The sequence below is a fragment of the Streptomyces sp. NPDC058758 genome (assembly GCF_042746075.1).
In the GTDB taxonomy this organism is placed as follows: domain Bacteria; phylum Actinomycetota; class Actinomycetes; order Streptomycetales; family Streptomycetaceae; genus Streptomyces.
Genome location: NZ_JBHYPS010000012.1, coordinates 1 through 55,432 on the forward strand (window position 1 = coordinate 1; position 55,432 = coordinate 55,432).

53 protein-coding genes and 1 pseudogene (1 of these 54 cut by a window edge) are annotated in these 55,432 nt (G+C 73.7%); 22 read left to right on the plus strand and 32 right to left on the minus strand.

Going from position 1 to position 55,432, the window contains the following annotated elements; all coding sequences use genetic code 11:
* Positions 1–191: 191 nt before the first annotated feature.
* Positions 192–1,721 (minus strand): ricin-type beta-trefoil lectin domain protein, encoded by a 1,530-nt coding sequence (locus ACFW6A_RS16735; protein WP_351844430.1) that lies wholly within the window; start codon positions 1,719–1,721, stop codon positions 192–194.
* A gap of 104 nt (positions 1,722–1,825) precedes the next feature.
* Here ACFW6A_RS16735 and ACFW6A_RS16740 point away from each other — a divergent pair, with 104 nt between their 5' ends.
* The 3 genes from ACFW6A_RS16740 to ACFW6A_RS16750 all read left to right on the plus strand — a co-directional run bounded on the left by ACFW6A_RS16740 (position 1,826) and on the right by ACFW6A_RS16750 (position 6,236).
* Positions 1,826–3,238, plus strand: coding sequence for a class II fumarate hydratase (locus ACFW6A_RS16740; protein ID WP_386641200.1), 1,413 nt, complete (start codon positions 1,826–1,828; stop codon positions 3,236–3,238).
* 88 nt (positions 3,239–3,326) lie between these two features.
* Positions 3,327–4,001 (plus strand): DUF402 domain-containing protein, encoded by a 675-nt coding sequence (locus ACFW6A_RS16745; RefSeq protein WP_351844434.1) that lies wholly within the window; start codon positions 3,327–3,329, stop codon positions 3,999–4,001.
* A 309-nt stretch (positions 4,002–4,310) separates the two neighbouring features.
* Complete coding sequence (locus ACFW6A_RS16750; protein WP_351844436.1) at positions 4,311–6,236, plus strand: ATP-binding SpoIIE family protein phosphatase; 1,926 nt, start codon at positions 4,311–4,313, stop codon at positions 6,234–6,236.
* 134 nt (positions 6,237–6,370) lie between these two features.
* On the opposite strand, the gene ACFW6A_RS16755 is transcribed toward ACFW6A_RS16750, so the two are convergent.
* Positions 6,371–8,635, minus strand: a complete 2,265-nt coding sequence (locus tag ACFW6A_RS16755; RefSeq protein WP_351844438.1) for a transglycosylase domain-containing protein — start codon at positions 8,633–8,635, stop codon at positions 6,371–6,373.
* Positions 8,636–8,919: 284 nt separating this feature from the next.
* On the opposite strand from ACFW6A_RS16755, the gene ACFW6A_RS16760 reads away from it, so the two are divergent.
* Genes ACFW6A_RS16760 through ACFW6A_RS16770 form a run of 3 tightly spaced genes read left to right on the plus strand, consistent with a single transcriptional unit; the run spans position 8,920 to position 12,475 of the window.
* Positions 8,920–9,444, plus strand: a complete 525-nt coding sequence (locus ACFW6A_RS16760) for a PadR family transcriptional regulator (protein WP_351844440.1) — start codon at positions 8,920–8,922, stop codon at positions 9,442–9,444.
* Positions 9,441–10,124, plus strand: a complete 684-nt coding sequence (locus tag ACFW6A_RS16765) for an ABC transporter ATP-binding protein (RefSeq protein WP_351844442.1) — start codon at positions 9,441–9,443, stop codon at positions 10,122–10,124. The genes ACFW6A_RS16760 and ACFW6A_RS16765 overlap by 4 nt, the downstream gene beginning before the upstream one ends.
* Complete coding sequence (locus ACFW6A_RS16770) at positions 10,112–12,475, plus strand: FtsX-like permease family protein (protein WP_386641205.1); 2,364 nt, start codon at positions 10,112–10,114, stop codon at positions 12,473–12,475. Before ACFW6A_RS16765 ends, ACFW6A_RS16770 begins: the two co-directional genes overlap by 13 nt.
* A 94-nt stretch (positions 12,476–12,569) precedes the next feature.
* Here the strand turns inward: ACFW6A_RS16770 and ACFW6A_RS16775 are convergent, their stop codons facing one another.
* Positions 12,570–13,544, minus strand: coding sequence for a LysR substrate-binding domain-containing protein (locus ACFW6A_RS16775; RefSeq protein ID WP_351844446.1), 975 nt, complete (start codon positions 13,542–13,544; stop codon positions 12,570–12,572).
* A gap of 133 nt (positions 13,545–13,677) precedes the next feature.
* Here ACFW6A_RS16775 and ACFW6A_RS16780 point away from each other — a divergent pair, with 133 nt between their 5' ends.
* Together ACFW6A_RS16780 and ACFW6A_RS16785 are read left to right on the plus strand one after the other, a co-directional pair.
* Complete coding sequence (locus tag ACFW6A_RS16780) at positions 13,678–14,232, plus strand: peroxiredoxin (protein WP_351844448.1); 555 nt, start codon at positions 13,678–13,680, stop codon at positions 14,230–14,232.
* 2 nt (positions 14,233–14,234) lie between these two features.
* Positions 14,235–14,768 carry an alkyl hydroperoxide reductase gene (locus ACFW6A_RS16785; protein ID WP_351844450.1) on the plus strand — a complete coding sequence of 178 codons (534 nt, stop codon included), beginning with the start codon at positions 14,235–14,237 and terminating at the stop codon, positions 14,766–14,768.
* 60 nt (positions 14,769–14,828) lie between these two features.
* On the opposite strand, the gene ACFW6A_RS16790 is transcribed toward ACFW6A_RS16785, so the two are convergent.
* The 5 genes from ACFW6A_RS16790 to ACFW6A_RS16810 form a co-directional block, all read right to left on the minus strand.
* Entirely contained in the window at positions 14,829–15,506 is a 678-nt protein-coding gene (locus ACFW6A_RS16790) for a hypothetical protein (RefSeq protein ID WP_386484662.1), read from the minus strand.
* Complete coding sequence (locus tag ACFW6A_RS16795; RefSeq protein ID WP_386641208.1) at positions 15,503–16,942, minus strand: AI-2E family transporter; 1,440 nt, start codon at positions 16,940–16,942, stop codon at positions 15,503–15,505. Before ACFW6A_RS16795 ends, ACFW6A_RS16790 begins: the two co-directional genes overlap by 4 nt.
* Before the next feature lie 100 nt (positions 16,943–17,042).
* Positions 17,043–17,771, minus strand: a complete 729-nt coding sequence (locus ACFW6A_RS16800) for a transglycosylase SLT domain-containing protein (RefSeq protein ID WP_351844456.1) — start codon at positions 17,769–17,771, stop codon at positions 17,043–17,045.
* A 400-nt stretch (positions 17,772–18,171) separates the two neighbouring features.
* On the minus strand, positions 18,172–19,497 hold the full coding sequence (locus ACFW6A_RS16805) for a PhoH family protein (RefSeq protein WP_351844458.1): 1,326 nt from the start codon (positions 19,495–19,497) through the stop codon (positions 18,172–18,174).
* Between the two features lie 299 nt (positions 19,498–19,796).
* Positions 19,797–20,558, minus strand: coding sequence for an isoprenyl transferase (locus ACFW6A_RS16810; RefSeq protein ID WP_351844460.1), 762 nt, complete (start codon positions 20,556–20,558; stop codon positions 19,797–19,799).
* A gap of 129 nt (positions 20,559–20,687) precedes the next feature.
* Between ACFW6A_RS16810 and mgrA the strand changes: the two genes are divergently transcribed.
* Positions 20,688–21,725 carry an L-glyceraldehyde 3-phosphate reductase gene (mgrA, locus tag ACFW6A_RS16815; RefSeq protein WP_386484327.1) on the plus strand — a complete coding sequence of 346 codons (1,038 nt, stop codon included), beginning with the start codon at positions 20,688–20,690 and terminating at the stop codon, positions 21,723–21,725.
* 352 nt (positions 21,726–22,077) lie between these two features.
* Here the strand turns inward: mgrA and ACFW6A_RS16820 are convergent, their stop codons facing one another.
* A complete protein-coding gene (locus ACFW6A_RS16820; RefSeq protein WP_351844464.1) occupies positions 22,078–22,815 on the minus strand; it encodes an A24 family peptidase in 738 nt (245 codons plus the stop codon).
* Positions 22,816–22,844: 29 nt separating this feature from the next.
* Between ACFW6A_RS16820 and ACFW6A_RS16825 the strand changes: the two genes are divergently transcribed.
* On the plus strand, positions 22,845–23,216 hold the full coding sequence (locus ACFW6A_RS16825; RefSeq protein WP_351844466.1) for a DUF192 domain-containing protein: 372 nt from the start codon (positions 22,845–22,847) through the stop codon (positions 23,214–23,216).
* On the opposite strand, the gene ACFW6A_RS16830 is transcribed toward ACFW6A_RS16825, so the two are convergent.
* The 3 genes from ACFW6A_RS16830 to ACFW6A_RS16840 form a co-directional block, all read right to left on the minus strand.
* Positions 23,188–24,288, minus strand: a complete 1,101-nt coding sequence (locus ACFW6A_RS16830; RefSeq protein WP_386484330.1) for a hypothetical protein — start codon at positions 24,286–24,288, stop codon at positions 23,188–23,190. The genes ACFW6A_RS16825 and ACFW6A_RS16830 overlap by 29 nt on opposite strands.
* A 99-nt stretch (positions 24,289–24,387) precedes the next feature.
* Positions 24,388–25,539, minus strand: a complete 1,152-nt coding sequence (locus ACFW6A_RS16835) for a hypothetical protein (protein WP_386484332.1) — start codon at positions 25,537–25,539, stop codon at positions 24,388–24,390.
* Positions 25,540–25,616: 77 nt separating this feature from the next.
* Positions 25,617–25,997: a hypothetical protein gene (locus tag ACFW6A_RS16840; RefSeq protein ID WP_351844472.1), complete on the minus strand. Its 381-nt coding sequence runs from the start codon at positions 25,995–25,997 to the stop codon at positions 25,617–25,619.
* 154 nt (positions 25,998–26,151) lie between these two features.
* Between ACFW6A_RS16840 and ACFW6A_RS16845 the strand changes: the two genes are divergently transcribed.
* Positions 26,152–27,027 carry an endonuclease domain-containing protein gene (locus ACFW6A_RS16845; protein WP_386641211.1) on the plus strand — a complete coding sequence of 292 codons (876 nt, stop codon included), beginning with the start codon at positions 26,152–26,154 and terminating at the stop codon, positions 27,025–27,027.
* 7 nt (positions 27,028–27,034) lie between these two features.
* On the opposite strand, the gene ACFW6A_RS16850 is transcribed toward ACFW6A_RS16845, so the two are convergent.
* Positions 27,035–27,631, minus strand: a complete 597-nt coding sequence (locus tag ACFW6A_RS16850; protein WP_351844476.1) for a hypothetical protein — start codon at positions 27,629–27,631, stop codon at positions 27,035–27,037.
* 132 nt (positions 27,632–27,763) lie between these two features.
* On the opposite strand from ACFW6A_RS16850, the gene ACFW6A_RS16855 reads away from it, so the two are divergent.
* The 3 genes from ACFW6A_RS16855 to ACFW6A_RS16865 are packed head-to-tail and all read left to right on the plus strand — an operon-like array spanning position 27,764 to position 30,409.
* The gene (locus ACFW6A_RS16855; protein ID WP_386641214.1) at positions 27,764–28,231 is read left to right on the plus strand and encodes a hypothetical protein; all 468 of its coding nucleotides are present in this window, start codon (positions 27,764–27,766) and stop codon (positions 28,229–28,231) included.
* Between the two features lie 4 nt (positions 28,232–28,235).
* On the plus strand, positions 28,236–29,588 hold the full coding sequence (locus ACFW6A_RS16860) for an AAA family ATPase (protein WP_386641217.1): 1,353 nt from the start codon (positions 28,236–28,238) through the stop codon (positions 29,586–29,588).
* On the plus strand, positions 29,576–30,409 hold the full coding sequence (locus ACFW6A_RS16865) for a tetratricopeptide repeat protein (RefSeq protein ID WP_386641220.1): 834 nt from the start codon (positions 29,576–29,578) through the stop codon (positions 30,407–30,409). Before ACFW6A_RS16860 ends, ACFW6A_RS16865 begins: the two co-directional genes overlap by 13 nt.
* A gap of 48 nt (positions 30,410–30,457) precedes the next feature.
* Here the strand turns inward: ACFW6A_RS16865 and ACFW6A_RS16870 are convergent, their stop codons facing one another.
* The 13 genes and pseudogenes from ACFW6A_RS16870 to ACFW6A_RS16930 all read right to left on the minus strand — a co-directional run bounded on the left by ACFW6A_RS16870 (position 30,458) and on the right by ACFW6A_RS16930 (position 39,711).
* Positions 30,458–31,084, minus strand: coding sequence for an OmpA family protein (locus ACFW6A_RS16870; protein WP_351844482.1), 627 nt, complete (start codon positions 31,082–31,084; stop codon positions 30,458–30,460).
* A 9-nt stretch (positions 31,085–31,093) separates the two neighbouring features.
* Positions 31,094–31,666, minus strand: coding sequence for a hypothetical protein (locus tag ACFW6A_RS16875; protein WP_351844484.1), 573 nt, complete (start codon positions 31,664–31,666; stop codon positions 31,094–31,096).
* A 14-nt stretch (positions 31,667–31,680) separates the two neighbouring features.
* Positions 31,681–32,118, minus strand: coding sequence for a hypothetical protein (locus ACFW6A_RS16880; protein ID WP_351844658.1), 438 nt, complete (start codon positions 32,116–32,118; stop codon positions 31,681–31,683).
* A 51-nt stretch (positions 32,119–32,169) separates the two neighbouring features.
* Positions 32,170–32,280: pseudogene (locus ACFW6A_RS16885) on the minus strand (pilus assembly protein TadG-related protein); the annotation flags it as partial.
* A 23-nt stretch (positions 32,281–32,303) separates the two neighbouring features.
* Positions 32,304–32,513: a Flp family type IVb pilin gene (locus tag ACFW6A_RS16890; RefSeq protein WP_351844486.1), complete on the minus strand. Its 210-nt coding sequence runs from the start codon at positions 32,511–32,513 to the stop codon at positions 32,304–32,306.
* 192 nt (positions 32,514–32,705) lie between these two features.
* Positions 32,706–33,593 (minus strand): DUF5936 domain-containing protein, encoded by an 888-nt coding sequence (locus tag ACFW6A_RS16895; protein WP_386641358.1) that lies wholly within the window; start codon positions 33,591–33,593, stop codon positions 32,706–32,708.
* 30 nt (positions 33,594–33,623) lie between these two features.
* A complete protein-coding gene (locus tag ACFW6A_RS16900; protein WP_351844488.1) occupies positions 33,624–34,565 on the minus strand; it encodes a type II secretion system F family protein in 942 nt (313 codons plus the stop codon).
* A gap of 9 nt (positions 34,566–34,574) precedes the next feature.
* Positions 34,575–35,930, minus strand: a complete 1,356-nt coding sequence (locus tag ACFW6A_RS16905; protein ID WP_351844490.1) for a CpaF family protein — start codon at positions 35,928–35,930, stop codon at positions 34,575–34,577.
* Positions 35,927–36,475, minus strand: coding sequence for a TadE/TadG family type IV pilus assembly protein (locus ACFW6A_RS16910; protein ID WP_351844492.1), 549 nt, complete (start codon positions 36,473–36,475; stop codon positions 35,927–35,929). The genes ACFW6A_RS16905 and ACFW6A_RS16910 overlap by 4 nt, the downstream gene beginning before the upstream one ends.
* The gene (locus ACFW6A_RS16915) at positions 36,472–36,843 is read right to left on the minus strand and encodes a TadE/TadG family type IV pilus assembly protein (protein ID WP_351844494.1); all 372 of its coding nucleotides are present in this window, start codon (positions 36,841–36,843) and stop codon (positions 36,472–36,474) included. The genes ACFW6A_RS16910 and ACFW6A_RS16915 overlap by 4 nt, the downstream gene beginning before the upstream one ends.
* 3 nt (positions 36,844–36,846) lie before the next feature.
* On the minus strand, positions 36,847–38,109 hold the full coding sequence (locus ACFW6A_RS16920; RefSeq protein ID WP_351844496.1) for a P-loop NTPase: 1,263 nt from the start codon (positions 38,107–38,109) through the stop codon (positions 36,847–36,849).
* Positions 38,110–38,118: 9 nt separating this feature from the next.
* Positions 38,119–38,838 carry a Flp pilus assembly protein CpaB gene (cpaB, locus tag ACFW6A_RS16925; RefSeq protein WP_351844498.1) on the minus strand — a complete coding sequence of 240 codons (720 nt, stop codon included), beginning with the start codon at positions 38,836–38,838 and terminating at the stop codon, positions 38,119–38,121.
* A gap of 21 nt (positions 38,839–38,859) precedes the next feature.
* Positions 38,860–39,711, minus strand: coding sequence for a hypothetical protein (locus tag ACFW6A_RS16930; protein ID WP_351844500.1), 852 nt, complete (start codon positions 39,709–39,711; stop codon positions 38,860–38,862).
* A gap of 419 nt (positions 39,712–40,130) precedes the next feature.
* Between ACFW6A_RS16930 and ACFW6A_RS16935 the strand changes: the two genes are divergently transcribed.
* Both ACFW6A_RS16935 and ACFW6A_RS16940 read left to right on the plus strand, forming a co-directional pair.
* Positions 40,131–41,870, plus strand: coding sequence for a carbohydrate binding domain-containing protein (locus tag ACFW6A_RS16935; RefSeq protein WP_351844502.1), 1,740 nt, complete (start codon positions 40,131–40,133; stop codon positions 41,868–41,870).
* Between the two features lie 362 nt (positions 41,871–42,232).
* Positions 42,233–43,570 carry a M14 family metallopeptidase gene (locus ACFW6A_RS16940; RefSeq protein ID WP_351844504.1) on the plus strand — a complete coding sequence of 446 codons (1,338 nt, stop codon included), beginning with the start codon at positions 42,233–42,235 and terminating at the stop codon, positions 43,568–43,570.
* Between the two features lie 42 nt (positions 43,571–43,612).
* On the opposite strand, the gene ACFW6A_RS16945 is transcribed toward ACFW6A_RS16940, so the two are convergent.
* The 4 genes from ACFW6A_RS16945 to ACFW6A_RS16960 are packed head-to-tail and all read right to left on the minus strand — an operon-like array spanning position 43,613 to position 46,407.
* Entirely contained in the window at positions 43,613–44,137 is a 525-nt protein-coding gene (locus ACFW6A_RS16945) for a hypothetical protein (protein WP_386641227.1), read from the minus strand.
* Positions 44,138–44,181: 44 nt separating this feature from the next.
* Positions 44,182–44,592 carry a RidA family protein gene (locus tag ACFW6A_RS16950; protein ID WP_386641229.1) on the minus strand — a complete coding sequence of 137 codons (411 nt, stop codon included), beginning with the start codon at positions 44,590–44,592 and terminating at the stop codon, positions 44,182–44,184.
* Positions 44,585–45,361, minus strand: a complete 777-nt coding sequence (locus tag ACFW6A_RS16955) for an IclR family transcriptional regulator (RefSeq protein WP_386641232.1) — start codon at positions 45,359–45,361, stop codon at positions 44,585–44,587. Before ACFW6A_RS16955 ends, ACFW6A_RS16950 begins: the two co-directional genes overlap by 8 nt.
* Positions 45,358–46,407 (minus strand): sugar kinase, encoded by a 1,050-nt coding sequence (locus ACFW6A_RS16960; RefSeq protein ID WP_386641361.1) that lies wholly within the window; start codon positions 46,405–46,407, stop codon positions 45,358–45,360. The genes ACFW6A_RS16955 and ACFW6A_RS16960 overlap by 4 nt, the downstream gene beginning before the upstream one ends.
* A 131-nt stretch (positions 46,408–46,538) precedes the next feature.
* On the opposite strand from ACFW6A_RS16960, the gene ACFW6A_RS16965 reads away from it, so the two are divergent.
* Both ACFW6A_RS16965 and ACFW6A_RS16970 read left to right on the plus strand, forming a co-directional pair.
* Entirely contained in the window at positions 46,539–47,807 is a 1,269-nt protein-coding gene (locus ACFW6A_RS16965; protein ID WP_386641235.1) for an amino acid deaminase, read from the plus strand.
* 13 nt (positions 47,808–47,820) lie between these two features.
* Entirely contained in the window at positions 47,821–49,428 is a 1,608-nt protein-coding gene (locus ACFW6A_RS16970) for an amidohydrolase family protein (protein WP_386641238.1), read from the plus strand.
* On the opposite strand, the gene mptB is transcribed toward ACFW6A_RS16970, so the two are convergent.
* Both mptB and ACFW6A_RS16980 read right to left on the minus strand, forming a co-directional pair.
* Entirely contained in the window at positions 49,425–50,840 is a 1,416-nt protein-coding gene (gene mptB / locus ACFW6A_RS16975; protein WP_386641241.1) for a polyprenol phosphomannose-dependent alpha 1,6 mannosyltransferase MptB, read from the minus strand. The two genes, ACFW6A_RS16970 and mptB, sit on opposite strands and share 4 nt — an antisense overlap.
* A gap of 49 nt (positions 50,841–50,889) precedes the next feature.
* Complete coding sequence (locus ACFW6A_RS16980; RefSeq protein WP_386641244.1) at positions 50,890–51,342, minus strand: hypothetical protein; 453 nt, start codon at positions 51,340–51,342, stop codon at positions 50,890–50,892.
* 130 nt (positions 51,343–51,472) lie between these two features.
* Between ACFW6A_RS16980 and ACFW6A_RS16985 the strand changes: the two genes are divergently transcribed.
* From ACFW6A_RS16985 to ACFW6A_RS17000, 4 genes are all read left to right on the plus strand, one after another.
* The gene (locus tag ACFW6A_RS16985) at positions 51,473–52,684 is read left to right on the plus strand and encodes a pyridoxal phosphate-dependent aminotransferase (RefSeq protein ID WP_351844520.1); all 1,212 of its coding nucleotides are present in this window, start codon (positions 51,473–51,475) and stop codon (positions 52,682–52,684) included.
* A 101-nt stretch (positions 52,685–52,785) separates the two neighbouring features.
* Positions 52,786–53,175, plus strand: a complete 390-nt coding sequence (locus tag ACFW6A_RS16990) for a hypothetical protein (protein ID WP_351844522.1) — start codon at positions 52,786–52,788, stop codon at positions 53,173–53,175.
* Between the two features lie 276 nt (positions 53,176–53,451).
* Positions 53,452–54,564, plus strand: a complete 1,113-nt coding sequence (locus tag ACFW6A_RS16995) for a hypothetical protein (RefSeq protein ID WP_386641247.1) — start codon at positions 53,452–53,454, stop codon at positions 54,562–54,564.
* Positions 54,561–55,432, plus strand: the 5' portion of a protein-coding gene (locus ACFW6A_RS17000) for a toxic anion resistance protein (RefSeq protein WP_351844526.1). It continues 385 nt past the right edge of the window; the window shows 872 of its 1,257 coding nt (coding positions 1–872); the start codon lies at positions 54,561–54,563; its stop codon lies beyond the right edge, outside the window. The genes ACFW6A_RS16995 and ACFW6A_RS17000 overlap by 4 nt, the downstream gene beginning before the upstream one ends.

Below are 55,432 nucleotides of genomic sequence, written 5' to 3' on the forward strand. Positions count from 1 at the left end.
GGGCAGGTCCTTATGTTAAACCGACCCCGGCACGCCCCGCGCGCACCCCGGGCGCGGCCGGCGGGCGGGCGGGCCCGCCCCCCCCCGCGGGGCCCCCCCCCCCCCCCGGGGCGGGGGGCCCACGGCGTTCTCGGGCCCGCGGGCCGGCCCCGCCGCCGGCCGGAGGGGCCGCGGGCGGGGCGGGCCGCCGGCTAGACGAACCGCTGGTTCGCGGAGCCGTCGCAGGTCTGGAGCCGGACCGGCTCCTTCGCCGCCCCCTGCGCGAGGCAGAGGCCGGTCGCGGCGGCGGGCCGGATGGTGGCGCCGTCGCGGACGAACCTCTGGTTGGCGGCGCCGGAGCAGTTCCAGATGATCAGCGCCTTGCCGGCCTGGTAGGCCGCGCCGGGCACATCCAGACAGCGGTCCTGGGTGAGTTCGGTGTGCAGGGTCTTGCGGGCGGAGTCGTACCACCAGCCCTGGTTGCGGCCGCCGTGGCAGTCCCAGCCGAGGACGGCGGTGCCGTTGGCGGACTCGGAGGCGTTCACGTCGAGGCAGTTGCCGGTCGCCTCGACCCTGAGCGGCTTGTAGACGTCGTCCCAGGCGAGCGGGAAGAGCGTCGGGGTGCCGGAGGAGTTCACGTCGGCGCAGCTCGCCTCGCGCAGGCCCGAGGCGTAGAGCTGGGTCAGGCAGGAGGCGAAGGCGGCGTGGCCGCTCTTGTTGGGGTGGAAGGACTGCCGGGTGGAGTTCTCGTCGATGCCGCCGGGCTTGGAGAGGTCGATGTACAGGCCCCGGGCCCAGGTGTCCTCCATGCAGACCTCGTGGCCGTGGAAGAGCCGCGAGTTGTCGAGGTAGACCGCGCCGGTGGAGGCGGCGACCTTGCGCATGCCGCGCTCGAAGGCGGGGACGGCGGTGTTGCGGCCCCACTTGGTGTCGGAGTCGTAGCCCATGCCGCCGCAGCTCAGCTTGCCGGGGAAGTTCGGGTTGTCGTGGAAGTCGGGGCCGATGGGGCTGGGGTAGCCCATGACGACGAGCTTGTAGTCGCCGTCGGCGTACCCGGCGTCGCGCATGACGGTCTTGAGGTCGCGGACGGTCTGCTCGACCTTGGGGACGAGGGCGTCGACGCGGGCCTGCCAGCCGGGGGCGTACTTCGGCTCACAGGTGCCCTGGCTGAGGACGTAGCGGGTGACGCAGTCGGTCATGACGGGGCCGAACTGGAGGTCGTCGTTGGCCCCGGCGACCAGCAGCACCATCTTGATGCGGGTGTTGCGGGCCTTGACGGCGAGGTTGTCGCTCTGGACCAGCTCGTCCGCGTACTGCTTGCTCCCGCCGATCCGGATGTTGCCGGTGTAGGCGCCGGAGCAGGACACGTTGAACGTGAGGTCGGCGGCGATCCCGGTGCGGTGGATGGCCGCGTCGGGCGAGCGGTGGCACCAGTTGGTGGGACCGTTGGTGGGCGACTCGTAACTGCCGACGCCCTCGCCGGAGATCTCGCTGTCGCCGAGCGAGATCAGGCCGGTCTTGCGCTGGTCGAGGGGCCGCTCCTCGGGGCTGCCGTAGATCTTCGTGGCCTCGGCGGCCCGGACGGCCTCCAGCTCGGGCGGGAGGGGTACGGAGGCGACGGCGGCCCTCGTACCCGGGTCGGCCGCTCCGGCGGGGGCGGCGGCGGTGAGGGAGCCGAGGGCGGCGGCGGCCGCGGCGACGGCGGCGATGGGCCACCGGAGTCTGTACCTGGTGCGCGTCATTGCGCCTCCTGGAAGTGGGGTTACCCACGGTTTTTACTGGCCGGTACGCGGCTTGGGAATACATCGAACAAGACAAGTGCTCATCTTTTTATGGAGGTTGAGTGATGACCGAGGACATGAAGAACGACGACGGCTACCGGATCGAGCACGACTCCATGGGCGAGGTCCGGGTCCCCGCGCACGCCAAGTGGCGGGCCCAGACCCAGCGGGCGGTGGAGAACTTCCCCGTCTCCGGCCAGCGCCTGGAGCGCGCCCACATCGAGGCCCTGGCCCGCGTCAAGGCCGCCGCCGCGAAGGTCAACGCCGAGCTGGGCGTGATCGACCGGGACCGGGCCGAGGCGATCGCGGCCGCCGCGGCGGAGGTCGCGGAGGGCCGCTGGGACGACCACTTCCCGGTCGACGTCTTCCAGACCGGCTCCGGCACCTCGTCCAACATGAACACCAACGAGGTCCTCGCCACCCTGGCAGGCGAGCGGCTCCCGGCCGACCGGGCGGTCCACCCCAACGACCACGTCAACGCCTCGCAGTCGTCCAACGACGTCTTCCCCTCCTCCATCCACATCGCGGCCACCGCCGCCGTCACCCGCGACCTGATCCCCGCCCTCGGCCACCTGGCCGACTCCCTGGAGCGAAAATCGGCCGAATTCGCGTCGGTCGTGAAGTCGGGCCGTACGCATCTGATGGACGCCACCCCGGTCACCCTCGGCCAGGAGTTCGGCGGCTACGCGGCCCAGATCAGGTACGGGATCGAACGGCTGCGCGCCTCCCTCCCCCGGCTCGCCGAACTCCCCCTCGGCGGCACCGCGGTGGGCACCGGCATCAACACCCCGCCCGGCTTCTCGGCCGCCGTCGTCGCCGAGCTGGCCCGCGCCACCGGCCTGCCCTTCACCGAGGCCCGCGACCACTTCGAGGCCCAGGGCGCCCGGGACGGCCTGGTGGAGACCTCCGGCCAGCTCAGGACCATCGCCGTCTCCCTGACCAAGATCGCCAACGATCTGCGCTGGATGGCCAGCGGCCCCCGCACCGGCCTGGCCGAGATCAACCTCCCCGACCTCCAGCCCGGCTCCTCGATCATGCCCGGCAAGGTCAACCCGGTGATCCCCGAGGCGGTCCTCATGGTCGCCGCCCAGGTCACCGGCAACGACACCACCGTCGCCGTGGCCGGCGCCGCCGGGAACTTCGAGCTCAACGTGATGCTCCCGGTGATGGCCAAGAACCTGCTGGAATCCGTGCGCCTCCTGGCCAACGCCTCCCGGCTGCTCGCCGACCGCACCGTCGACGGGATCACCGCCAACGCCGAGCGGGCCCGCGAGTACGCCGAGTCCTCCCCCTCCGTCGTCACCCCGCTCAACAAGTACATCGGCTACGAGGAGGCCGCCAAGGTCGCCAAGAGGTCCCTCGCCGAGCGGAAGACCATCCGCGAGGTCGTCCTGGAGTCCGGCTACGTGGACCGCGGCGACCTCACGCTCGAACAGCTCGACGAGGCCCTCGACGTCCTGCGCATGACCCGGCCGTGACCGCGCGGTGAAGCACGCCCGCCCCCCGCGTGACTCAAGCGTGACGCGCACCGCAGCGCGGGTGGGAGCGCGCCCCTAAGATCTGCGCATGACAGGATCGGACGGCTCGGGCGACATCCAGCACTGGGCGCCGGGGGAGCACATCCTCTGGCGCTACCGCGGCATCGGCACCGACGAGGTGCACATCTGCCGGCCGGTGACGGTCGTCCGCGACACGCCGGACCTGCTCGCCGTGTGGATGGCGCCCGGCACCGAGTGCGTCCGCCCGGTCCTCGCCGACGGCACCCCGGTCCACGACGAGCCGCTCGCCACCCGCTACACCGCGCCCCGGACCACCGAGCGGGCCCGCTGGGCCGGCAGCGGCGTCCTCAAGCTGGCCCGGCCCCACGACCCCTGGTCGGTCTGGCTGTTCTGGGACCGCGGCTGGCGCTTCCGCAGCTGGTACGTGAACCTGGAGGAGCCGCGCCGCCGCTGGGCCGGCGGGATCGACTCCGAGGACCACTTCCTCGACATCTCCGTCTACCCCGACCACAGCTGGCTCTGGCGCGACGAGGACGAGTTCGCCCAGGCCCAGCGGTCCGGCCTGATGGACGCCGCGCAGGCCGCCCGGGTGGAGGCCGCCGGGGCGGCGGCGGTCCGGCTCGTCGAGGAGTGGGGGACGCCCTTCCGGGACGGCTGGGAGGAGTGGCGGCCCGATCCCTCCTGGACCGTTCCCGTCCTGCCGGCGGACTGGGATCGCACTCCGGCGCACACGGCGCCATGAGACCCTTGATGCGCCCCCGGGGTCGAAACGTAGGATCGTCCTCCGCACGGCCGACACCGGGCGCGCACGACGTCACCGAGCGAACGCAGCACAGCAACTGACCACACGTCACCGCACGTCATCGATGAGGGGGAGAGCAGTGCCTGAGCTGTGCCCGGGTGGCGCGCCCCCCGCCCCTGCCGTCGTCCGCGGAGCGTCCGCACCCACCGCGAACACGGCCTCCGAGGGGTTTATCCCCGGCGAAGGCGCGGCATCGGCGAGAAGAGCGAGTGCATCGCACCACCGGCCCGGACGGACGGAATCCCACGCGTGACGGAGCATCCCACCTCCCACGAAGGCCGGCAGCCCCTGGCCGACCGGCCCCAGGAGCAGACGCGGCCCCGCCAGGAGGCCGCGCCCGCCGGCCTGCCCTCCGACATCCCCGCGCAGCCGACCGCACAGGTCCCCGACGCCCCGCCGCAGCCGGCCGGGCCGCCCGGTCCCGCGGTCGCGGTCGCCGTCTCCCCCAAGCCCCCGGGCGGGGAGGGCGGCGCGGCGGCGGCCGGCCGGCGCGAGGGCGACCGGCTGCGGTTCGTCGGCGCCGCGACGCGGCGGATCGCCCGCGGCCTCGACCCGGACGAGATCGTGCTCGGCCTGTGCCGGGCCACCGTGCCGACCTTCTCCGACGAGATCCTCGTCTACCTCCGCGACCCGCTGCCGGTGGGCGACGAGCGCCCGGTGGCGCCCTTCGTGCTGCGGCTGCGCCGCACCGACCGGCTGCGGTTAACGGACCTGGAGGGCGACGAACTCGTCCTCGTGCCCGATCCCGACCCGACCCCGGCCGCCGAGCTGTGCGAGGTGCGCTCCGGCAGCGCCCTCGCCGAGGTGCTCCGCGGGGTCCGGCCGGTCTTCGGCGACTCCGCCGCCGCCCGGACCGCCCTCGGCGAACTCCTCGGCCCGGAGCACCCGCTGCCCCGCGGGCTGCGGGCGATACTGGCTCCGCTGCGCGGCCGCCGGCGGGTGATCGGCGCCGCCGTCTTCCTGCGCCGCGCCGAGCAGCCCGCCTTCGACCCGGACGACCTGCTGGTCGGCGCCCAGCTGGCCACCCACACCGCGCTCGGCATCGACAAGGCGGTGCTGTACGGCCGGGAGGCGTACATCGCCGACGAGCTCCAGCGCACGATGCTGCCGGACTCGCTGCCGCAGCCGACCGGCGTCAAGCTCGCCTCGCGCTACCTCCCCGCGGCCGAGACGGCCCGGGTGGGCGGCGACTGGTACGACGCGATCCCGCTGCCCGGCAGCCGGGTCGCCCTGGTCGTGGGGGACGTCATGGGCCACTCCATGACCTCGGCCGCGATCATGGGCCAGCTGCGCACCACCGCGCAGACCCTGGCCGGGCTCGACCTGCCCCCGCAGGAGGTCCTGCACCACCTGGACGAGCAGGCCCAGCGGCTCGGCCAGGACCGGATGGCGACCTGCATGTACGCGGTCTACGACCCGGTCTCGCACCGGATCACGGTCGCCAACGCCGGTCATCCGCCGCCGATACTGCTCCACATGGATGGCCACGCCGAGGTGCTGCGGGTGCCCGCGGGCGCCCCGATCGGCGTGGGCGGGGTCGACTTCGAGGCGGTCGAGCTGGACGCCCCGGCCGGTGCCACCCTGCTGCTGTACACGGACGGGCTGGTGGAGTCCCGGCTGCGGGACGTGTGGACCGGGATCGAGCAGCTGCGGGAGCGGCTGACGGCGGCGGCCCGGCTGACCGGCCCCGACCACGCGCCGCCGCTGGAGGCGCTCTGCGACGACGTGCTCGACATGCTCGGGCCGGGCGACCGGGACGACGACATCGCGCTGCTCGCGGCCCGCTTCGACGGGATCGCGCCGAGCGACGTGGCGTACTGGTTCCTGGAACCGGAGGACGCGGCCCCGGGCCGGGCCCGCCGGCTGGCCCGGCGGGCGCTGGCCCGCTGGGACCTGGAGGAGCTGACGGACTCGGTCGAGCTGCTGATCAGCGAGGTCGTGACGAACGCGGTGCGGTACGCGGAGCGGCCGGTGACCCTGCGGCTGCTGCGGACCGACGTGCTGCGCTGCGAGGTCGGCGACGACTCCCCGCAGCTGCCCCGGCAGCGGCGGGCCCGCGAGACGGACGAGGGCGGGCGCGGCCTGTTCCTGGTGAACCGGCTGGCGCGGCGGTGGGGGGCGACCCGGCTGTCGGGCGGCAAGGTCGTCTGGTTCGAGCTGGCGACGCGGGCCTGACCCCGGCGCGCTTCGCACCGGTGGCGCGGGCCTGACCCCGGCGCGCTTCCGCCGGTGGCGCGGATCCGGCCCCGGTGCGTGGCGAAGGCCGGCCCCCTCGGGAGGGGCCGGCCTTCGTCGTGTCCGGGTGCGGGTCAGCCGGGCTGCTGGGTGGCGCGGGCGGGCGGGAGGATTCCCTGGTCGCCGCCGCTGTCGGGGCCCTCGGGGTCGGGCGGCTGGACGGTCGCCGTGTTCGTCGGCTCCCGGGTGGGTTCGCCGGTCGGGGTGGGCGGCGTGGTGACGGGGTCCTCGGTGCGCGTCGGCGGGGCCGTCGTCGGCGTGGTGGGCGGCGGGGTCGGCGCGGTGGTGGTGCGGGCCGGCGGGGTGGTGGCCGTGTGGGTCGGTTCCCGGGTGGGCTCGTCGGTCGCGGTGGGCGAGCCGGTCGCGGTCGGCTCGGTGTCGCGGCCGCCGTCGTAGTCGCCGGTCTCCAGGTCGAACTCGGCGTCGGAGCCGCCGTTCAGGGCGCGCTCGGTGTACGCGCCCCAGATCTTGGCGGGGACGCCGCCGCCGTTGGCCCGGCGGCCGGGGTCGACGGTGTCGGTGAGGGTGACCTGCTCGGCGATCTTGCCGGAGGTGTCCTCGCCGAAGAGGGCGACGGCGGTGACCAGTTCGGGGGTGTAGCCGACGAACCAGGCGGACCGGTTGTTCTCGGAGGTGCCGGTCTTGCCGGCGGCCTCGTAGTCGCCCGCGGCGCGGAAGCCGGAGCCGTTCTCGACGACGCCCCGCATGGCCTTGGTGACGGTGTCGGCGGCCCGGCGGCTGATGACCTGCTCGCCGGTCTGCCGGACGGTCTCGACCTGGCGGTCGCGGTGCTGGGCGGTCTTGACGAGGGCGGGGGTGATCTTCCGGCCGTGGTTGTCAAGGGTGGCGTAGACACCGGCCATGTCGAGGGTGGAGGCGCCCATGGTGCCGAGGGCCATGGCGGGGGTGGGGGCGAAGTCCTGGCCGTCCTTCATGCCGAGGGAGAGCGCGGTCTTCTTGGTCCTCTCGGCGCCGACGTCGACGATCATCTGGGCGTAGACCGCGTTGATGGACCTGTCGGTGGCCCGCTGGACGGAGACGGGACCGTAGGAGCGGTCGTCCTCGTTCTCGGGGGCGTAGGGGATCTTGCTGCCGACGACGGGGCGCTTGCTGTCGCCGTTGTAGATCGTGCCCAGGCCGATCTCGCGGCCGTCCTGGGTGGTGGCCCGGTTGTCGAGGGCGGAGGCGAGGACGATCGGCTTGAAGGTGGAGGCGGGCTGGAAGTCGCGCCGGGTGGCGTTGGACATCCAGTGCTCGGTGGCGCCGACGCCGCCGTACATCGCGACGACCGCGCCGGTCTCCGGGTCGACGGAGGTGGCGCCGGCCTGGACGGTGGCGGCCTTCTTGTCGCCCTTGCGGTCGAGCTTGGCCTCGAGTTCCTTGTCGACGGCGGCGACGAGGTCCTTCTGCTTGCCCTCGTCGATGTTGAGGGTGATCGTCCAGCCGCCGGCCTTGATGTCCTCCTCGCTGACGCCCTGGCGCATCAGCTCCTGGTTGGCGGCCTCGACGATGTAGCCGGTCTGGCCCTCCATGCCGGGGAGCGGCTTGGGCTCCCGGGGGACGGGGAACTTCAGGCCGGCGCGCTCGGCGGCGGGCAGCCAGCCCATCTCGACCATGTTGTCGAGGACGTAGTTCCAGCGCTCCTCGACGAGCTTGCGGCCGGTGGCGCTGGCGGAGGTCCAGTCGTACTGGTTGGGGGCCTGGAGCAGCGAGGCGAGGTAGGCGCCCTGGGCGGTGGTGAGCTTGGCGGCGTCGGTGCCGTAGTACGAGCGGGCGGCGGCCTGGATGCCGTAGGCGGAGCGGCCGTAGTAGCTGGTGTTGATGTAGCCGGCCAGGATGTCGGACTTGGACATCTCCTCGTCGACCTTGACGGCGATGACCATCTCCTTGAGCTTGCGGGTCGCCGTCTGGTCCTGGCTCAGGTAGAAGTTCTTGACGTACTGCTGGGTGATCGTGGAGCCGCCCTGCTTGCCCTTGCCGGTGAGGGTGTTCCAGGCGGCGCGGGTGGTGCCCTTGATGTCGACGCCGTGGTCCTTGTAGAAGGTCTTGTTCTCGGCGGCGACGAAGGCCCGTTGGACGGGGAGCGGGATCTTCTCCAGGCCCACGATCTCGCGGTTGATCTCGCCGGTGCGGGCGAGGATCTTGCCGTTGGAGTACTGGTAGATGTTGCTCTGCATGGTCGCCTCGGCGTTGGCCGAGGGGACGGGGACCAGCAGGTAGACGGTGTAGAGCGCGCCCGCGCCGATGAGGCAGAACACGAAGAGGGTGCCCAGGATCTTCTTCCAGGTGAAGAGGCGGCGTATGCCGCGTTTCTTCGCCTTCTCGTCCGGTCGGCCCATGTCGCGTGTCGCTCCGCTCGTCGTGTGTCCCGTCGTCCCCGGTCCGGCGTCGCGCCGGATCAGCTCAGCAAGCTAACACCGACACTGTGGACATAGGGCAACCGATCACGTCTTTTCAGGACGTGAGAATCAGCACCCACTCCCAGGGGAACCGACGCCCGGGCGGTCGTGATGGTTGCGTGAAGAACCGGTTCCGCTTTTGCGGGCACCCCCTCTCTCCACCCCTCCCCGCCCCGCTCCCACGGCTATACAACGTGCGTATACACACCGTGTACAGTGGCGCCATGTCCATCGGTCACACCCTCCTCGGCCTCCTCGAAGCGGGCCCGCGCCACGGCTACGACCTCAAGCGCACCTTCGACGAGCGGTTCGGCCACGACCGGCCGCTCCACTACGGCCAGGTCTACTCGACGATGTCCCGCCTCCTGAAGAACGGCCTCGTCGTCGTCGAAGGCATCGAGCCCGGCGGCGGGCCCGAGCGCAAGCGGTACGCGATCACCGACGCCGGCATCACCGACGTCGCCGCCTGGCTCGCGACCCCCGAGAAGCCGGAGCCGTACCTCCAGTCCACGCTCTACACCAAGGTCGTCCTCGCCCTGATGACCGGCCGCGGGGCGGCCGGGCTGCTCGACGCCCAGCGCGCCGAGCACCTGCGCCTGATGCGCGAGCTCACCCGGCGCAAGAAGGACGGCGACCTCGCCGACCAGCTCATCTGCGACCACGCCCTCTTCCACCTGGAGGCCGACCTGCGCTGGCTGGAACTGACCGCCGCCCGGCTGGACCGGCTCGCCGAGGAGGTCCGCCGATGAGCACCGCCCCGCTCCTGGAGGCCACCGGCCTGTCCAAGGCGTACGGCCCCACCACCGCGCTCTCCGGGGCGGACTTCGCCCTGCGCGCGGGCGAGGTCGTCGCCGTCATGGGCCCCTCCGGCTCCGGCAAGTCCACCCTGCTGCACTGCCTCGCCGGCATCGTCCGTCCCGACGCGGGCACCCTCGCCTACGACGGGCGCGACCTCACCGCCCTCTCCGACTCGGCCCGCAGCGCCCTGCGCCGCACCGACTTCGGCTTCGTCTTCCAGTTCGGCCAGCTCGTCCCCGAGCTCACCTGCGTGGAGAACGTCGCCCTGCCGCTCCGGCTGAACGGCGAGAAGCGGAAGGCGGCCGAGGCCCGGGCCGTCGAGTGGCTCGCCCGCCTGGAGGTCGACGACACCGCGGCCAAGCGGCCCGGCGAGATATCCGGCGGCCAGGGCCAGCGGGTCGCCGTCGCCCGCGCCCTCGTCACCGCCCCGCGCGTGATCTTCGCCGACGAACCGACCGGCGCCCTCGACTCGCTCAACGGCGAACGCGTGATGCACCTGCTCACCGACGCCTCCCGGGACACCGGCGCGGCCGTCGTCCTCGTCACCCACGAGGCCCGCGTCGCCGCCTGGTCCGACCGCGAGGTCGTCGTCCGCGACGGCTCGGTCCGCTCCGCGGAGTGGGCCGCGTGAGCCCGCGGATCTGGGTCCGCGACCTCGCCCTCGGCGCCCGCTTCGCCACCGGCGGAGGCCGCTCCGGAGTGCTCCGCACCCTGCTCACCGCCCTCGGCGTCGGCTTCGGCACGGCCCTGCTCCTGCTCGCCTCCTCGCTGCCGAACATGTTCTTCCAGCGCGAGGTCAGGGAGTCGGCCCGGGCCCCCGACGCCAGCCACCGGACGATCGAGGAGCCCGGCGCCGGGACCTTCCTGTACTACACCCAGTACAGCTCCTACCGGGGCGCCTCCCTCTCCGGCCTGCTCCTCAAGCCCGAGGGTCCCGAGGCCCCCGTGCCGCCCGGCACCGACCGCGTGCCCGCCGCGGGCGAGATGCTGGTCTCCCCCGCCCTCGGCCGGCTGCTCGACTCCCCCGGGGGCACCCTCCTCCAGAAGCGGCTGCCGTACCGGATCGCGGGCACGATCGGCGAGGCCGGGCTGATCGGCCCGAACGAACTGCGCTACGTCGCCCACGCCCCGTTCCTCACCACCGACAACTACGACGGGCGCGGGAAGCGCTACGGCTGGTCGGTGCCCGAGGAGCCGACGAACGCCTTCCTGCTCCTCCTCGTCGTCATCGCCTACGTGGTGCTGCTGCTGCCGGTCCTCGTCTTCATCGCCACCGCCGCCCGCTTCGGCGGCGAGCAGCGCGACCGCAGGCTCGCCGCGCTCCGGCTCGTCGGCGCGGACAACGCCACCACCCGGCGGATCGCGGCCGGCGAGTCGCTCGCGGGCGCCCTGCTCGGCCTGGCCGTCGGCGCCGGACTCTTCCTGGCCGCCCGGCAGTTCGCCGGAACCGTCGAGATCTGGGACGTCAACGCCTTCCCGTCCGACGTCGTCCCGCAGACCCTGCTCGCGCTCCTCGTCCTCGCCGTGGTGCCGGTCGCCTCGGTGGTGGTCACCCTCCTCGCCCTGCGCGGGGTGGCGATCGAGCCGCTGGGCGTGGTGCGGACCTCCACCCCGCGCCGCCGCCGGCTGTGGTGGCGGCTGCTGATCCTCGCCGCCGGAGCCGCGCTGCTCGCCCCGGCGATCGGCGACATCCGGGTCGAGGACACCACCATCGACACCGTCACCATCGGCGCGGGCACCGTCCTGGTCCTGATCGGCCTGACCGGCCTGCTGCCGTGGCTGGTCGAGGCGGTGGTGAAGCGGCTGCGCGGCGGCCCGGTCTCCTGGCAGCTCGCCGTGCGCCGGCTCCAGCTGTCCAGCGGCACCGCGGCCCGGGCGGTCAGCGGGATCGTGGTCGCGGCGGCCGGGGCGATCGCGCTCCAGATGCTCTTCCAGTCGATGGAGCACACCTTCACCGCCGAGACCGGCGAGGACACCAGCCGGGCCCAGCTCGTCACCACGCTGAACGCCCGGAACGGCGACGAGGCCCGCCGGACCATCGACCGGCTCGGCACCGTCGAGGGGGTCACCGGCGTGATCGGCACCGTCGACGCGCACGTCTACCGGCCCGGTCCGCTGAAGCCCGGCGAGGACTTCTCCCCGCTCACCCCGCTGTCCGTCGGCGACTGCTCCTCGCTGCGCGAGTACGCCGTCCTGCCCTCCTGCGCGGACGGGGACGTCTTCCTGCTGGTGCCGCCGAAGGACGCCCCCGGCGCCCCGGGCGCCCACTGGACCCGGGAGGCGGCCGGCCCCGGCGACCGGGTCGCGCTCCGCGACCCCGGCGAGCACGAGGGGACCGTGCCGCTGTGGCGGATCCCCGCCGACAGCCGGACCGTGACGGCCCGCCCCGACCCCACCGGACTGTTGCGCTTCGGCCTCCTCGCCACCCCGAAGTCGATCGACGCGGCCCGCCTCGACGATCCGCGCGCCCAGGTGATGGTCCGCGTCGACCCGGCCGTCCCGGACGCCTCCGAGCTGGTGCGGAACGCGGCCCTGGAGATCGACCCGACCACCACCGTCCGCGGGCTGAGCGACACCGAGCAGGCCAGCCGCTTCCTCAGCATCCGCACCGGCATCCTCGTCGGCTCCACCCTGACGATGCTGCTGGTGGCGGCCTCGCTGCTGGTCACGACCCTGGAGCAGCTGCGGGACCGCAAGCGGCTGCTCTCCTCGCTGGTCGCCTTCGGCACCCGCCGCACCACCCTGGGCCGTTCGGTGCTGTGGCAGACGGCGGTGCCGATCGCCCTCGGCCTGGCCCTCGCGGTGGCGGGCGGCCTCGGCCTCGGCTCGGTCCTGCTGGCGATGACCGGCCAGCCGGTCCGTGACTGGTGGGCCTTCCTGCCCGTCGTCGGCATCGGCGCCGCCCTGATCGCCGCGGTGACGCTGCTGAGCCTGCCGCCGCTGTGGCGCCTGATGCGCGCGGACGGCCTGCGCACGGAGTAACCCGGCGGGCGGATGTACGAGGAAGGGGCGCGGGTTCCTGGCACCGGGGGGTGTCAGGAGGCCGCGCCCCGGCGCGTGCGGAGGGCCGGGGGCCTCACGCGTCCGCGCCCAGCACCCGGACGGGAAGCGCCTCCAGCTCCTCGCGCAGGGCCCCCGCCAGTTCCTCGAACTCGGACTGGCGGGCCGCGCCGGCCCGCATCGCGAGGGCGATCCGGCGGGAGGGCGCCGGGGCGCTGAAGGAGCCCGTGCACAGGGCGGTGTTGCGGGCGGTCTCGACGGAGACGGCGGTCCGCGGCAGCAGCGTCACGCCGAGCCCGCCGGCGACCAGCTGGACCAGGGTCGACAGGCCGGCCGCCGTGGTGGTGACCTCGGCCCCGTCCTCGCGCCCGGCCTCGCGGCAGACGTCGAGGGCCTGGTCCCGCAGGCAGTGCCCCTCGTCGAGCAGCAGCAGCCGCAGCTCCCTGAGGGCCTCGCGCGGGATGTCGTCCCGCCCGGCCAGCGGATGGCCCTGCCCGGTGACGAGCACGAAGTCCTCGTCGAAGAGGGGGAGTTCGGTGACGCTGGGCACACCGAGCGGGACGGCGAGGAGCAGCAGGTCGAGGCGCCCCGCGGCCAGCCCCTCCAGCAGGGAGGAGGTCTGCTCCTCGTGGACCTGGAGGTCGAGCTCGGGGTAGCGGCGGTGGGTCAGCCGCAGCACGGCCGGCAGCAGGTAGGGCGCGACGGTCGGGATGACGCCCAGCCGCAGCGCCCCGGTGAAGGGGGCGCGCGCCCCCTCCGCCTCGTCCATCAGCTCGGCGACCGCGTCGAGGACGGCCCGCGTCCGGACCGCCAGCCGCTCCCCCGCGGGCGAGAGCAGCACCTTCCGGGTGGTCCGCTCCAGGAGCTGGACACCGAGTGCCTCTTCGAGTGCCGAAACCGCGCCCGACAGTGCGGGCTGACTCATGCCGATGGCCGCCGCCGCGTCACGGAAGTGCAGGTGCTCGGCCACGGCCGCAAAGGCCCTGAGCTGGGAAAGGCTGGGCTGTTTGGCGCGCTGGGCGCCGTGCTGGGGGCCGTACGGGGAAGCCACTGATAACCACCTTCGATCAACACGACCCACTCTAGCTATTTCCCTGATCAATGCACTGCGTGCCATGCTGTGATCCGTCCAACCCCTCATGGAAGCCCCCAAAAGGGACCCTTCCGTCTCGCAAGGAGAGCGCGTGCTCACTGTCGGTGACCAGTTCCCCACCTACGACCTGACCGCCTGCGTGTCGCTGGAGAGCGGCAAGGAGTTCGAGCAGATCGACCACAAGTCCTACGAGGGCAAGTGGCGCGTGGTGTTCTTCTGGCCGAAGGACTTCACCTTCGTCTGCCCGACCGAGATCGCCGCGTTCGGCAAGCTGAACGACGAGTTCGCCGACCGCGACGCCCAGATCCTCGGCGTCTCGGGCGACTCCGAGTTCGTCCACCACGCCTGGCGCAAGGACCACGCCGACCTGCGTGACCTGCCCTTCCCGATGCTCGCCGACTCGAAGCACGAGCTCATGCGCGACTGCGGCGTCGAGGGTGCGGACGGCTTCGCCCAGCGTGCCGTCTTCATCGTGGACCCGAACAACGAGATCCAGTTCACCATGGTGACCGCCGGTTCCGTCGGCCGTAACCCGAAGGAGGTCCTGCGGGTCCTCGACGCCCTGCAGACCGACGAGCTCTGCCCCTGCAACTGGAACAAGGGCGAGTCCACCCTGGACGCCGGCGCGCTCCTGGCCGGTGAGTGAGCATGGCCCTCGATGAGCTGAAGTCCGCCATACCGGACTTCGCCAAGGACCTGAAGCTGAACCTCGGCTCGGTCATCGGCAACAGCGAGCTGCCGCAGCAGCAGCTCTGGGGCACCGTCCTCGCCTGCGCGATCGCCTCGCGCTCGCCGAAGGTGCTCAAGGAGCTGGAGCCGGAGGCGCAGGCGAACCTCAAGCCCGAGGCGTACCAGGCCGCCAAGTCCGCCGCCGCCATCATGGCGATGAACAACGTCTTCTACCGGACCCGGCACCTGCTGTCGGACCCCGAGTACGGGACGATGCGGGCCGGCCTGCGGATGAACGTCATCGGCAACCCGGGCGTCGAGAAGGTCGACTTCGAGCTCTGGTCGCTGGCCGTCTCCGCGATCAACGGCTGCGGCCAGTGCCTGGACTCGCACGAGCAGGTCCTGCGCAAGGCCGGCGTCGACCGCGAGACGATCCAGGAGGCGTTCAAGATCGCCGCGGTGATCCAGGCGGTCGCCGTCACCCTGGACGCGGAGGCCGTCCTCGCCGAGTAGCCTTCGGCGACCGTACGGAGGAAGGGCCCCGGAGCACGCCGCTCCGGGGCCCTTCCTCCGTCACTTCCTGAGCGCCGCGAGCAGCGCGAGGGCGTCCTGGCTCAGCGGGACGTCGAGCCCGGTGAGGTCGGGCGCCCCGCGCTCGGTCACCTCTCCGTTCTCGTCCTCGATGTAGTTGCGGTAGAGGGAGAACTCCAGGACGGCCTGCCCGTCGAGCACCCACATCCTTCCGCCGTCCTCGCTGCCGCTGAAGAACGCCTGCTCGCCGACGCCCCCGATCGGCTCCGTCAGGTCGTGCTGCTTCGCCCGCGCCGCGAACTCGGGCCCCGGATCGGTCTGCTTGTGCAGGGTGTAGGTGATCTCGACACCCTGCTGGCGCTCGCCCTCGCCGAATTCGGCCGAGCAGGAGCTCTCGCTCATCGCCGGCTCGTCCAGGTACGGGCCGGTCCCGCCGGAGCCGCTCCGGTCGCCGAGGACCGCTTCCAGGCCCTTCAGTTCGGCCCGCTCGCACAGGTCCTCGACCGACTCGTACCCCCGCAGGTCCACGCCCTCCGGCTGCCGCTGCCCGGCGTGGTACGCGTACAGTCCGCCGCCCCACAGCACCGAGGCGGCCAGGGCGCCGCCGAGCGCCCACCGCCAGGGCGGCCGGGCCCGGCGCGGACGCGGCGCCCGCTCCTCGGTCAGCACCTCGGTGGCCTCGAAGGGGGCCCCGCCCTCCAGTTCGGGCTCGGATATCACGCCCGCCCCTTCCGCTCCGGCGAGCCGGGCGCCGGGGTCGGGGCCACCCCGAAGGCGGTCGCGCCGCGCGGCTCGGGCGCGGTGAGCAGCGCCGGTTCGTGGCTCCACGCCTTGAGGTAGCCGACGACGGTGTTGGCGACCGCGACGAGCGGGACCGCCACGACGGCGCCGCCGATGCCGGCGGTCAGTCCGCCGGCGGCGACCGCGAGGACCACGGCCAGCGGGTGGACGCGGACGGCCCGGCCGAGGATGAACGGCTGGAGGACGTGGCCCTCGATCTGCTGCACGGCGAGGACCACCAGGAGCACGCCGAGCGCGGTGCCCGGCCCGTTGGTGACCAGGGCGACGATCACGGCGAGGGCGCCGGAGATGACGGCGCCGACGAGCGGGATGAAGGCGAAGAGGAAGATGAAGACGGCGAGCGGGACCGCCATCGGCACGTCGAGGAAGTAGAGCCCGAGGCCGATGAAGACCGCGTCGATCAGGGCGACCAGGACGGTGCCGCGCACGTAGGCGGTGAGGGTGCGCCAGGCGCGCGGGCCGGCGCCGGCGACCCCCGGACGGGCCTGCGCCGGGACGAGCTTGAGCGTCCACTCCCAGACCCGCTTCCCGTCGTAGAGCAGGAAGAGGGTGGAGAACATCGCGAGCAGTATGCCGGTCATGGTCTCGACGATCACGGTCACGCCCTGGAGCCCGGCGGAGGTGATCTGCTCGGCGTTGGCGCCGATGGTGTCGCTGAGGTTCTTGGCGATGTCGTTGATCTGGCGCTCGGTCACGTGGAAGGGGCTGTCGAGGAGCCAGCGCTTGAGCTCCTCGATGCCGTCCCTGACCCGGTCGGTGAGGTTGTCGATGTTGTCCATCACCTGCCAGACCACGAACCAGCCGACGAGCCCCATCACGACGAAGCCGGCGGTGGCGGTGAGGGCGGTGGCGAGTCCGCGCGGCACGCCCATGCCCCGCAGCCGGGCGACGGTCGGCTGGAGCAGGGCGGTCACCAGGAGCGCGGCGACGAAGGCGAGGACGACGAGCTGGACGGAGCTGATGACCCGCATCAGCACCCAGACCGTGCCGGCGAGGACGAGCAGCCGCCAGCCGGCCTCGCCGGCGACGCGCAGGCCCCACGGGATGGCGGAGACGGGGTCGGGCCGGGCGGGGACGGCGGGGGCGTAGGCCGGCGGGGCCGGTACGGTACGGCCCTCGGCGACGGCGGTCCCGCCGGCGGGAGCGGCGTGCTCCGCGGCGGGGCCGGCCCCGGGGGTGCCGGAAGGTTCCTCCGGGGGCGCCACGGGCTCCGGACCGGGCGTCAGCGGCGGCCTCTCGTAGGGCGGTCCGTCCGGTCCGCCCCGCTCGGCCTCGGCGCGCCGGGCGTCCAGCTCCGTCCCGATGCGGCCGATGCCCTCGCCGATCCGGCTCAGCCATCGTGGCAGTCTCGACATCTCGTCCTTCTTCCCCCCGTACGGTCCCTGGCAACCTACACGCAGGAAGCCCCGCACCGTAGGACGGTGCGGGGCTTGCCGGGGTTGAGCGCGCGCCGGTCTAGTACCAGCGGTTGGCCTGCCAGAACGACCAGGCGCCGCAGGGGCTGCCGTAGCGGCCGTTCATATAGCTGAGGCCCCACTTGATCTGGGTGGCGGGGTTGGACTGCCAGTCGGCGCCGGCCGAGGACATCTTCGAGCCGGGCAGCGCCTGGACGAGGCCGTAGGCGCCCGACGACGGGTTGGTCGCGCGGTAGTTCCAGCCGGACTCGTGGTCCACGATGTTGCTGAAGCACTGGAACTGCGAGGCCGGGATCATCTGGCGGGCGATCGCCTTGACCTCGGAGATGGAGTACGAGCCCTGGGCGGAGAAGCTCGACGCGTCGCGGACGGAGTCGCGGCTGGCGCGCTCGGCCTCCGCCTTCTCGCGGGCCTCCCGCTCCTCGCGCTCCTTCTTCTCCTGCGCGGCCTTCTCGTCGGCGGCCTTCTTCTTGGCCTCCGCGTCCTCGGCGGCCTTGAGGCGGGCGGCCTCCTCGGCGTTCTTGCGCACGGTGGCGTCCGCGGCGGCGGCCTGGACGTCGGCCTGCTCGGCGAGGGAGGCGACCTGTACCTGCGCCTGCGCGCCCGCGGGGATGTCCGCGAGCAGCGTGCTGTCGGCCGCGGCGGCCTCGAAGTTGTCGTCAGAGGTGGCCTGGGCGGCGTTGCCCGTGGCAACTCCGACGACGGCGCCGACGGTGGTGACCGCAGTGGCAGACGCCACCGCGAATCCCCGGACCGAGATCCGGCTCACACGGTTTCCTTCCAGCATCGCCCACAGCGGTGACCACGCGGGCGAAATCGTGCCCCTCGCGCTGGTCTTCGTCGTACCGGGTCACAGAAGACACGGGCCCGTGGTGCTGTGGGCGGCATACGGCGACGGTTGTGGAGTTGTGTGGTGCTGTTGCGCCCCCCTCGACGGGTCGAAGGGTGCACGGGTGCCGTATGCGGGGCCTGACGGAAGCAAGACTTTGCCTGACGTGGACGCCGCAAGGCAATTCCGTGTTGCGTGTGAAAGCTCACACCTCTTTGGGCGCAGGTGTTTTGACGGATGTTGCGGACACGGGGGCGCCGCCCGGCTAAGCTCCTGCGCTTCGCCGGGCGGCGCCAACTCCCGTACGGGAGCCAATGGGTACGAATCGGGCAACCGCTCCTTACAGGTGCCCGTCCTCCAGCATCTCGGTCACGAGGGCCGCGATCGGGGACCGCTCGGAGCGGGTCAGGGTGACGTGGGCGAAGAGCGGATGCCCCTTCAGCTTCTCGACCACGGCGACGACTCCGTCGTACCGCCCCACCCGCAGGTTGTCCCGCTGGGCGACGTCATGGGTGAGCACCACCCGCGAATTCGCCCCGATACGGGACAGAACGGTCAACAGGACGTTCCGCTCCAGGGACTGGGCCTCGTCGACGATGACGAAGGCGTCGTGGAGCGAGCGGCCCCGGATGTGGGTGAGCGGCAGGACCTCCAGCATCCCCCGGGACAGCACCTCCTCGATCACCTCGCGGCCCGCGACCGAGGAGAGGGTGTCGAAGACCGCCTGCGCCCAGGGGCTCATCTTCTCCGACTCGCTGCCCGGCAGGTAGCCGAGGTCCTGGCCGCCGACCGCGTACAGCGGGCGGAAGACCATCACCTTCTGGTGCTGCCGGCGCTCCAGGACCGCCTCCAGGCCCGCGCAGAGCGCGAGCGCGGACTTGCCGGTGCCGGCCCGGCCGCCCATCGAGATGATCCCGACCTCCGGGTCGAGGAGCAGGTCGAGCGCGACCCGCTGCTCGGCGCTGCGGCCCCGGATCCCGAACGCCTCCCGGTCGCCGCGGACCAGCCGCACGTTCCCGTCGGCGCCGACCCGGCCGAGCGCCTTGCCGCGCTCGGACTGGAGCACCAGACCGGTGTGCACGGGCAGCTCGGCGGCCTCCGGCACGTACAGCCGCTCCTGGTCGTAGAGGAGGTCGATCTGCTCGGCGGAGAGGCCCAGCTCGGACATCCCGGTCCAGCCGTTGGCGTCCGTGATGGCGAGTTCGGCGCGGTACTCCTCGGCGAGCAGGCCCACCGAGGACGCCTTGATCCGCAGCGGCAGGTCCTTGGAGACCACCGTGACGTCGTACCCCTCCGCCTGGAGGTTGCGCGCGACGGCGAGGATCCGGGAGTCGTTGTCCCCCAGCCGGTAGCCGGCCGGCAGGATGCCGGGGTCGGAGTGGTTGAGCTCGACCCGCAGCGTGCCGCCGAGGTCCCCCACGGGCAGGGGGGCGTCCAGGCGTCCGTACCTGACCCGGAAGTCGTCCAGCAGGCGCAGCGCCTGGCGGGCGAAGTACCCGAGCTCGGGGTGGTGCCTCTTCGCCTCCAGCTCGGTCACCACGACGATGGGGAGCACGACCTCGTGCTCCTCGAAGCGGGACATCGCCTTGGGGTCGGCGAGCAGGACGCTGGTGTCGAGAACATAGGTGCGCCGGTCGGAAAGGCGGCGCTTCGTGCTGGTCACCACGGAAGGACAGACCCCCTACTGAAGACCCGAATGAGGCCGGGGTGCGACGGTGGAACCCCTGTCGCGGCGGAATGGGACCGGGATCGGACCGTCCTGCACGGGCCGAACACCGGCCCTCCGCTTCTCCCGCGCGTGTCCCGCGCGGTCGTCCTGGTGCAAGGGGCCTCCCGGGTGGCGGTCTCCGTGCCGCTCACTTCACCAGGCTTATTCCCTCGAACACTCCGCGCCATGCCAGGGCGTGTGACGGCGTGTTCGTGAACGCGGGGTGACTCCCCAGGGGGCCGGGGGGCGGGGGTGGCTCAGGAGCCGTAGCGCCGGTGCCGGGCGGCGTAGTCGCGCAGCGCCCGGAGGAAGTCGACCTTGCGGAAGGCCGGCCAGTGGACCTCGCAGAAGTAGTACTCGGAGTGCGCGCTCTGCCACAGCATGAAACCGGAAAGCCGCTGCTCGCCGCTGGTGCGGATCACCAGGTCGGGGTCGGGCTGGCCGCGCGTGTACAGGTGCTCCGAGATGAGGTCGATGGAGACGGTCTCGGCCAGCTCCTCGAAGCTGGTGCCGCGCTCCGCGTGGTCCAGGAGCAGCGAGCGGACCGCGTCCGCGATCTCCTGCCGGCCGCCGTAGCCGACGGCGACGTTGACCAGTATCCCGGCGTTGGTCCGGGTGGCCTCCTCGGCCTCCTTGAGGACCGTCTGGGTCCGGGCGGGCAGCAGGTCCATGGTGCCGACGTGGTGCACCCGCCAGCGGCCGTCGGAGGCGAGCGCCTTCACCGCGTCCTCGATGATCCCGAGCAGCGGCACGAGCTGCTCCTCGGGGCGGTTCAGGTTGTCCGTGGAGAGCATCCAGAGCGTGACGACCTCGACGTCGGTCTCGGCGCACCAGCCGAGCAGCTCCCGGATCTTGTCCGCGCCCGCCTTGTGTCCCTGCTCGGGGGTCCCCCCGGACGCCTTGGCCCAGCGCCGGTTGCCGTCGAGGATGACCCCGATGTGCTTGGGCACCTGGTCGTGGTCGAGACGGCCTTCCACCCGGCGTGCGTAGAGCCCGTACACCAGGTCGCGCAGGTTCACTGTTCTTTACCCCTCCATGGGCGGGCGGTTCGCAAGCCGCCACACTACTGCGGTCGGATGAAGGGTCCCAGTCCGGGCGTGTCACAACTGCGTACGGGTGTGTCACAAGTCCGTGATAAGCAGAGATACGTGACTGATTCCCCCCTCTACCGCGCCGCCGCGGAGCGCTACGACTCCATGGAGTACCGCCGCTCGGGCCGCAGCGGGCTCAAGCTCCCCGCCGTCTCCCTCGGCCTCTGGCACAACTTCGGCGACGACCGCACCCTGGACTCCCAGCGGGCGATCCTGCGCCGCGCCTTCGACCTCGGCGTCACCCACTTCGACCTGGCGAACAACTACGGCCCGCCGCCCGGCTCGGCCGAGCTGAACTTCGGCAAGATCTTCGCCCAGGACTTCGCCCCCTACCGCGACGAGCTGATCGTCTCGACCAAGGCCGGCTACGAGATGCACCCGGGCCCCTACGGCGAATGGGGCTCCCGCAAGTACCTGCTGTCCTCGCTCGACGCCTCCCTGAAGCGGATGGGCCTCGACTACGTCGACGTCTTCTACTCGCACCGCTTCGACCCGGAGACCCCGCTGGAGGAGACCATGGGGGCGCTCGCCTCCGCGGTCCAACAGGGCAAGGCGCTGTACGTCGGCGTCTCCTCCTACAACGCCGAGCAGACCGCCGAGGCCGCGCGGCTCCTGAGGGAGATGGGCGTCCCGGCCCTGATCCACCAGCCCTCGTACTCGATGATCAACCGCTGGATCGAGGACGACGGCCTGCTGGACACCCTGGAGACGGCCGGCATGGGCTGCATCTCCTTCGTGCCCCTGGCCCAGGGCCTGCTCACCAACAAGTACCTGAAGGGCATCCCGGAGGGCTCCCGGGCCACCCAGGGCAAGTCCCTCGACCCGAACCTGCTCTCCGACGAGGTGCTGCGCCGGCTGCGCGGCCTCGCGGACATCGCGGAGCGCCGCGGACAGTCGCTGGCCCAGCTGGCGCTGAAGTGGGTGCTGCGGGACCCGCGGATGACCTCGGCCCTGATCGGCGCGTCGAGCGTCGGGCAGCTGGAGGAGAACGTGGCGGCGCTGGCCTCCGCCCCGCTCACGGACGCGGAGCTGGAGGAGATCGACTCCTTCGCCGTCGACACCGAGGGCACCAACATCTGGGCCCGCCGGGGCTGACGTCCGGCCCGGCCGTCGGGGGCGGCCGGCGAGACGGCCGACGGGGGCGGAAAGAGAAAACGGGCCGGTCCGTGGGGGGGATACGGACCGGCCCGAGGGGGGGGTTCCACCATAACCCTTCGCCAGTCGGGCTGCGCGCCACGTGCGCCGAACGAAGCGGCCGGATTTCCCCGGATCCCAGGCGGCACAAGGGCTCCGGGGCCATGTGGCGGTTTTGTGCCCCGGCGTGGCGGCGGACTTCCGTCCCTCCGACGGGGGAACGCCCGGCACCGGCGGCACGTTGACGCCCGGCAGCTCACCGGGGGTCCGGTGGCGCTCCGCGACGGGGCGGTGGCCCTGCGGAGGCACCGCCTCAGGGCAGGGCCGTGAAGGCGCCGAGGGCGAGGCCCAGGAGGGCGCCGCCGAGCATGAAGGGGCCGAAGGGGATCGCGGAGGAGCGGCCCGCGCGGCCGAGGAGGACGCGCCCGAAGCCGTACCCCGCGCCGAGCAGGAAGCCCAGGAAGGCGCCGGTGAACAGGACGCCCCAGCCGTACCAGCCGAGCGCGGCGCCCAGCGGCAGGGCCAGCTTCACGTCGCCGAAGCCCAGCCCCTGCGGGCTGATCAGGTGCAGCGCCAGGTAGCCGCCGCCGAGGGCGAGGGCGCCGAGCAGGGCGTGCGGCCAGGAGCCGGCGTCGTACGGGAGGAGCTCGGCGGCCCCCAGCAGCAGCGGTACGGCGAGCGCGAGTGGCAGCGTCAGCCCGTCGGGGAGGCGCTGCACCCGCGCGTCGACGCAGGCGAGCAGCACGCCGAAGGGCGCGACCAGCAGCCAGACCGCGAGCTCGGGCCGGGGCCCGCCGGTGGCGGCGGCCAGCAGCGCGCAGACCGCCGCCGTGAGCAGCGGCACGGCGTGCGGCGCGGGGGTCGTCGCGCACCCGGCGCGCCCGGGCCCGCCGAGCCAGCCGCGCGCCGGTCCGGCGAGCGGGTGCCCCGCCGGGCAGAGCGCGCGCCACGGCTCCTCGGGCTCCACGGACAGCCGGTACGCCGCCCGGGGCACGAGCAGCCCGGCTGCGGCACCCCACAGGGCGGCGAGGACGATCAGCGAGGGGTACACGAGGTGACCCTAGGGCTAAGGTCGGGCGCATGGGGCGGAGTCTGCGGGACGGGGCGGGGGTTCTGGCGGTGCCGGGCGGGGCGGTGGTCCCGGTGGAGGTCGCGGCCTCGTACCGGGCGCGGCGGCGCGGGCTGCTGGGCCGGGACGGGATCGCGGGAGCCATGCTGCTGACGCCGGCGAACAGCGTCCACACCTTCGGCATGCGCTTCCCGATCGACGTGGCCTACCTGGACCGGCGGCTGCGGGTGCTCGCCGTGGTCACCATGGGCCCGGGCCGGCTCGGGCTGCCCCGCCCGCGCGCCCGGCACGTCCTGGAGGCGGAGGCGGGCGCGCTGGCCGGGTGGGGGGTGCGGGCCGGGGTGGTGGTCGCGGTCACGGAGGGCCCGGCCCCAGGAGGGTGAGGGCTCCGTAGACCGCCGAGGCCGGGGCCAGGACGGCGAGGACCGCGGCGGCGGTGCCGGTGCGGAGCCGGGCGAGGGCGGCGGCGGGCGGCAGGAGCAGACCGAACGCGGGCATCATCAGCCGCGGCCGGGACCCGAAGTACGCGGCGCCGACGAGCGAGACGACGACCACCCCGATCGTGTGGACGAGCAGCGGCAGCGGCTGGCGCTGCCGGACGCACAGCACGACCAGCCACGCCAGGAGCGCGAGGGCCGCGCCCAGGCCGAGCGCGGCGGGCCAGGGCAGGGAGGCGACGAAGCGGGCGAGGGCGACGCCGCCGTCGATGGAGTTCCCCCACCCCGCCTGCACGTCGAAGTAGGCGGTGGCGCTCGACTCGCGGACGCCGACGTACACGACGTACCCCAGCCAGCCGAGCGGCGCGATCAGCACCCCGGCGACCGTCCGCCGGGGCAGTCGCCGGTCCCGGACCAGGGCGGCGAGGGCCGTGATCCCGAGGGCGGCGATCAGCGCGACGGCGGTGGGCCGGGTGAGCCCGGCCAGCGCGCACAGCAGCCCCGCGAGGAGCCAGCGGCCGCGCAGCACCGCGTACAGCGACCAGGCGGCGAGCGCGGTGAACAGCGTCTCCGTGTACGCCATCGACTGCACGAACGCGGTCGGGTACACGCCCCACAGCACGGCCAGCAGGACGCCCGCGCGCGCCGAGACGACGTGCTCGCCGCACCGGAAGATCCCCCAGGCAGCGGCGAGCGAGGCGGTCCAGGAGACCAGCAGCCCGGCACCGGCCGCGTCGAGCGGAAGGACGGCGGACAGGCCCCGCTCCAGGGCCGGGAGGAGCGGGAAGAACGCCAGGTCGGAGTGGACGTCGCCGTTCGGGAGCGTGACCCGGTGGCCGTACCCGTGCTCGGCGATCCGCACGTACCAGACCGAGTCCCAGCGCCCGCTCAGCCGGTGGAAGCCGTCCTTGCCGGTCGCGGCGGCGACGACGGCGAGGGCGGCGAGCCCGAGGAGCCGGGTGGCGGCGTAGCCGCCGAGGGCGAGGAGGAGCGGGGAACGGCTGGTCGGCGGGGACATGCGCTCGATTATCCCGAGGCGGTCCGCCACCCTTCCCCGCCGGCTGCCGGCTGTCGGCTGTCGGCTGTCGGCTGTCGGCTGTCGGCTGTCGGCTGTCGGCTACGAGAGGAGGCGGGTGACCGTGACGGCGGCGGCCAGGACCAGAAGCGCGAGGACGGCGAGCTGCCAGGTGCGGCGCGGGGAGCGCACCGTGACGACGCGGGGGGCGGGACGGCCGGGGACGACGAGGTACACCCGGTGGGGGTGGTCGTCGTGCGTGACGCGGGCGAGCGACAGGTGCCGCACGCTGACGCGGCGCGCGATCTCCCCGGCGTGGACGCCGAGCCGGGGCGCGAGGAGGGCGGCGACCTCGTCGCCGGAGCCGTCACCGGTCCCGGCGTCGGTCCCGCCGTCATCAGCGGTGCCGGTCAGGTCGTCGGGGAGGGCCACCTTGCCGAGGCGGCCCATGCGGTCGACGGGGTCGACGCGGGCGATGTGGTCGACGCGGCTCCAGGCGTCGTGCTCGTTCGTCCAGGCGAAGGCCCGGGCGGACAGGCCGGAGGACTCCTCCACGGTGTCCACGACGGGCTTCCGGGTGACGACCCCCTCGATCCACTCCACGTACCGGCCGGTGCCCGCGCAGAAGTCGTGCGTGACCGTGCCGCCGCCCTCGCAGTCGGGGCAGGAGCGGGAGCCGGTCCCGCCGCACACCGCGCACTTCTTCCGGCCGGCGCCCCGGCACTTCGCGCACGCCGCGTCCTCGGCCCCGCACCTCCGGCAGCGGACCCGTGCCGAGGTCTCCGCCTGCGGCCGGTCGGCCGCCTCGCGGGCGCGCTTGCCGGTGCCCTCGCAGGCGAGGCAGCACAGCCGCCCCTCGCACCCCCCGCAGGGCACGTGGGTCCGGCACTTCACGTCCCCGGCGCCGTGGCAACGCGCGCAGGGCTTGCGGCCGTTGGAGCAGGTGGAGCAGGCGTGGGCGGCCGCCGAACCGCGCCGCACCAGCCGCAGGACCGAGCGGGGCGCCCCGGGGTCGGCGGGGGCGGGTACCGGATGCCGGTCGAGGTCGTCGTACTCGGGCAGGTCCGACAGGTCGCGGGTGCCCGCGTGGAAGCCGGCCCCCTCCGTGCGGGTCTCCACGCAGCGGACGATCTCCCCGCGGACGAGGAGGTGCCGGGTGATCCGGGCGCCCGCCGCGGGGAAGGCCGCGTCGTCCGCCCCGGCGGCCCCGAGAGTGCGCCGCACCGCCGCCAGGATGTCGTCGTCGCTCAGCACGCCTCGGCCTCCAGGGGACCCTCGATGGACCCCGGGAGGCTACCCAACCGGGGCCGTACGAAGCCCCGTTCGGGCCGTCAGCCGCCGGGCCTCATCCGCTCGAACCTCGCCGCCATGACGGGGCCGAGCTGCCGGACGATGGCGTGGCCCGGCTCGTTCGGGGACGGCAGGTCGCCGAGGAAGGAGGTCACGATCACCTCGTCGACGGCGGTGTCGCCGCGGCTGCTCCGCTCCTCCAGGAAGTCGAGGGTGCGGCGCCAGTCGGGCTCCGCCTCCCCGGCGAGGAAGGAGCGGACGGTCCCCTGGACGACGTCCCAGAAGAAGACGTGCGGCAGGACCCCGCCCTGCCGGAAGACGTGACTCTCGTACGCGCCGCGGAAGGCGGGGACGTGGACGAGGAGGTCGTGGACGAGCTGCACGCCGGGCGTGCCGGCGATCTGAGGTCTGGTGTGCGGCATCGGCGGCCCTGCCCCGGAGCGTTGTGGTGTTTCGGTCCAGAATGCTCCTCCCCCGGGGATTCGTCCCGACACTTTTGCGCATTCCTGGGGACAACTTTCTCCGGGTTTTCCACAGGGGGTGCGAAGTGTCGCCCTTCCGTGGAACCTTGCGCGTATGTACGAGTTGGCGATCCTCGCCAGGGGCGGGGTGCTCATCACCGTCTGGGCGCTCGCGGCGGGCTGGCCGCCGGGCCGGCTCGCCGCGCGCCTGCGGCGGGACGGCTGGCAGCGGATCTGCCGGGGCGCGTGGGCGGTGCCGGGGAAGGAGACGGACTGGCGGGTCCGGGAGACCGCCCTCCAGCTGCTGCGCCCGCGGCGCGTCTGCCGCCACGGCACGGCGGCGCGACTGCACCGGATCGAGGTCCTGGCGGGCCCGCCCCCGCCGGCGGACTCCCGCTCCTCCCTCCCCCCGGAGGACGTCTGCCTGCGCCGGGGGCTGCGGACGACGACGGCCGCGCGGACGGCCGCGGACCTGATACGGGCGTGCGGCAGCCGTGAGGAGGCGGTGGTGACGGCGGACTCGGCGCTGTCCCGCCGCGTCGTGGAGGGCGTCCGCAGGGACCCGCCGGTCCGGTACGAGGAGCTGGCCGCGCAGCTCTCGGTCCGGCGGCCCGGCGCACCGCGCGCCCGCGCCTGGCTCCGGCTCGCGGACCCCGCCGCGGGCTCGCCTGCGGAGACGGTCGCCCGGCTGCGGATGGCCGACGCGGGCCTGTTCCCCGAGTCCCAGCCCCTGCTGTGGACACCGGCGGGCCGCCCCCTCCACCCGGACTTCCTCTTCCGGGCGGCGGGGCTCGCGGTGGAGGTCGAGGGCTGCGCCTACCACGGCACGCCCCGCGCCCACGAACGGGACGTCGCCCGCTTCAACGCCCTCCAGTCCTGCCCCGGGATCCACCGCGTGCTGCGCTTCACCGCGCGGGAGGTCTTCACCCGCCCGGCCCGGATGACGGCGACGGTCCGGTCGGCCCTGGCCGAACTCGGCGCACCCCCCTGAGCGCCCGTCAGAAGACGTCCGGCATCCGGTTCAGGATCCGGAACGGCAGCGAGAACCAGCGTCCGGCCTGGGACAGGTGCCGGGTGTAGACGCCCTGGAGGAGGAGGGCGAGGGAGAGGTCCAGGGCGTCGGCGGGGCCTTCCGTACGGACGGTGAGGGTGAGCGGGCGGTACCAGTCGTCGCGGATGACGCGTATGCGCAGGCCCGGGCGCAGGAGTTCGTGGACGCGCTTGTCCCGCCCCTGGCGGTAGCGGTACGCCCGGTCGCCGAGCCGGACGCGCAGGGCGCGCTGGTCCCGGGTGATCCCGCTGCGGAAGCGGCTGGTGGCGCCGGTGTGCGGTCCGACCCGGAGCCGTACGCGGGAGGGCAGCGGGGCGTGCCCGTACCGGATGCCGCTGAAGACGCCGGCGGGAAGGCGCTCGCCGTCCACCGAGACCTGCGCGAACGCGTCGCTCCGCCCCGGCGCCGGCCCGCACCGCACCCGCACCCCGCCGAGCCCGGGGACGGACCCCTCCCAGGAGGGCGCGGGTGTGAGCAGCCGGGCTCCGCCCGCGGGGCCGGTGTGGTGGAGCGTGAAGTCGGCCGAACCGTATGAGGTGTTCATGGCCGCCCAGTATCCCGAAGGCCGCGCGGCGGGATTCCGTGATCGGCGTGACGACGGGTCGGCCGGTTCGGCACCATGGGTGGCCCCCGGGCCGGCCGGCCCGGGGCGGAGACGCGACGAGGGGAGCGGCGGGTGTCCCGTGCGGTGCGGTGGGTGGTGGCCGGAGTGGCGGCGCTGGTGACGTTCGGGGGCGGGGCGGCGGTCGTACGGGCGCTGCCCTGGGGGTGGTTGCCCCAGGAGGACGGGGCCCGGCTCGACACGGCCCTCGGCTTCGGCGCGCTCGCGGGCACGGCGGTCCTGGCCGGGCTCGGCTGGTGGGCCGGGCGCGAGCGGCAGCCCGTACCGACGCCCGCGCCCGCGCCGCCCGCGCGGACGCTCGTGCAGACGGCGACCGCCACCGACGACGGCGAGGTGCGCCAGTCAGGCGGCGGGGCGACGCACCTGGAGCAGCACGCGGAGGCGGCCGACTCGGGGCGGATCCTCCAGTCCGGCCGGGGCACGGACGCCGGGCACGAGCGGGTCGAGCAGCGCGCGAAGGCGACCGGCCGCGGCCGGGTGGAGCAGTCCGGCCACGACGGACTCCCCGGCCAGGGGGCCTGAGGCGTTGACCGAGCAGCACGCCCGTGTCTCCGGCGAGGGCCGCAGCTACCAGGCCGGTCACAGCATCTACATCACGGAGGCGACCGCCGCCGCCCCGCAGGCCCTGGCCTCGCTCCCGGCGGCACCGGAGCTGACCGGCCGGGAGGAAACGGCCGGGGCGCTCCTGGAGGCGCTCGGGCCGGAGGGCTCGGGCGCGACGGTGGTGACGGGTCTGCCCGGCGTCGGCAAGACCGCGCTCGCCCTGCACGCCGCCCACCGGGCCGTGGCCCGGGGCCGCTTCCCGGGCGGCACGCTCTTCGTCCACCTCCGCGGCTACGACCCCGCAGGCGCCGTCGCCCCGGAGCAGGCCCTGGAGGCGCTGCTGCGGGCCCTCGGCGTACGGGACGACGACCTGCCGCCGACGCCCGAGGCGCAGGCCGGCCTGTACCGCTCGCTGCTGTCCCGCCGGGCCGAGGAGCACGGGCCGGTGCTGATCCTGGCGGACGACGCGTCGTCCCCCGCCCAACTGCACCCCCTGCTCCCGGCGCACCCCGCCCACCGGCTCCTCTCCACCTCCCGCGACAGCCTCACCGCACCGGACCTCAGGCCCCGCCTGATCCCCCTCGACGAACTGGAGCCGGACGCGGTGGCGGAGCTGATCGCCGCCGCGCTCACCCAGACCCGCCCCGACGACCCCCGCCCGGCGGCGGAACCCGCGGCCCTCGCCGACGTGGTCTCCCACTGCGGCCGCCTCCCCCTGGCCCTCACGATCGCCGCGGCCCTCCTCACCGACGACCCCGGCCTCCCCATCGCCGCCCTCGCCGATGACCTGGCCGACACCCGCACCCGGCTGGAGACCCTCCGGCACGAGGACGCCACCGGCCGCTCCCTGGCCGTCCGCACCGCCTTCGACCTGTCGTACGGCCGCCTCAAGGAGCGGGACGCCCGCCTCTTCCGCCTGCTCCCCCTGAACCCGGGGCCGGACCTCTCCACGGAGGCCGCGGCGGTCCTCGCCGGCCGGCCCGCCCGGGAGACCCGCGCGGAGCCGGCCGCCCTGGCCCGCGCCTGCCTGGTCACGGAGCACCCGTGGGGCTCGGGCCGCTGGCGCATGCACGACCTGATCCGCCTGTACGCCTCCGAGCTGCCGGCGGAACAGGACGACGCCGGGGCGCTGGGACGGCTCATGGTCCGCTACTACTACGCCGTCGGCGACGCCGCGGACGACCACCTCCGCGCACGGCCGGGCCGGCCGGTCCCCGCCCGCTTCGCCGACCGCGCCGAGGCCCCGGCCTGGCCTGGCTCGACGCGGAACACGCCCACCTCATCGCCGCGGTCCACCAGGTCACGGCGCACGTCCCCGAGGTCGTGGTGCGCCTGACCTCCACGCCGAGCGTCTACCTCCACGAGCGCCGCCGCTTCCACGACGCCCTCATCCTCAACGGACACGCCGTCGAGGCCGCCCGCCGGCTCGACGACCGCACCGGCGAGGCCTTCGCGCTCGGACACCTCGGCCTCGCCTCGCGGGAGCTGCGCCGCTTCGACGAGGCCATCGACCAGCTCGGCCGTGTCGTCGACCTCTACCGCGAACTCGGCGACCGCTACAACGAGGCCACCGCCCTCTCGGGCCTCGGCAGCGCCTACCTGGACGCCGACCGCCTCGACGACGCCGTGTCCACCCTCACCGGAGCCGCCGACTTCTTCCGCGAACTCGGCGACCGCCCCGCCGAGACGGACACGCTGACCAACCTCGCCAGCGCCCTCCAGCAGGCCGGCCGCCCCGAGGAGGCCATCACCACCCTCACCGAGGCCCTCGCCCTCTACGACGAGATCGGCGACCGCCAGGGCAAGGGCGCCGCGCTCAACAACCTCGGCATCGCGCTGAGAGAAGTCCACCGCTACGAGGAGAGCATCGCCGCCCACACCCAGGACCTCGCCATCTGCCGGGAGTTCGGGGACCGCCACGGCGAGGCCAAGACCCTCAACAACCTCGCCAGCGCGCTCCAGAGGGCGGGCCGTGTCGAGGAGTCCGTCGCCGCGATCCGCCAAGCCGTGGAGATCTTCGAGGAGATGGACGACGAGCACCACGCGAACCTGGCCCGGCGGAACCTCGAAACGGTGACGCACGCGGCCCGAAGCGCCGCCGGGAGGCGGAGGTGGTGGCCCTTCGGCACGGGGCGGAAGGAACGCCCCGCCCGATAAGAGCCGAGACGTGCCCCCGCCCCCGCGCCCCGCCCCCCTCTTCTCCGCTCAGGGCGCGGCGGCCGGCGGCGCGGTGCGAGGGAACGACACCTCCACGCGGCGGTTCTTCTTGCGTCCCTCCTCGGTGCGGTTGTCGGCGATCGGGTAGTCCTCGCTGTACCCGCGGATCTCGTACGAGGTCCCCGGGTCCAGCTCCCGCGCCAGCACCTGCTGCACGGCGACGGCCCGCTCCTTGGAGAGCTTGAGCCCGTGCTCGTACGTCCCCAGGTTGTCGGTGAACCCGAACACCCGCACCTTCCCCGAGCCCTGCGTCCGCACCTCGCCGGCGATGGCGCGGATCCGTGCGGTGGCGGCCGGGCTGAGCTTCGCGCTGTTCTTCGGGAACAGCACCTCCGCCTGCAGCGCGAACGTCACGTCCACGTTCGTGTCCTCCCGCCGCTGCTCGCCCCCCTCCTCCTCCACGATCTGCTTGATGTCCAGCACCTTCGCGGGCGCGAGCGTCGCCCCGTCCGGGAGCATCAGCTCGGGCGAGTTGGCGTCGATGACGGGCGGCGGGGAGGAACCGACGCTCCCCGGCGGATCGTCCGCGTAAGCCGTGACGGACCCCCCGGTCCACACCACGGCGACCACGACCGCCACCGCGGCCACCCTGCGTCGTCGTCCTGTCGTCGTCATGGCGCCGCCTCAGGAGAGCTTGAGCATGGCAGGTTCGAACGTGGGCAGTTGAAACGAGACCTCGGTGGTGGAGGCGGGGGGAGCGGGGAACTGCATGAAGACGGCGGTGGATTTGCCGGGGCCGAGACTGTCGAGATTCGTGGTGGTGAGGGGGCGCCCGTCGGTGTCCCTGAGGACGTAGTACCGCTTCTTGCCGACCGAGTCCACGAGGGTGGCGCCACCGAGGGACGTTCCGTGCTTGACCACTTCGGTCTCGTTGCCGCTCGTCTGCGGCGGGACGGCAATCACCGCGCCAGAGGCGTTACTCAACCTCCCCTTGATGGTTACGAATCCACCCGCGTCTCGTTCGACGGAGTTGATCGCGAGTTCAAGCCCCTTCTGCCCTTTTACGACCAGCAGAGTCTCTGCGGGGTTCTCGGGGCTCCCCTTCGCCTGGCTCGGGGCAGGTTGCTGAGCCTGTTGTGTAGCCGGTGTCGGCTTGTCAGCAGCCTTGGGTTCAGCATCGGCACCACAGCCTGCAACAGCCAAACAGGCTGCCACCGCGAAGGCGATGCCTCCCCCTCTCACGCGCGAGACATTCATGAAGAGGTCTTCCTTTACTCGTCGTCGCCGGTCAGCCGAACACGGAAGAGGTCGTCCACGTCAGGAAGGACGGGGGCCTCCGGATCGATCTCCAGGCCCGAACCGTCACATACAAGGCCCCGGATCGGTTCAGGCTCCTCCTCGGTCTCAGCAGGAGCTGTCGGAGGCGGCTCGGGCTCCTCGCTGGGCTCTGGCGCGGTAAACGAGCAGCGCGGTTCGATCACTGCTGCCGCCGCAGCCACGGCCTGCCGAGACTCGGTGCCCGGAACTATTGACTGGCCCACCGTTCCCGTGCTGTGCACTGTCACCCTGAAACCGAGACCGGCGGGCGAGCAGCCTTCGACCTCGGCGTTGTTGCGGGCAGCAAAGGTCTCCGCCGCCTGGCACGCCAGCGTTGGATCGTACTCGTCACCATCGACGAATTGTTGCCACTGAGTGGGATCGTCGATCACTCTGAGCCAGCCCTCCCGCAACTGCTCTCTTACGTCATAAGCGGCAGCGAGAGCTGCGGCGTCAGCTGCAGTCTGTGCGCCATTCCGCACCACACCTGCCCGTCCCACGACGAAGTAGACGAAACCGAGCAACAGAAGCCCTGCGATGACCGCTACATAGGCCGGAAAAGCCTGCCCAGAGTCGGCTACTCTCCGCCACCGCCGGTGATTTCGGCAATCTTCTGACTGATGGCGCCCTTGATCGACTGTCCGAGATCCGTGCCGGTAATGGCAACCACGATCGCCACCACCACCACGATGATCCCCAGATACTCCACCGCCGTCTGCCCCCGGTCCCCCCGGGTGGTCAGGTGGAGGCGGGTTCTGGTCAGGGCCTTCAGCATCGCGTCGTACATCGTGCTCCCCTCCGAGGTCTGACGCTCGCGCAGTCGCACGGTACGCCCGGGGGGCCTGTGGTGGACAGGGGAGCCGGGGTCGTTCGTCAGCTCCGGTCGCGGGCGGGACCATGCACTCCGGCAGGGTATGGCCTGGGGCGGGGGTTCCGCGGGGAGTTGGGGGAAGTTTCATCCGTCCTCGTCGCACCGTCCTCACTCCCCCGCGATCGAGCCGAGGTCCGTCCCCGTGCCCAGGAAGAGGCCCGCGCCGAGGAGGATCATGGTGGCCGGGACCATCAGGGTGGTGATGACCATCGTCGCCTTGGGGACCGCCTTCGCGGCCTTGCGGCGGGCGTTCTGGGCGTCGGTGCGGCGCATGTCCTCGGCGATCTGGATGAGCGTGTCGACGATGGGCGCGCCCAGCTCCTCGCCCTGCTGGAGCGCCGTGACGAACTGGGCGACCTGTTCGGAGTCGTTGCGGCGGCGGAGTTCGTCGAAGGCCTGGCGTCGGGTGACGCCCATGTCCATCTGGCGCAGGGTGATGCGGAGTTCGTCGGACCAGGGTCCGGAGTACTTGTCCGCGACCCGTTCCAGCGCCTGCCGGAAGCCGAGGCCCGCCGAGACGACGACGGCGAGGACGTCGAGGAAGTCGGGGAGGGTGCGTTCGATCTGGTCCTTGCGGATGCGGACGGCCGACCAGATGCCGACCTCCGTCCAGAAGGCCCCGAAGGCGAGGAGCAGGGCCGCCGTGACGTACGAGCCCCTGCTCAGCATGAGGAGGCCGCCGAGACCGCCGAGGAAGCCGTACACCGCCCGCCGCGCCCCGTACCGGTCGATCGTCAGGCCGCCGGGGTTGCCGGCCAGGTCGATGCGGCGGCGGACCGCGCCGACCCGCTTGGGGCCCATCCAGCGCAGCACCGCGGGCGACCAGCGCATGCCGAGGCGGTCCACGGCGGAGTCGACCGCGCCGGTGCGGGTCGCGCCGACCTCCAGGGCGAGGCGGAGGTCGTCGGGGAGGCGGGCGTCGGCGCGGTACAGGCGGAGCCCGTACGCGAAGCCGACGACGGCGAGGCCCGCGAGGAGCGCGAGGGCGAGTTCCAGCATGCTGTCCGTCATCTGCGGCACCGGCCCTTACACGTCGATCTTCGAGAAGCGGCGGATGACGGCGAAGCCGAGGACGTACAGCGCGCAGGCCACGACCACCGCGCCCTGGCCGAGCGGTGAACCCGTCATCCGGTCGAGGGCTCCGGGCTGCATGTTGTCGATGAGGAGGAGCGAGCCGAAGCCGATCACGGGGACCGCGTACGCCGTCATGCTCACCTGGGAGAGCTGGGTGCGGACCTCGCGCCGGGTCTCCTTGCGCTGTTCCAGCGTCTCGGTGAGGTTGCGGAGCGAGGAGACGACGGTGCCGCCGGCCCGGTTGGCGAGGACCAGGGTGGTGACCAGGACGACCAGTTCGCGGGAGGGGAGGCGTTCCGCCAGCTCGGCCAGCGCGTCGTCGAGGGGGGTGCCGACGGCCAGCTGCTGGGCGACCTTCTCCAGTTCGTCGCCCGCGGGGGCTTCCATCTCGTCCGCCGCCAGGCTGATCGCCATGCGCAGGGCCAGGCCCGCCTGGGTGGCATTGGCCAGGATGCGGGAGAGTTCGGGGAGTTGGTTGATGAACTTCTCGATGCGCTTCTGCCGCTGCCAGTTGAGGTAGCCGAGCGCCACCCACACCCCCAGCAGGCCGCAGATCGGGCCGAAGAACGGGGAGAGGGCGGCCTGGCCGACGGTCCACAGCACGGCCACCGACACCGCGAGGGCGACCGTGAACTCCCCGGGCGTCACGTCGAGGCCGGTCGCCGCGATCCGCCGTTCCAGGTTGCGGCCGAGCGCCGTGGCCCGGACGCGGCGGTCCAGGGCCCGGAAGCGGCGCGGGCGGCGGCCGGTGGACTCGGGGGCGGCCGTGTCGTCGAGGCGGGCGACGAGCGCGGCGTGGCGCCTGGCGCCGCTCGCGTACACCTGGACGCCGGTGACGCCGAGGACGCAGGCGAGCAGGGCCACGCCGGCCGTCAGCCAGAAGGGGTCGGTCATCGGGCGCTCCTACCTCGCTTCTCGGGTGGCGAGTTCGGTGTCGTCCGCGGCGACGCCGAAGGCCGGCGGGATGGGCTGGCCCGTCATGTAGAGGCGTTCGGCGACGCGGCGCGGGAGCGGGTGGTGGACGTAGCGGCCGTGCACCCGCCCGTCGGCGGAGAGCGGTTCGGCCTGGAAGTGGCAGACGGTGGCGAGGAGGAGGCGTTCGCGGCCGTGCGAGGCGAGGACCGCGATCTCGGTGACGCGGCGGGTGCCGTCGGGGTGGCGGGTGAGCTGGACGAGGACGTCGACGGCGCTGTTGATCTGGTCGCGCAGGGCCTCGAAGGGGACCTTGACCTCGGACATGGAGGCGAGGGTCTGGAGGCGCATGAGGGCGTCCTCGGCCGAGTTGGCGTGGACGGTGGCGAGGGAGCCGTCGTGGCCGGTGGACATGGCCTGGAGCATGTCGAGGGTCTCGCCGCCGCGGACCTCGCCGACGATGATCCGGTCGGGGCGCATCCGGAGGGAGTTGCGGACGAGGTCGCGGATGGTGACCTGGCCGCGGCCCTCGATGTTGGGCGGGCGGGCTTCGAGGCGGATGACGTGGGACTGCTGGAGCTGGAGTTCGGCGGAGTCCTCGATGGTGATGATCCGTTCGCCTTCGGGGACGAGGCCGGAGAGGGCGTTGAGGAGGGTCGTCTTGCCGGTGCCGGTGGCACCGGAGACGATGATGTTGAACTTCGCCTGGACCAGCCCGGACAGGAGCAGCAGCATCTGCTCGTCGAGCGAGCCGAGGCCGATCATCTCGTGGAGGGTGTAGGCGCGGGGGAAGCGGCGGATGGTGAGCGTGGCGCCGGTGAGGGCGAGCGGCGGGATGATGACGTTGACGCGTTCGCCGGAGGGGAGGCGGGCGTCGACCATCGGGTTCGACTCGTCGACGCGGCGGTTGACGGTGGAGACGATCCGCTCGATGGTCTGCATCAGCTGGTCGTGGGAGGCGAAGCGGAGCGGGAGGAGTTCCACCCGGCCGGCCCGCTCGATGTAGATCTGGTCGGGGCCGTTGACCATGATCTCGGTGATGGAGGCGTCTTCGAGGAGCGGTTCGAGGACGCCGAGGCCGAGGGCCTCGTCGACGACGCGGCGGATCAGCCGGCCGCGTTCGGCGGTGGAGAGGACCGGCCCCTCGCGGCTGATGATGTGGCCGAGGACGCGTTCGAGCCGGGCGCGGCGTTCGGCCGCGGCCAGCGCGGACATCTCGGTGAGGTCGATCTCCTCGAGGAGTTTGGCGCGGAAGGACGCGACCAGGTGGCCGTCCTCCCGGCCGCCGCCGGGCCCGAGGGCGCGCGGGTCGTCCCCGGCGTGGTGCATGCGGGCGCGCAGGCTCATGGCCCCTCCTCGGGCGATGCGGGCAGGGGCATGGTGGCGGTCCTGCGGACGGGGTCGAAGTTCCAGAAGGGGACGACGCGGGGGACCTCGACGGTGACGGTGACGGTGACCTGCCCGTCGCCCTCGACGGGGTCCCCGCCGCCGACGGTGAGCCACCCGCTGACGGCGGCCCGCGCCGCCGCCCCGGGTGCCGGGGCGTCCTCGGCGTCGCTGGACGCGGCCCGCGCCGCCGCCCGCGCCGCCGTCCCCGCCTGCTGCGCGGCGTAGGAGGCGAGCCCGAGCTGGAGCCCGGCGAGGCCGACGAGGAGAAGGATGGGGAGGAAGCCGAGGTATTCGAGGGCGACCTGGCCCCGGTCGCGGGCCCGGGAGCGGGATGCCGTACGACTCCGGAGGGCGTCGCCCGGGGCACCCGTACCGCCCCGCCGGGCACCGTGCCGGGTTCCTTCGGCGGCCGCGCTTGGGACGCGGGCGCCGTCCCGCGGGGCGCCGCCCGTGGAACGGCCTTCGGTGCCGGCGGGGGTCCGCCGTCGCTGAGTCCCGCTCACGGCGTGCTCACCGGCCCTTCGTAGACCGCGCCGGCCGTCGCCCGGACGCCGGGGAACCCGCCCAGGCCGGGGAAGAGGATCGGGGTGTCGACGGTGACGGTGGCGGTGACCATGCCTCCCGACGGCCCGGGGCAGTCGACGTTCCCCGACCAGGCGCCGTCCAGGTGCCGGGCCCCCGCCGCCCGGTAGTCGCCGTCGACCGCGCAGGCCCGTACCGCCTCGTCCGCCGCGTTGGCCGCGAGGGTGTACGCGTACCCCACCAGGACCACCTGCCACAGCAGTGCCAGGGTGAGCAGGATGAGGGGCACCATGCCGGCGAACTCCACCGCCACCTGGCCCCTGTCTCCGCTCCCCCGCCGCCGGTCCATGGTTCAGCGGCCTCCGCCGCGGCGGCGCAGCCCCAGCGAGCCGCGGTCGCCGGCGCGGGCGAGCTGCTTGCCGGGGGTCGGCGCGTCGGCCGGGGGGCCGGTGAGGCCGAGTTCGCCGGCGAGGGACCACAGGGCCTGCTTGACGGTGGAGCGGGCGTCGAGTTCGTGGAGGCGGCCGGCGTCGACGACGGCCTGGAGTTCCTTGTAGGCGGCGGGGACGGTGACGGCGGCGATCCGGGTGCCGGTGATCTTCTGGACCAGGGGCGGCTGGATCTCGGTGGTGCGGGAGTGGCGGTTGACGAGGGTCACGGTGGTCTCGGCCTTGCGGACCTGGAGCCGTTCCCACATCCGCACGGTCCGCCGGGCGGCGCGGACGGCGATGACGTCGGGGGTGGTGACGAGGAGGGCGGTGTCGGCCGTCTCGACGGCGGCGGCGTTGGCGCTGTCGAGGCGGGAGCCGCAGTCGACGACGACGACCTCGTGCCGGCCGCGCAGGGCGCTGATGATCTGGCGGGCGGCGCGGTCGGTGACCTCCTCGCCGCGCTCGCCCTCGGCGGGGGCGAGGAGGAGGGAGAGGCCGGTCTCGTGGACGTAGACGGCGTCCTGGAGGACGCGGGGCGAGATGTCGTTGATGGCGGCGAGGTCGGCGGCGGAGCGGCGGAACTGGACGTCCAGGTAGGAGGCGAGGTCGCCGCTCTGGAGGTCGAGGTCGACGAGGGCGACGGTGCGGCCCGCGGCGCGGGCGGCGAGGGCGAGCTGGACGGCGGTGAGGGTGGTGCCGACGCCGCCCTTGGCGCCGCTGACGGTGACGACGGTGCCGCCGGGGCCCGCGAGGAGTTCGGCGCCGCCGCCGCCGAGGTGGCGGCGGAAGCCGGCGGACCACTGGGCGGCGGCCTGGACGCGGCCGGCCAGCTCCTCGTAGCCGAGCGGGAGGGAGACCAGGCCGCGGGCGCCGGAGTCCATGGCGGCGGAGAGCAGCCCGGGTCCGGAGTCGGCGGTGACGAGGACGACGCCGACGGCGGGGAAGCGGAGGGCGACCTCGCGGACGAGGTCGAGGGCGGGGACGGGGCCGATCCGCTCGTGGACGAGGACGACCTCGGGGAGCGCGTCGAGGGATGCGGCGGCGAGCCGGGCGAGGGTGTCGACGAGCTGGGTGGAGTCGGGGACGGGCGGGGCGGCCTCGGCGTCGGGGAGCTGGCCGAGGAGGGTGACGAGGGCCCGGGCCGCGTCGGGGTCGCCGACGGCCGGCAGGATCCTGGTGGGCATGGCCGGGCCTCACTTGTCCGTGTCGAGCGTGTAGGTGCGGTCGCCGGGGGCGGGGCGGGCGGGCGCGCCGTCGGCGGAGGGGGCGACCAGGGCGAGGCGTACGTGCTCCGCGAAGGATTCGGCGTAGGCGACGCGCTGGGTGTCCTGGGCGGAGAGGGCGAAGGTGATGGGGACGGCTTCGGTGGCGGTGCGGGAGCCGGATCCGGTCTTCTGCTTGACGAAGGGGGTGAGGGTGCCGACGTCGATGACGCGGGCGGCGGGGACGAGGAGGCGGGACTGGCTGGGTTCGCCCTTCTCGTCGCCGGCGAAGGTGGCGTAGATGTTGACGGTGGCACCGGGGGTGATCTTGCCGGCGACGCCGGTGGCGGCGTCGATCATGATGGCGATCTCCTGCTCGCCGGGGCGGAGTTCGGGGCGGGGGACGATCATGTCCTTCTGGAGGAGCGAGCCGGCCTTGAGGGTGGTGACGGCGATCTTCCCGTCGATCTGGGCGAGGTCGGTGACGGCGGTGCCGGAGAGCCAGCGCTCGGGCATGGAGATCTTCTCGAACTGTCCGGCGTTCAGGCGCACATAGGGCTTGACGTCGTTCTTGACCCGGTACGCGGTGGTCTCCGGCCCGACCTTGGCGTTCACGTCGCTGATGACGGCGAGGACGCCGGCGAAGGCACCGAGGGCGCAGAGGACGGAGAGCAGCAGCAGGATGACGCCGCGGCGCTGGCGGGAGTTCATCGGGTTTCCTCGTTCATCGGGTCACCGGCCGGCCGGGGCCGGGAGGGTGGTGCGGGCCAGGGGGGCGGCGCAGAAGCCGCAGCGGTCGCCGATGAGTTCCATGCCGCACCAGTGGCAGGTCTCGCGGCGCACCGAGGCGACGAGTCGGTGGAGGACGGGCAGGTCGGGGAGGTAGGCGGCGAACTCGGTGAGCTTGGGGGTGCCCCACCAGGCGGGCGAGGAGGCGGGCAGGGCGGTCTCCTCGACGGGGCCCGCGACGGCCCAGCGGGGGGCGAGGGTGGTGGTGGGCCACTCGGTGGCGAGCTGTCCCCGGGCGATCAGCAGCCGGGTGGTGAACTCGGGTCCTTCGAAGCCGGTTTCGTCGGCGCCGACCCGGACGATCCGGGGGGTGGGTCCGGCGAGGACGGCGAAGTGGGCGCCGGGCAGCCAGCCCTTGAGGTGGGAGCCGAGGGTGACGGGGACGCGGTCGAGGCGGGAGACGGAGCCGAGGACGGCGCCCGCGTAGATGTAGTGGGCGAGGAGCCGGGCGGCGGAGGCGAGGACGCCGGGGCTGAAGTCGCAGGCGGAGAGCTGGCGGAGCTGGCGGGCGAGGACGGCGGCGCCGAGCGGCGGCAGGTCGGTCCTGACCAGGGCGATCCGGTCGCTCTCCAGGAGGCCGCGGACGGTGTGGAGGCGGTGGGCCACGGCGGGCGGCGCGGAGGAGGGGCAGACGACGAGGACGTGGCCGAAGCGGTCGACGAGGCGGCGGAGTTCGGTGACGGAGTCGTCGAGGGTTCGGGCCGCGGGGTCGGCGAGGACGGCGGCGTTGGGCGTCCCGGGCTCGGCGGGCGGCAGCACGAGATCGGCACCGGTGACCGCGATCGCTGTCGGCACGTGAGCCCCCGTCCCTCCCGGCCCGCACCGGCCGTTCCCGCCGCTTCCGTCGTACGCGTCGCTTCCGGCGTACGGGTCCTTCCCGCCCGCCCCGGCCGTCACCGGCGCACGCGCGCGCCTTCCGGTCCGCACCGGCCGCCCCGTCCCCTCGGTACGGCTGTTCTGCACTTTATCCACGCGGACCGGGGTGGTGAACACACAATCCGTCAACTCCCACCCCCTTTCCCGTCACCGGATTCCCGGGCTCCGCTCGCGGCCGGTCCGTGCCAGAGGTCTTGACAACGCAATTGGTCTGGACCAACTTGGTGCGACGACGGCGGTGGCCACCTCCCGATCTCCATCCCCAGCCCCATCCCTGACCGCAGTTCCCCCGTACGACGACGTACGGCACCTCCAGCTCCCGACTCCCCCACCGGAGGATGCACGTGGACCGCACCACCACCCGCCCGGTCACCGGCCGCCCGGCCGCGCGCCGCTGGCTCGGCGGAGCCCTCGCGCTCGCCGTCGGATCCGGCCTCGCCCTGGTCGGCGGCGCCGGCACCGCCCTGGCCGCCGACGTCAACAACGCCCGGAACGCGGGCTTCGAGAACGGCCTGGCGAACTGGTCGTGCTCGGCCGGCAGCGGCACCGCCGTCGCCACCCCGGCCCGCACCGGGACCGGCGCCCTCAAGGCCCTCCCCGCCGGTCTCGACAACGCCAAGTGCGTGCAGACCGTGGCCGTGAAGCCCAACTCCACCTACACGCTGAGCGCCTGGGTCCAGGGCGGTTACGCCTACCTCGGCGCGAGCGGCACCGGGACGGGCACCGGCACCGTCTCCACCTGGACGCCCGACTCCCCGTCCTGGAAGCAGCTGACCACCACCTTCACCACCGGGGCGTCCACCACCTCGGTCGAGGTCTACACGCACGGGTGGTACGGCACCGCCGCCTACTTCGTGGACGACGTGAGCGTCTACGGCCCCGACGGGGGCGGCGTCCAGGACCCCGACCCGGTCGTCCCCGGCACCCCGGCCGGGCTCGCCGCCGGCACGCCCACCACCAGCGCGGTCCCGCTGAGCTGGGGCGCGGTCTCCGGCGCGACGAGCTACAAGGTGTACCGGGACGGTGCGCTCGCCGCGACCGTCAGCGGCACCTCCACCACGGTCACCGGCCTCGCCGCCGACACCGCGTACTCCTTCCAGGTCGCGGCCGCCAACGCGGCGGGCGAGTCCGCCAAGTCGGCCGCCGTGAGCGCCCGTACGGCCAAGACCGGCGGAGGCGGCGGCGACAACCCGGCCGTCCCGAAGCACGCGGTCACCGGCTACTGGCAGAACTTCGACAACGGCGCCGCCAAGCAGAAGCTGCGGGACGTCCAGGCCGCGTACGACATCATCGCGGTCTCCTTCGCGGACTCGACGACCACGCCCGGCCAGATCACCTTCAACCTCGACCCGGCCGTCGGCTACACCTCGGTGGCCGACTTCAAGGCCGACGTCGCGGCCAAGAAGGCGGCCGGCAAGTCGGTGATCATCTCGGTCGGCGGCGAGAAGGGCAACGTCACGATCAACAGCGACGCGAGCGCCACCGCCTTCGCGAACAGCGCCTACGCGCTGTTCCAGGAGTACGGCTTCAACGGGATCGACATCGACCTCGAGCACGGCATCAACTCCACCTACCTGACGAAGGCGCTGCGCCAGCTGTCCGCCCTGGCGGGCCCGAAGATGGTCCTGACGATGGCCCCGCAGACCATCGACATGCAGTCCACGGGCACCGAGTACTTCAAGACCGCGCTCGCCGTGAAGGACATCCTCACGGTGGTCAACACCCAGTACTACAACAGCGGTTCGATGCTCGGCTGCGACGGCAAGGTCTACAGCCAGGGCTCGGTGGACTTCCTCACCGCGCTCGCCTGCATCCAGATCCAGGGCGGTCTCGACCCGTCCCAGGTCGGCCTGGGCGTCCCCGCCTCCACCCGCGGCGCGGGCAGCGGCTACGTCGCCCCGTCGGTCGTGAACAGCGCGATCGACTGCCTGACCAAGCTGACGGGCTGCGGCACCTTCAAGCCCGCCCAGGCGTGGCCGACCCTCCGGGGCGCCATGACCTGGTCCACCAACTGGGACGCGACGGCCGGCAACGCCTGGTCGAACGCGGTCGGCGCGCACGTCCACGCCCTGCCGTAACCGCGGTCGCGGCCGCACGCGGTCGCGCCCCCGGTCGCACGAACCCCCATCGCGGCGCCGCCGGTCCTCCGGCGGCGCCGTGCCGCGTTCCCGGCCGGCTCCGCGCCGCCCCCGGCCGACGCCGTGCGGAGGACCGGACCGCGCCCCGCCGCGTTTCCGGTCGGCTCCGTACGGAGGACCGGCGGCTCCGCGCGAGGTGCCGGGCCGCGCCCTGCCGCGTTTCCGGGAGCGTCGTCGCCTAGCGTGGCGACGACCATGGCCGAACTCCCTACCTTGACCCGTCCATGACATGGCCTCACCATGTGCCCCGGACACCCGCACCTGTTGTCGCACTCCCCCACACTCCCCACCCAGGAGACACCATGCGACGTCCCCGACGCGGCAGAAGGTCCGCCACCCTCGCGGCCCTCGTGGCGCTCGCCCTCGCGGCGCCCCTCTCCGCCCTCTCCTCACCCGCCGGGGCCGACCCGGCGACCGCCGCCAGGGGCGGCGAGGAGGTGATCCGGCAGTACGAGATCGCCGGGCCCTCCACCCCCGCCGCCCGCTCCGCGCTCACCGCCACCGGCGTCTCGATCGACGAGGTCGACGCCCGCTCGGTCGTGGTCAGCGCCGACGCGCGCGAGCTGGCCCGGCTCGAGGCCCTCGGCTACGAGCCGGTCGCCCTGCCCGGCCCGCCCGACCGGGGCGAGCCCGCCCGCTCGGCCCTCGGCCCGCTCGACTTCCCGTCCGCCGACGCGAAGTACCACAACTACGCCGAGATGACGGCGGAGATCGACCAGCGCCTCGCCGCCTACCCGTCGATCATGAGCAAGCGGGTCATCGGCAAGAGCTACCAGGGCCGCGACATCGTCGCCATCAAGATCAGCGACAACGTGGCCGTGGACGAGAACGAGCCGGAGGTCCTCTTCACCCACCACCAGCACGCCCGCGAGCACCTCACCGTCGAGATGGCGCTGTACCTGCTGCGCGAGCTGGGCGCGGGCTACGGCACCGACCCCCGGGTCACCGCCGCGGTGAACGGCCGCGAGATCTGGATCGTGCCGGACCTCAACCCGGACGGCGGCGAGTACGACATCGCCACCGGCTCCTACCGCAGCTGGCGCAAGAACCGGCAGCCCAACTCCGGTTCCTCGTACGTCGGCACGGACATGAACCGGAACTGGGACTACAAGTGGGGCTGCTGCGGCGGCTCCTCCGGCACCAAGAGCTCCGAGACCTACCGGGGCGCCGCCCCCGAGTCCGCGCCCGAGGTGAAGGTCGTCGCCGACTTCGTCCGCTCCCGCGTCGTGGGCGGCACCCAGCAGATCAAGGCCGGCGTCGACTTCCACACGTACAGCGAGCTGGTGCTGTGGCCGTTCGGCTGGACCTACGCGGACACCGCCCCCGGCATGACCCAGGACGACCGCGACGCCTTCGCCGCGGTCGGCCGGAGCATGGCGGCGAGCAACGGCTACACCGCCGAGCAGTCGAGCGACCTCTACATCACCGACGGGTCGATCGACGACTACCTCTGGGGCGCGCACAAGATCTTCGGGTACACCTTCGAGATGTACCCGGCCTCGTCCGGGGGCGGCGGCTTCTACCCGCCGGACGAGGTCATCGAGCGCGAGACGAGCCGCAACCGCGACGCCGTCCTCCGGCTCCTGGAGAACGCGGACTGCATGTACCGCTCCATCGGCAAGCAGGCGCAGTACTGCTGACGCCCCGCCGGCCGGGGCCCCGACGGCCCCGGCGGCGGACCGTCAGGACGCCTCGTCGTCGAAGTAGGCGTCGAGGACCGCGTCCAGCTCCGCCTCCCAGGCCGCGATGCGACCCCTGTCCGGCGCGATCAGCTCGATCGGGTACCAGCGCCGGTCGGGGGTGTGCACGACGACGGTGAAGCGCTTGCCGAAGCGGCCCTTCGCGCTCTCGACGGCGGCGAGTTCGTCCCAGCGGAACTCGCACGCCTCCTCGTCGTAGCTCAGCCGGACGCCCGCGGCGTCGGCCACGATCCGCCCCCGCCGGTCGGCGGCCTCGAAGACGGGGCCGTCGGCCGGCGTCGCACCAGCCCCGCCCTCGTCCCCGTCCTCGGACACGTCCGAGGCCTCGGCGTCGGCGTCGGCGTCGGAGCCGACGGGCTCCGTCGCCTCGTCAGAGGCCTCGTCCGGCACGTCGTCCCGGACGGCGTCCCGGGGCGGGTCCGTCACTCCCGTGAGCCCGGGGACGAACCCCGGGTCGGCCGAAGCGGCGCGCAGGGGCTGCATGATGGGTCCGTTGCTCTGCTCCACGGCGGCAGTATGGCCGACGCGGCTGTGAAGGGACCCCCCGGGGTTCAGTCCAGGACGGCGAGCGCGTCGATCTCGATGAGCAGGCCCTTGGGCAGGCCGACGTAGACGGTGGTGCGGGCAGCCGGCGGGGCCTTGAGCTCCTGCTCCTCGAAGTACTGGTTGTAGAGCGCGTTCATCTCGGCGAAATGGTCGACGTCCGTGAGGTAGACGCGCATCATCATCACGTCGTCCCAGCCCGCGCCGCCCTCCTCGAGGATCGCCTTGACGTTGGCGAAGGTCTGGAGGGTCTGCTCGCGCAGGGTCGGGCCGGCCGGCGTGGGCGGCTGTCCCTCGACGGCCGGGAGGAAGCCGACCTGGCCGGCGACCTGGAGGATGTTCCCCTTGCGCACGCCGTGCGAGAACTTCGCGGGCGGGGCCGTGTGGGTGGCGGGGGTGATCGCGGTCTTCTCACTCATCTGCGGGTACCTCTGTTTCCTTCGGTGGGGTGGTGCCGGAGTAGTCGTGGCTGATCGCCTCCGCCGTGCGCCGCACCTGCGGCAGCAGGGCGAGCAGTTCCTCGGCGGTGACGACCACGTTGGGCGCCGAGACCGACAGGGCGGCGACGACCCGGCCGTCGGCGCCGCGGACGGGGGCGGCGACGCAGTTGATGGACTCCTCGTGGCCGCCGAGGTCGGTGGCCCAGCCCTGCTCGCGCACGGTGGCCAGCTCCTGGAGGAAGGCGGCGGCGTCGGGCGTCGAACGGGGCGTGTAGCGGGGGTAGTCGAGCTTCAGGGCGAGGGCGCGCCGCTCGGGTTCGGGCAGGTCGGCGAGGAGGAGCTTGGCGACGGCGGCGACGGTGATGGCGACGGGCTTGCCGATGCGCGAGTACATCCGCACGGGGTAGCGGCTCTCGACCTTGTCGATGTACAGCACCTCGCCGTCCTCGTGGACGGCGAGGTGGACGGTGTGGCCGGTGCGCTCGTTGAGGGCGGCGAGGTGCGGGTGGGCGATCTCGCGGACGTCGAGGTTCTCGACGGCCTCCTGCGCGAGGGCGAAGAGGCGGGCGCCGAGGCGGTAGCGCTGGTCCTGCTGCCGGTAGACGAGGCCGTGCTCGTGGAGGGTGCGCAGCAGCCGCAGGGCGGTGGACTTGTGCACGCCGAGCCGGTCGGCGACCTGGCCCAGGTCGGCGGGGCCCTGTGCGAGCAGCGGCAGGATGCTGAGCGCGCGGTCGACGGTCTGGCTCATCGGGTACGTACCTCCTCGTCGGCCGCCGGGTCGGTGCCGGCCGCCGTGTCGGCCGCCGTCCAGCCGGGGCCGAGGTGCAGTCTCCCCCAGGCGTCGGCGTCGAGCCCGGCGAGGCGGTCGGCGAGGGCGCGCCGGGGCGGGGCGGCGAGGTCGCCGGGGACGGTGAGGGCGGCGGCGGCCGCGAGGTGGCCGTGCCGGAGCCGGGCGGTCATGGGGAGGCCCCGGAGGGTGGCGGAGAGGAAGCCGGCGGCGAAGGCGTCGCCGGCGCCGACGGCCGCGACGACGTCCACCCGGGGCGCGGGGGCGACGGTGACGGTGTCCGTGCCCCGGTGCCGCTCGAAGGCGGTGACCGGTCCTTCGCCGCCCTTGACGAGCAGGACGGCGGGCTCGGGGAGCAGCGCGCGGACGGCGCGGGGGCCGGCGGCGCCCCAGAGGCGTTCGGCCTCGTCGGCGCCGACGAAGACGAGGTCGGCCCGGTTCGCGAGGCCGAGGAGCACCCGGGGGGCGTCGCCTTCGGGCCAGAGCGCGGGCCGGTGGTTGACGTCGAAGGAGAGGAGGGGGCGGCCGGGGCGGGGCCGGGTCAGCTCGTCCAGGAGGGCCCGGCAGCCCGGCGAGAGGGCGGCGGTGATGCCGGTGAGGTGGAGGACGCGGGCGTCGGCGACGGCGGCGTACGGGACGGTCGCCGGGGACATCGCGGAGGCGGCGGAGCCGGCCCGGTAGTAGACGACCTCGTGGGCGTCGGTGGCGCGGTCGGCGTCGGTGCGGAAGTAGACGCCGGTGGGGCGGTGCGGGTCGCGGCGGACCGCGCCGGTGTCGACTCCGTACGCTGCGATCGTGTCGAGCAGGTGGTCGCCGAAGCCGTCGGTGCCGACGCGGCCGACCCAGCGGGTGCGGTGTCCGGCGGCGGCGAGGGCGCAGGCGACGTTGGACTCGGCGCCGCCGACGGCGCGGGTGAAGGCGGGGACGTCGGCGAGGCGGCCCGGCCGGGAGGGCAGGAAGGTCACCATGGACTCGCCGACGCAGACGACCTCGGGGGCTCCGGCCATGCTCACGGTCACGCTCCTGCGGTCCTCGGGCGCCGGGGTCCATTGACCCGGCCTCGGCCCGGATGTTAGACAGCGGTGAGCGATATACGCAATGGACGTTGCACACAATGCAACGGCCGGAGGAGGGATCCATGCCGACCGACCTGTCGGACGAGCGCGTCGACCACCGGTTCAAGGGCCTGCCGCCGGACGCCGAGGGGCTGACCGTCGGCGAGCTGGCCGCCCAGCGCCGCTCCCTCTTCACCGGCGGCTTCACCACCCCGGTCCTCGCCCTCTCCGCCGAGTCCGTCGAGCACAACCTGCGCGCCCTGGAGGAGTACGCGGAGCGGCACGGCCTGGCCTTCGCGCCGCACGGCAAGACCTCGATGGCGCCGGTCCTCTTCCGCCGCCAGATCGAGCACGGCGCCTGGGGCATCACGGCCGCCGTCCCCCACCAGGTCCGGGTCTACCGCGCGCACGGAGTCGACCGGATCTTCCTCGCCAACGAGGTCGTCGACCCGGTGGCGCTGCGCTGGCTCTCCGCCGAGCTGGACGCGCACCCGGACTTCCGCCTGGTCTGCTACGCCGACTCGGTGCGCGGGGTCGAGCTGATGGACGAGGCGCTGCGCGCGGCCGGGGCCCGGCGTCCGCTGGACGTCGTGGTGGAGCTGGGCGCGGGCGAAGGGGCCCGCACCGGCGCCCGTACCGAGGCGGAGTGCACGGCCGTCGCCGACGCGATCGCCGCGACCGGCACCCTGCGGCTCGTCGGCGTCGCCGGCTACGAGGCCGAGGTGCCGGGCGCCGACGGGGAGTCGGTCCGCGCCTGGCTGCGCCGGCTGACGGGGCTCGCCACCGCCTTCGACGGGGACGGCCGCTTCGACCCGTCGGTGGGCGAGATCGTGGTGAGCGCGGGCGGCAGCGCCTGGTTCGACGCCGTCGCCGACGTCTTCGCGGAGATCCCCGGCCTCTCCCTGCCGGTCCTGAAGCTGCTGCGCTCCGGCGCGTACGTGTCGCACGACGACGGCCAGTACCGCGAGAAGACCCCCTTCAACCGGGTCCCCGAGGAGGGGGCCCTCCAGCCGGCGTTCCGCCTCTGGTCGCAGGTGGTGTCCCGGCCGTCCGCCGGGCAGGCCTTCACCAACGCGGGCAAGCGGGACGCCGCGTACGACCTCCACCTGCCGGAGGCGCAGGTGGTGCGCTCCGCCCGGACCGGCGAGGTCCGGGCGGCCGCCGGGGTGACCGTCACGGCCCTGTCCGACCAGCACGCGTGGCTGCGCACCGAGGACGGCGCGGAGGTCGAGGTCGGCGACTGGGTCGGGATGGGCCTGTCGCACCCGTGCACCTCCTTCGACAAGTGGCAGCTGATCCCGCTGGTCGAGGCGGACGGCACGGTCGTCGACTACGTCCGCACCTTCTTCTGAGCGGGGGCCCGGGATGATGGATCTCGTCTTCCGCGACGCCGAGGTCGTCGACGGCTCCGGCGGCCCCTCCTACCGCGCCGACGTGGCGGTGGAGCGGGGCAGGATCGTGTCGGTGGTGCAGGAGGCGGCGGCGGCCGGCTGCCAGCGGCCGACGGCCCGCAAGACCGTCGACGCGGAGGGCCTGGTCCTCTCCCCCGGCTTCGTCGACATGCACGCCCACAGCGACCTGGCGCTGCTGCGCGACCCGGACCACTCGGCCAAGGCCGCGCAGGGCGTGACGCTGGAGGTGCTGGGCCAGGACGGCCTGTCGTACGCCCCGGTGGACGACCGCACCCGCGAGGAGGTGCGGCGGGCGATCGCCGGCTGGAACGGCGGTGGCCCCGGGGACACGACCGTGGACCTCGACTGGCGGACGGTCGGCGAGTACCTGGACCGGCTCGACACCGCGCACGGCGGCGAGGGCATCGCGGTGAACGCCGCCTACCTCGTCCCGCAGGGCACGGTCCGGATGTACGCGATGGGCTGGGCGGACCGCCCGGCGACCCCGGCCGAGCTGGACCGGATGCGCCGGCTGGTCGCCGAGGGCCTGGAGCAGGGCGCGGTCGGCATGTCCTCCGGCCTCACCTACACCCCCGGCATGTACGCCCCCGACGCCGAGCTGACCGAGCTGTGCCGGGTGGTGGCGGAGTACGGCGGCTACTACTGCCCCCACCACCGGAGCTACGGCGCGGGGGCGCTGCGCGCGTACGAGGAGATGATCGCGCTCACCCGGGAGGCGGGCTGCGCGCTGCACCTGGCCCACGCCACCCTGAACTTCGGGGAGAACGAGGGCCGGGCCCCGGAGCTGCTGGCCCTGCTGGACCGGGCCCTGGAGGCGGGCGCCGACCTCAGCCTCGACACGTACCCCTACACCCCCGGCTGCACCACCCTCCTCGCCCTGCTCCCGTCGTGGGCGCAGGAGGGCGGGCCGGAGGCGGTCCTCGGCCGCCTCGCGGACGGTCCGACGGCGGACCGGATCCGCCACGACCTGGAGGTGACCGGCTCGGACGGCTGTCACGGGGTGCCGGTCGACTGGTCGACGGTCGAGGTCTCGGGCGTGACGGAGGCCGCCCTGGCGGACCGGGTGGGGCGGCGGCTCGGCGGCTGGGAGGAGGCCCGGGCGCTGCTCCTGGCCGACCGGCTCGGCTCGACGATCCTCCAGCACGTCGGCCACGAGGAGAACGTGCGGGCGATCATGCGCCACCGCGTCCACACCGGCGGCTCGGACGGCATCCTGCAGGGCGCCAAGCCGCACCCGCGCGCCTACGGCACCTTCCCCGAGTACCTCGGCCGCTACGTCCGCGAGGAGGGCGTCCTCTCCCTGGAGGAGTGCGTCGCCCATCTGACCTCCCGGCCGGCGGCCCGCCTGCGGCTGCCCGACCGGGGCCTGGTGAAGGAGGGGTACGTGGCCGACCTGGTGCTCTTCGACCCGGCGACGGTCGCGGCGGGGGCCACGTACGACGCCCCGCGCACCCTCCCCACCGGCATCCCGCACGTCCTGGTGGACGGCCGCTTCGTCATCGAGGACGGCCGCCGCACGGACGTCCTCGCGGGCCGCGCGATCCGCCGGACGCCGGTCTAGGCGGCCCGGACGCCGTCGGCGGGAGCGGGTGCGGTCCCGGCGGGGGCGGGCGCCGGCGGCCAGGGGTCCCGGCGGAGCCACAGGACGCCGAGGGCCAGGACGAGGCCGGCGGCGACGAAGCCGTACCAGGGGGTGTGGCCGGCGGGCTGGGTCTCGTAGACGAGGGCCGCCGAGAGCACGGCGAGCACCTGCCCGGCGCGGCTGTGCCAGGCGACGGCCGCGACGGCGACGGTGCCCCACAGCAGGTACCAGGGCTGCACCATCGGGGAGAGCGCGACCAGGGCGAGCAGGCCGTAGCCGAGGCCGAGGACGGGGTCGATCCGGCCCCGGTACGCGCGCCACGCGAGGAGGCAGACGATCACGGCGGCGGCGAGCAGTCCCAGCTTCTGCACGACGGCCTTGACCGGCTCGGGGTCGTCCGCGACGAGCGTGCCGAGCGCGAGGCCGAGGTCGCTGGTGAGCGACAGCGGGGTGTGGATGGCTCCGGCGACGGACTGGGTCCCCAGCCAGCCGAAGCCGGTCCCGGAGAGCAGGCTCGCCCCGGCCGCGACCGCCCCGGCGACGGCCGGGGGGAGGAGCAGGCCCTTGAGGAGCCCGCCGCGCCGGGCGACGACCACCGCGACGAAGAGCAGCGCGACGGCCGCCGGCGACTTCACCATCACGGCGCAGCCGACGAGCGCGCTGCCGAGGACCCACCGGCCGCGCACGGCGAGCAGCACGCCCGCGAGCATGAGCCCGGCCATCAGGCCGTCGTTGTGCGTGCCGCCGACGACGTGGACCAGCAGCAGCGGGTTGAGCACGGCGAGCCACAGGGCTCCGTCGCCCTTCCCGAAGCCGCGCACGGCCCACACGAGGAGGGCGAGCGAGCCGAGCGCGACCAGCCGCAGCAGCAGGACGGCCGGGACGACGGACCCGCCGGTCAGCCTCACCACCGCCTCGGCGAGGAGCAGGAAGACGGGCCCGTACGGCGCCGGGGTGTCGGTCCAGTTCCCGCCGACGCTCGCCGCCGCGTCCGCCCCCAGTTCGCCGGGGCCGAGCACGGAGGGCCCGGCGCCGTAGACGTCGTGCCCCTCCAGGACCATCGCGCCCTGCGCGACGTAGCTGTACACGTCGGCGCTGTGCAGCGGCGGCGCGAGCAGCAGCGGCGCGCACCACGCGGCGAGCGTTCCGAGCGCGCTCCCGGCGGCGCCGCGCGCCAGCAGCACGCCGTAGCGCCACCAGACGGCGACGAGCAGCGTCAGCCCGGCCGCCGCGACGACGGCCCCGGCGGTCTCGGCACCGCTCCCGCGCGGCGCCCACAGCCCGCCCCCGCCGACGACCGGCAGGGCCCCGGCCGCGTATCCCCCGGCGGCGACGGCGAGCGCTCCGCCCGCCCCCAGCCACCGGCATCCGGAAGCACTCACAACCCACATGACCAGCCAACCTACCCCGGTGGCCGGCGCGGCCCCGGGGCGCCCGGTCTCAGCGCGGTCCCTTCCCGTTGCCGCGTCCCCGGCCCGGCTTGCCGGAGGCGGCGGTGCCGCCGGAGGCGGTGGGCGCGGCGGCGGTCGCGGCCTCCGTGGAGGGGGCGGCCGCGGCGGAGGGCTCCGACGGGGCCGCCGTGGGCGCGGCGTACGCGGTCGGGCGGGGCTTCGCCGGGCCGGTGGCCGTCGGGCGGCTCGCGTCGCGGCTCGGCTCCGGGGCCGGGTCCGTATCGCTCCGCTCCGGGTCCGCCTGGATCAGCGCGGGCAGGCCGCCGCCGTCCGCGTCCCGTTCGGCGGGCCGCTTCGTCCCTCCGCCGCCGGTCAGCGCCACCGCGCCGAGGCCGAGCACCGCCGCCCCGCCGACGGCGAGCAGCCACGCCCCGCGCCCCCGCCGGGCGGAGGCGTGCCGACGGCGTCCGCGCGCCGGTCTGTCAGGGTCCTCGAAGCTCATGGCCCCGCATTGTAGGGATCACGACAGGTCCGCACTCCGGGCGGACCCTGCCCCTCCGGCGGCGCGCCCGGCCGCCCGACGTGTCCGAGAACACGACGCATCGCACCCCCGCCCGCCGTAAGCTCTCGTCATGCAGGTGATCCAGTCCACGAAGCTCGCCAACGTCTGTTACGAAATCCGGGGCCCGGTGCTCGAAGAGGCGATGCGGCTCGAAGCCGCGGGTCATCGCATCCTCAAGCTCAACACCGGCAATCCGGCCGCCTTCGGCTTCGAGTGCCCGCCCGCGATCCTGGAGGACGTCCTCCGGAACCTCTCCGAGGCGCACGGCTACGGTGACGCGAAGGGCCTGCTGTCCGCCCGCCGCGCGGTGATGAGCCACTACGAGACCAAGGGCATCCACCTGTCCGTCGAGGACGTCTACCTCGGCAACGGCGTCTCGGAGCTGATCCAGATGTCGATGCAGGCGCTGCTGGACGACGGCGACGAGGTCCTCGTCCCGGCCCCCGACTACCCGCTGTGGACGGCGTCGGTCTCCCTCGCGGGCGGCACCGCGGTGCACTACCGCTGCGACGAGCAGTCGGACTGGATGCCGGACCTGGCCGACATCGAGCGGAAGATCACCGACCGCACCAAGGCGATCGTGATCATCAACCCGAACAACCCGACCGGCGCCGTCTACGACGACGAGATGCTGCGCGCGCTGACCGACATCGCGCGCCGGCACGACCTGGTGGTCTGCTCGGACGAGATCTACGACAAGATCCTCTACGACGGCGCCACGCACACCCCGACCGCGGCGATCGCCCCGGACCTGCTGTGCCTCACCTTCAACGGGATGAGCAAGAACTACCGGGTGGCGGGTTTCCGCTCCGGCTGGCTCGCGGTCTGCGGTCCGAAGCACCACGCCTCCTCGTACATCGAGGGCCTGACGATCCTCGCGAACATGCGGCTGTGCGCCAACATGCCGGCCCAGCACGCGGTGGCCGCCGCGCTCCAGGGGAGGCAGTCGATCGAGGAGCTGGTGCTGCCGGGCGGCCGGCTGCTCGAACAGCGGAACACCGCGTACGAGCTGCTGACCTCGATCCCGGGCGTGACGTGCGTGAAGCCGAAGGGCGCGCTGTACCTGTTCCCGCGCCTCGACCCGAACGTCTACAAGGTCAAGGACGACCGGCAGATGGTCCTGGACCTGCTGCGGGCCGAGAAGATCATGGTGGTGCACGGGACGGGCTTCAACTGGCACGAGCCGGACCACTTCCGGATCGTGACGCTGCCGTCGGTCGCGGACCTCACGGACGCGGTGACCCGGATCGGCCGCTTCCTGGACGGTTACGGCCAGCCGTGAGGGCCCGCGCCGGGTCTTGACCCGGCCTTGAACCGGACCCAGCTCAACTTTAGACCGAATCCAAGCTAGGATGGCCTTCGAGCAGTCAGGAGGCCGTCCCCATGTACGAACCGATCCGCACCAAGTCGGTCCACACGACGGGCGGCGACCCCGCCGGGTATCCGCACCGCTCCCGCGAGGAGGAGCTGGACATCCAGCTCGCCGGCCACCTCGCCGCCCTGCTCGCCGTGACCGACGAGCTCGGCGACACCGAGGGCGGCGAGCGGATCGCCCGCCAGGTGGCCCGCCTCCGCGGCGCCCCGCCCGCCCGGCACGCCGCCCTGTCCGGGGCCTCCCCCGAGGCCCTCCACCGCAAGGCGCACGCCCTGGCCGGCCGGGCCCTGCTCGTCGCCGCCTCGCGCGCGGACACCTCCGCCGCGATCCTCGCCGCCGAGCGCATGGACGCCCACACCGCGGCCCTGGCCGGGGACCCCCTGGTCGCCGCCCCCTAGACGGCCCCGGGCCGCGCGGCACGAACCGCGCGGCCCGGGCGCCCTCCACCTCCCGGCCGGCCGAACCGGGCACCCTACGCCTCCCGCCCGGACCGGGCGCCCTCCGCCTCCCGCCCGGACCGGGCGCCCTCCGCCTCCCGCCCGGACCGGGCGCCCTCCGCCTCCCGCCCGGGACCCGCCCCCCGGACCGGCGCCGGGAGCGTTCCGGCGGGCCGTCCTCCGGTTCCCTACCGGGATCGCCCCTTCACCTCCCGTCCACCCGGCTCCCCCTGGAATGTGGGTTTCCGCGAGCACTCTGCCCGCGTGAGACGCATTCTGGGAATCGTCCTGGCCGTCCTGCTCCTCGGCGGCGTGGCCGCCGTCCTCGTGACGGGCGGCGACAAGGACAAGGGCACGGCAACGAAGACCGTGCGAGGAGTCATCGGCTCGGAGAAGAGCGAGTTCTTCACCGATCCGGACGTGGTGAAGGCCCTCCAGGCCAAGGGCCTCACCGTGGAGACCGAGACCTCGGGGTCCTGGGACATGGAGCGACTCCCCCTGGAGGGGTACGACTTCGCCTTCCCGTCCTCGAAGGGCCCGGCCGACGAGCTGCGCGCCAAGGCCGCCTCCGCGCCGCTGCGCCCCTTCTACTCGCCGCTGGTGGTGGTCGCGCACAGCAACGCCGCCCGGGTCCTCGCCGGCAACGGCCTGGCGACCCTCGGCGCCCGCGGCACCAGCGGCATCCTCAGGATGGACGCCTACCTGGCCGCCGTCCGCGCCGACCGGTCCTGGCAGCAGCTCAAGGGCGCCGCGAACCACGCCGAGCTGAGCGGGACGCTCTTCATCACCTCCACCGACCCGGTGGCCTCCAACTCCGGCGCGCTCTACCTCGCCGCCGCGAGCTACGTCGCCGACGGCGGCCGGGTCGCCGACGGCAAGGAGGCCGTCACCCGCACCGCACCGCTGCTGCGCAAGCTGACCCGGGTGCAGGGCGCCCAGCAGACCGGCTCCGACGCCCCCTTCCGGGACTTCGTGAGCGGCGTCGGCAACCCGCTGGTCCTCGTCTACGAGTCCCAGGTGGCGTCCCAGCTCCTCGCCGGCCGGCCGATGGGCGACCTCGTCGTGCTCTACCCGGACACCACGGTCAACAGCGATCACACGCTCGTCCCCCTCACCGAGGGCGGCAAGGAGCTGGGCCGGCTGCTCTCCGAGGACCCGGAGCTGCGCCGTCTCGCCGTCCGGCACGGCTTCCGGCCGCAGGGCGCCGCGCCCGAGTTCACCGAGGCCACCCACGCGTACGGCGAATACCTCAACCAGACACTGACCGGAGTCCGCCAGGCGCCCGTGCCCACCGGCGCGGTGCTGCGCGACATGGCGCGGCGGGCCCGTGACCAGGGGGGCACCGCATGACCGAGCACACCGACCCGCGCGCCGCCGGACGGCCCCGGAACCCGTACGCGGGCGCGCCGGAGTCCACCTTCGTCCTGACCCCGCCCGAGCACGACGCCCCGCTCGTCCTCACCCCGCCCGCCCCCGCCCCGGCGGTCCGCGCCGAGCAGGCCTCCGGCCTGGTGCCGCTGGACGCGTCGGTGCGGGCGGAGATGTCCCGCCGGGCCGAGGAGTACGTCGGCTCGCTCTCCGGACTCGACCCGCGCTCCCCCGAGTTCGCGGGCCGCATCGGCGAGATCGCGGCGCTCGGCTCCGGCGAGATGCGGGCCGCCGCCCAGCAGTCGAACCGCATGCTGGACCGCACGGTCCGCTCCCTCGGCCGGGGCGGCGGCGACGCCTCCGCCCGCGTCGGCTCCTCGCTCGTCGAACTCCGGCGCACGGTCGAGGACCTGGACCCGCAAGCCGCCCCCGGCAAGGGCTTCAAGGGGCTCCTCTCCAAGCTGCCCGGCGGCAACAGGTTCCGCGACCACGTCGCCAGGTACGCCTCCTCGCAGGCCACCCTGAACCGGATCGTCGGCGCGCTCCGCAGCGGGCAGGACGAACTGCGGCGCGACAACGCCGCGTTGCAGACCGAGCGGGCCCGGCTGTGGGAGACCATGGGCAAGCTCCAGGAGTTCGCCGTCCTCACCGAGGCCCTCGACGCGGCCGTGGAGCAGCGCATCGCGGGCACCGCGGACCCGGCCGAGGCGGACGCGCTCCGCGCCGACGTCCTCTTCCCGGTCCGCCAGAAGCACCAGGACCTGCTCACCCAGCTCGCCGTCTGCGCCCAGGGATACCTGGCGATGGACGTGGTGCGGCGGAACAACGACGAGCTGGTCAAGGGCGTCGA

What these genes read in the sequence shown, in the direction of transcription:
- ACFW6A_RS16980 (WP_386641244.1), bottom strand. Translation starts at nt 51,342, where the DNA reads ATGAGCTTCGAGGACCCTGACAGACCGGCGCGCGGACGCCGTCGGCAC.
- ACFW6A_RS16955 (WP_386641232.1), bottom strand. Translation starts at nt 45,361, where the DNA reads ATGAGCCAGACCGTCGACCGCGCGCTCAGCATCCTGCCGCTGCTCGCA.
- ACFW6A_RS16785 (WP_351844450.1), top strand. Translation starts at nt 14,235, where the DNA reads ATGGCCCTCGATGAGCTGAAGTCCGCCATACCGGACTTCGCCAAGGAC.
- cpaB (WP_351844498.1), bottom strand. Translation starts at nt 38,838, where the DNA reads ATGAACTCCCGCCAGCGCCGCGGCGTCATCCTGCTGCTGCTCTCCGTC.
- ACFW6A_RS16735 (WP_351844430.1), bottom strand. Translation starts at nt 1,721, where the DNA reads ATGACGCGCACCAGGTACAGACTCCGGTGGCCCATCGCCGCCGTCGCC.
- ACFW6A_RS16850 (WP_351844476.1), bottom strand. Translation starts at nt 27,631, where the DNA reads ATGAACACCTCATACGGTTCGGCCGACTTCACGCTCCACCACACCGGC.
- ACFW6A_RS16755 (WP_351844438.1), bottom strand. Translation starts at nt 8,635, where the DNA reads ATGGGCCGACCGGACGAGAAGGCGAAGAAACGCGGCATACGCCGCCTC.
- ACFW6A_RS16920 (WP_351844496.1), bottom strand. Translation starts at nt 38,109, where the DNA reads ATGCCCACCAGGATCCTGCCGGCCGTCGGCGACCCCGACGCGGCCCGG.
- ACFW6A_RS16990 (WP_351844522.1), top strand. Translation starts at nt 52,786, where the DNA reads ATGTACGAACCGATCCGCACCAAGTCGGTCCACACGACGGGCGGCGAC.
- ACFW6A_RS16765 (WP_351844442.1), top strand. Translation starts at nt 9,441, where the DNA reads ATGAGCACCGCCCCGCTCCTGGAGGCCACCGGCCTGTCCAAGGCGTAC.
- ACFW6A_RS16745 (WP_351844434.1), top strand. Translation starts at nt 3,327, where the DNA reads ATGACAGGATCGGACGGCTCGGGCGACATCCAGCACTGGGCGCCGGGG.
- ACFW6A_RS16935 (WP_351844502.1), top strand. Translation starts at nt 40,131, where the DNA reads ATGCACGTGGACCGCACCACCACCCGCCCGGTCACCGGCCGCCCGGCC.
- ACFW6A_RS16830 (WP_386484330.1), bottom strand. Translation starts at nt 24,288, where the DNA reads ATGTCCCCGCCGACCAGCCGTTCCCCGCTCCTCCTCGCCCTCGGCGGC.
- ACFW6A_RS16825 (WP_351844466.1), top strand. Translation starts at nt 22,845, where the DNA reads ATGGGGCGGAGTCTGCGGGACGGGGCGGGGGTTCTGGCGGTGCCGGGC.
- mptB (WP_386641241.1), bottom strand. Translation starts at nt 50,840, where the DNA reads ATGTGGGTTGTGAGTGCTTCCGGATGCCGGTGGCTGGGGGCGGGCGGA.
- ACFW6A_RS16985 (WP_351844520.1), top strand. Translation starts at nt 51,473, where the DNA reads ATGCAGGTGATCCAGTCCACGAAGCTCGCCAACGTCTGTTACGAAATC.
- ACFW6A_RS16970 (WP_386641238.1), top strand. Translation starts at nt 47,821, where the DNA reads ATGATGGATCTCGTCTTCCGCGACGCCGAGGTCGTCGACGGCTCCGGC.
- ACFW6A_RS16960 (WP_386641361.1), bottom strand. Translation starts at nt 46,407, where the DNA reads ATGGCCGGAGCCCCCGAGGTCGTCTGCGTCGGCGAGTCCATGGTGACC.
- ACFW6A_RS16740 (WP_386641200.1), top strand. Translation starts at nt 1,826, where the DNA reads ATGACCGAGGACATGAAGAACGACGACGGCTACCGGATCGAGCACGAC.
- ACFW6A_RS16900 (WP_351844488.1), bottom strand. Translation starts at nt 34,565, where the DNA reads ATGACCGACCCCTTCTGGCTGACGGCCGGCGTGGCCCTGCTCGCCTGC.
- ACFW6A_RS16760 (WP_351844440.1), top strand. Translation starts at nt 8,920, where the DNA reads ATGTCCATCGGTCACACCCTCCTCGGCCTCCTCGAAGCGGGCCCGCGC.
- ACFW6A_RS16875 (WP_351844484.1), bottom strand. Translation starts at nt 31,666, where the DNA reads ATGAATGTCTCGCGCGTGAGAGGGGGAGGCATCGCCTTCGCGGTGGCA.
- ACFW6A_RS16845 (WP_386641211.1), top strand. Translation starts at nt 26,152, where the DNA reads ATGTACGAGTTGGCGATCCTCGCCAGGGGCGGGGTGCTCATCACCGTC.
- ACFW6A_RS16950 (WP_386641229.1), bottom strand. Translation starts at nt 44,592, where the DNA reads ATGAGTGAGAAGACCGCGATCACCCCCGCCACCCACACGGCCCCGCCC.
- ACFW6A_RS16940 (WP_351844504.1), top strand. Translation starts at nt 42,233, where the DNA reads ATGCGACGTCCCCGACGCGGCAGAAGGTCCGCCACCCTCGCGGCCCTC.
- ACFW6A_RS16905 (WP_351844490.1), bottom strand. Translation starts at nt 35,930, where the DNA reads ATGAGCCTGCGCGCCCGCATGCACCACGCCGGGGACGACCCGCGCGCC.
- ACFW6A_RS16965 (WP_386641235.1), top strand. Translation starts at nt 46,539, where the DNA reads ATGCCGACCGACCTGTCGGACGAGCGCGTCGACCACCGGTTCAAGGGC.
- ACFW6A_RS16890 (WP_351844486.1), bottom strand. Translation starts at nt 32,513, where the DNA reads ATGTACGACGCGATGCTGAAGGCCCTGACCAGAACCCGCCTCCACCTG.
- ACFW6A_RS16870 (WP_351844482.1), bottom strand. Translation starts at nt 31,084, where the DNA reads ATGACGACGACAGGACGACGACGCAGGGTGGCCGCGGTGGCGGTCGTG.
- ACFW6A_RS16915 (WP_351844494.1), bottom strand. Translation starts at nt 36,843, where the DNA reads ATGGACCGGCGGCGGGGGAGCGGAGACAGGGGCCAGGTGGCGGTGGAG.
- ACFW6A_RS16840 (WP_351844472.1), bottom strand. Translation starts at nt 25,997, where the DNA reads ATGCCGCACACCAGACCTCAGATCGCCGGCACGCCCGGCGTGCAGCTC.
- ACFW6A_RS16795 (WP_386641208.1), bottom strand. Translation starts at nt 16,942, where the DNA reads ATGTCGAGACTGCCACGATGGCTGAGCCGGATCGGCGAGGGCATCGGC.